General features: G+C 64.3%; 50 protein-coding genes and 1 other RNA gene (1 of these 51 cut by a window edge). 41 read left to right on the forward strand and 10 right to left on the reverse strand.

Going from position 1 to position 56956, the window contains the following annotated elements; all coding sequences use genetic code 11:
* Nucleotides 1–298: 298 nt before the first annotated feature.
* Both G3N97_RS04580 and G3N97_RS04585 read left to right on the forward strand, forming a co-directional pair.
* Nucleotides 299–1570, forward strand: coding sequence for a glutamate-5-semialdehyde dehydrogenase (locus G3N97_RS04580; RefSeq protein WP_205992147.1), 1272 nt, complete (start codon nucleotides 299–301; stop codon nucleotides 1568–1570).
* Nucleotides 1571–1606: 36 nt separating this feature from the next.
* The gene (locus tag G3N97_RS04585; protein ID WP_065065149.1) at nucleotides 1607–2023 is read left to right on the forward strand and encodes a CopD family protein; all 417 of its coding nucleotides are present in this window, start codon (nucleotides 1607–1609) and stop codon (nucleotides 2021–2023) included.
* Nucleotides 2024–2059: 36 nt separating this feature from the next.
* On the opposite strand, the gene G3N97_RS04590 is transcribed toward G3N97_RS04585, so the two are convergent.
* Complete coding sequence (locus G3N97_RS04590) at nucleotides 2060–2518, reverse strand: nuclear transport factor 2 family protein (protein WP_205992148.1); 459 nt, start codon at nucleotides 2516–2518, stop codon at nucleotides 2060–2062.
* A 744-nt stretch (nucleotides 2519–3262) separates the two neighbouring features.
* On the opposite strand from G3N97_RS04590, the gene G3N97_RS04595 reads away from it, so the two are divergent.
* Nucleotides 3263–8761 carry a YadA-like family protein gene (locus G3N97_RS04595; RefSeq protein WP_205992149.1) on the forward strand — a complete coding sequence of 1833 codons (5499 nt, stop codon included), beginning with the start codon at nucleotides 3263–3265 and terminating at the stop codon, nucleotides 8759–8761.
* A gap of 180 nt (nucleotides 8762–8941) precedes the next feature.
* On the opposite strand, the gene G3N97_RS04600 is transcribed toward G3N97_RS04595, so the two are convergent.
* Nucleotides 8942–9799: a MurR/RpiR family transcriptional regulator gene (locus G3N97_RS04600; RefSeq protein ID WP_205992150.1), complete on the reverse strand. Its 858-nt coding sequence runs from the start codon at nucleotides 9797–9799 to the stop codon at nucleotides 8942–8944.
* Nucleotides 9800–10076: 277 nt separating this feature from the next.
* Here G3N97_RS04600 and edd point away from each other — a divergent pair, with 277 nt between their 5' ends.
* The 4 genes from edd (at nucleotide 10077) to G3N97_RS04620 (ending at nucleotide 15054) form a co-directional block, all read left to right on the forward strand.
* Nucleotides 10077–11969: a phosphogluconate dehydratase gene (gene edd, locus G3N97_RS04605; RefSeq protein WP_205992151.1), complete on the forward strand. Its 1893-nt coding sequence runs from the start codon at nucleotides 10077–10079 to the stop codon at nucleotides 11967–11969.
* Nucleotides 11970–12048: 79 nt separating this feature from the next.
* On the forward strand, nucleotides 12049–12690 hold the full coding sequence (eda, locus tag G3N97_RS04610) for a bifunctional 4-hydroxy-2-oxoglutarate aldolase/2-dehydro-3-deoxy-phosphogluconate aldolase (protein ID WP_205992152.1): 642 nt from the start codon (nucleotides 12049–12051) through the stop codon (nucleotides 12688–12690).
* 432 nt (nucleotides 12691–13122) lie between these two features.
* Nucleotides 13123–14484, forward strand: coding sequence for a GntP family permease (locus tag G3N97_RS04615; RefSeq protein ID WP_205992153.1), 1362 nt, complete (start codon nucleotides 13123–13125; stop codon nucleotides 14482–14484).
* Nucleotides 14485–14550: 66 nt separating this feature from the next.
* Nucleotides 14551–15054 (forward strand): gluconokinase, encoded by a 504-nt coding sequence (locus G3N97_RS04620; RefSeq protein WP_065065142.1) that lies wholly within the window; start codon nucleotides 14551–14553, stop codon nucleotides 15052–15054.
* A 112-nt stretch (nucleotides 15055–15166) separates the two neighbouring features.
* On the opposite strand, the gene purB is transcribed toward G3N97_RS04620, so the two are convergent.
* Nucleotides 15167–16555: an adenylosuccinate lyase gene (gene purB, locus G3N97_RS04625; RefSeq protein ID WP_205992154.1), complete on the reverse strand. Its 1389-nt coding sequence runs from the start codon at nucleotides 16553–16555 to the stop codon at nucleotides 15167–15169.
* Between the two features lie 234 nt (nucleotides 16556–16789).
* Here purB and G3N97_RS04630 point away from each other — a divergent pair, with 234 nt between their 5' ends.
* The 7 genes from G3N97_RS04630 (at nucleotide 16790) to G3N97_RS04660 (ending at nucleotide 24606) form a co-directional block, all read left to right on the forward strand.
* Nucleotides 16790–18580, forward strand: coding sequence for a tetratricopeptide repeat protein (locus G3N97_RS04630; RefSeq protein WP_205992155.1), 1791 nt, complete (start codon nucleotides 16790–16792; stop codon nucleotides 18578–18580).
* Nucleotides 18581–18635: 55 nt separating this feature from the next.
* The gene (locus G3N97_RS04635; RefSeq protein WP_205992156.1) at nucleotides 18636–19592 is read left to right on the forward strand and encodes a LysR family transcriptional regulator; all 957 of its coding nucleotides are present in this window, start codon (nucleotides 18636–18638) and stop codon (nucleotides 19590–19592) included.
* 292 nt (nucleotides 19593–19884) lie between these two features.
* A complete protein-coding gene (locus G3N97_RS04640; RefSeq protein ID WP_205992157.1) occupies nucleotides 19885–21186 on the forward strand; it encodes a Glu/Leu/Phe/Val dehydrogenase in 1302 nt (433 codons plus the stop codon).
* A gap of 305 nt (nucleotides 21187–21491) precedes the next feature.
* The gene (locus G3N97_RS04645) at nucleotides 21492–22385 is read left to right on the forward strand and encodes a glutamate/aspartate ABC transporter substrate-binding protein (protein WP_205992158.1); all 894 of its coding nucleotides are present in this window, start codon (nucleotides 21492–21494) and stop codon (nucleotides 22383–22385) included.
* 81 nt (nucleotides 22386–22466) lie between these two features.
* Entirely contained in the window at nucleotides 22467–23207 is a 741-nt protein-coding gene (locus tag G3N97_RS04650) for an amino acid ABC transporter permease (RefSeq protein ID WP_205992159.1), read from the forward strand.
* Complete coding sequence (gene gltK / locus G3N97_RS04655; protein WP_205992160.1) at nucleotides 23207–23884, forward strand: glutamate/aspartate ABC transporter permease GltK; 678 nt, start codon at nucleotides 23207–23209, stop codon at nucleotides 23882–23884. Before G3N97_RS04650 ends, gltK begins: the two co-directional genes overlap by 1 nt.
* Nucleotides 23881–24606 carry an amino acid ABC transporter ATP-binding protein gene (locus G3N97_RS04660; RefSeq protein ID WP_065065134.1) on the forward strand — a complete coding sequence of 242 codons (726 nt, stop codon included), beginning with the start codon at nucleotides 23881–23883 and terminating at the stop codon, nucleotides 24604–24606. The genes gltK and G3N97_RS04660 overlap by 4 nt, the downstream gene beginning before the upstream one ends.
* 124 nt (nucleotides 24607–24730) lie before the next feature.
* Here the strand turns inward: G3N97_RS04660 and G3N97_RS04665 are convergent, their stop codons facing one another.
* The gene (locus G3N97_RS04665; protein ID WP_205992161.1) at nucleotides 24731–25651 is read right to left on the reverse strand and encodes a class II glutamine amidotransferase; all 921 of its coding nucleotides are present in this window, start codon (nucleotides 25649–25651) and stop codon (nucleotides 24731–24733) included.
* A gap of 311 nt (nucleotides 25652–25962) precedes the next feature.
* Between G3N97_RS04665 and pyrC the strand changes: the two genes are divergently transcribed.
* The 3 genes from pyrC to rnpB all read left to right on the forward strand — a co-directional run bounded on the left by pyrC (nucleotide 25963) and on the right by rnpB (nucleotide 28497).
* Nucleotides 25963–27018 (forward strand): dihydroorotase, encoded by a 1056-nt coding sequence (gene pyrC, locus G3N97_RS04670; protein ID WP_205992162.1) that lies wholly within the window; start codon nucleotides 25963–25965, stop codon nucleotides 27016–27018.
* Between the two features lie 5 nt (nucleotides 27019–27023).
* Nucleotides 27024–27998 carry a DUF3025 domain-containing protein gene (locus G3N97_RS04675; RefSeq protein WP_241030389.1) on the forward strand — a complete coding sequence of 325 codons (975 nt, stop codon included), beginning with the start codon at nucleotides 27024–27026 and terminating at the stop codon, nucleotides 27996–27998.
* An 88-nt stretch (nucleotides 27999–28086) separates the two neighbouring features.
* An RNA gene (rnpB, locus tag G3N97_RS04680) (RNase P RNA component class A) lies at nucleotides 28087–28497 on the forward strand.
* A 91-nt stretch (nucleotides 28498–28588) separates the two neighbouring features.
* On the opposite strand, the gene G3N97_RS04685 is transcribed toward rnpB, so the two are convergent.
* On the reverse strand, nucleotides 28589–29011 hold the full coding sequence (locus tag G3N97_RS04685) for an OsmC family protein (protein ID WP_065065131.1): 423 nt from the start codon (nucleotides 29009–29011) through the stop codon (nucleotides 28589–28591).
* A gap of 681 nt (nucleotides 29012–29692) precedes the next feature.
* Here G3N97_RS04685 and rplM point away from each other — a divergent pair.
* From rplM to erpA, 3 genes are all read left to right on the forward strand, one after another.
* Complete coding sequence (rplM, locus tag G3N97_RS04690) at nucleotides 29693–30121, forward strand: 50S ribosomal protein L13 (protein ID WP_065065130.1); 429 nt, start codon at nucleotides 29693–29695, stop codon at nucleotides 30119–30121.
* An 11-nt stretch (nucleotides 30122–30132) separates the two neighbouring features.
* A complete protein-coding gene (rpsI, locus tag G3N97_RS04695) occupies nucleotides 30133–30525 on the forward strand; it encodes a 30S ribosomal protein S9 (protein WP_065065129.1) in 393 nt (130 codons plus the stop codon).
* Between the two features lie 213 nt (nucleotides 30526–30738).
* Nucleotides 30739–31104, forward strand: a complete 366-nt coding sequence (erpA, locus tag G3N97_RS04700) for an iron-sulfur cluster insertion protein ErpA (protein ID WP_065065128.1) — start codon at nucleotides 30739–30741, stop codon at nucleotides 31102–31104.
* 78 nt (nucleotides 31105–31182) lie between these two features.
* On the opposite strand, the gene G3N97_RS04705 is transcribed toward erpA, so the two are convergent.
* The gene (locus G3N97_RS04705) at nucleotides 31183–32337 is read right to left on the reverse strand and encodes an anhydro-N-acetylmuramic acid kinase (protein ID WP_205992163.1); all 1155 of its coding nucleotides are present in this window, start codon (nucleotides 32335–32337) and stop codon (nucleotides 31183–31185) included.
* Nucleotides 32338–32593: 256 nt separating this feature from the next.
* Between G3N97_RS04705 and tyrS the strand changes: the two genes are divergently transcribed.
* From tyrS to G3N97_RS04730, 5 genes are all read left to right on the forward strand, one after another.
* Entirely contained in the window at nucleotides 32594–33859 is a 1266-nt protein-coding gene (tyrS, locus tag G3N97_RS04710; RefSeq protein ID WP_205992164.1) for a tyrosine--tRNA ligase, read from the forward strand.
* Nucleotides 33856–34338 carry a D-aminoacyl-tRNA deacylase gene (gene dtd / locus G3N97_RS04715; RefSeq protein ID WP_205992165.1) on the forward strand — a complete coding sequence of 161 codons (483 nt, stop codon included), beginning with the start codon at nucleotides 33856–33858 and terminating at the stop codon, nucleotides 34336–34338. Before tyrS ends, dtd begins: the two co-directional genes overlap by 4 nt.
* Nucleotides 34339–34373: 35 nt before the next feature.
* The gene (locus G3N97_RS04720) at nucleotides 34374–35045 is read left to right on the forward strand and encodes a histidine phosphatase family protein (protein ID WP_205992166.1); all 672 of its coding nucleotides are present in this window, start codon (nucleotides 34374–34376) and stop codon (nucleotides 35043–35045) included.
* Between the two features lie 370 nt (nucleotides 35046–35415).
* On the forward strand, nucleotides 35416–36561 hold the full coding sequence (locus tag G3N97_RS04725) for a branched-chain amino acid ABC transporter substrate-binding protein (protein WP_205992167.1): 1146 nt from the start codon (nucleotides 35416–35418) through the stop codon (nucleotides 36559–36561).
* 251 nt (nucleotides 36562–36812) lie between these two features.
* Nucleotides 36813–37118 (forward strand): hypothetical protein, encoded by a 306-nt coding sequence (locus G3N97_RS04730; protein WP_205992168.1) that lies wholly within the window; start codon nucleotides 36813–36815, stop codon nucleotides 37116–37118.
* Nucleotides 37119–37154: 36 nt separating this feature from the next.
* Here the strand turns inward: G3N97_RS04730 and G3N97_RS04735 are convergent, their stop codons facing one another.
* Nucleotides 37155–37571, reverse strand: coding sequence for a hypothetical protein (locus tag G3N97_RS04735; RefSeq protein ID WP_205992169.1), 417 nt, complete (start codon nucleotides 37569–37571; stop codon nucleotides 37155–37157).
* Entirely contained in the window at nucleotides 37568–37984 is a 417-nt protein-coding gene (locus G3N97_RS04740; protein WP_205992170.1) for a MarR family winged helix-turn-helix transcriptional regulator, read from the reverse strand. The genes G3N97_RS04735 and G3N97_RS04740 overlap by 4 nt, the downstream gene beginning before the upstream one ends.
* Nucleotides 37985–38495: 511 nt before the next feature.
* Between G3N97_RS04740 and G3N97_RS04745 the strand changes: the two genes are divergently transcribed.
* Complete coding sequence (locus G3N97_RS04745; RefSeq protein ID WP_205992171.1) at nucleotides 38496–40739, forward strand: NADP-dependent isocitrate dehydrogenase; 2244 nt, start codon at nucleotides 38496–38498, stop codon at nucleotides 40737–40739.
* Between the two features lie 113 nt (nucleotides 40740–40852).
* Here the strand turns inward: G3N97_RS04745 and G3N97_RS04750 are convergent, their stop codons facing one another.
* Nucleotides 40853–41317 carry a GNAT family N-acetyltransferase gene (locus G3N97_RS04750; RefSeq protein WP_205992172.1) on the reverse strand — a complete coding sequence of 155 codons (465 nt, stop codon included), beginning with the start codon at nucleotides 41315–41317 and terminating at the stop codon, nucleotides 40853–40855.
* A 150-nt stretch (nucleotides 41318–41467) separates the two neighbouring features.
* Here G3N97_RS04750 and G3N97_RS04755 point away from each other — a divergent pair, with 150 nt between their 5' ends.
* The 12 genes from G3N97_RS04755 (at nucleotide 41468) to G3N97_RS04810 (ending at nucleotide 54278) form a co-directional block, all read left to right on the forward strand.
* A complete protein-coding gene (locus tag G3N97_RS04755; protein ID WP_205992173.1) occupies nucleotides 41468–42388 on the forward strand; it encodes a LysR family transcriptional regulator in 921 nt (306 codons plus the stop codon).
* 202 nt (nucleotides 42389–42590) lie between these two features.
* Entirely contained in the window at nucleotides 42591–43562 is a 972-nt protein-coding gene (locus tag G3N97_RS04760; RefSeq protein WP_205992174.1) for a sensor domain-containing diguanylate cyclase, read from the forward strand.
* 160 nt (nucleotides 43563–43722) lie between these two features.
* Nucleotides 43723–43947: a DUF202 domain-containing protein gene (locus tag G3N97_RS04765; protein ID WP_205992175.1), complete on the forward strand. Its 225-nt coding sequence runs from the start codon at nucleotides 43723–43725 to the stop codon at nucleotides 43945–43947.
* Nucleotides 43948–44204: 257 nt separating this feature from the next.
* Nucleotides 44205–45002, forward strand: coding sequence for a GntR family transcriptional regulator (locus G3N97_RS04770; RefSeq protein ID WP_205992176.1), 798 nt, complete (start codon nucleotides 44205–44207; stop codon nucleotides 45000–45002).
* Between the two features lie 135 nt (nucleotides 45003–45137).
* Nucleotides 45138–46202: a phosphotriesterase gene (locus G3N97_RS04775; RefSeq protein WP_205992177.1), complete on the forward strand. Its 1065-nt coding sequence runs from the start codon at nucleotides 45138–45140 to the stop codon at nucleotides 46200–46202.
* A complete protein-coding gene (locus G3N97_RS04780; RefSeq protein WP_205992178.1) occupies nucleotides 46199–47176 on the forward strand; it encodes a phosphotriesterase in 978 nt (325 codons plus the stop codon). The genes G3N97_RS04775 and G3N97_RS04780 overlap by 4 nt, the downstream gene beginning before the upstream one ends.
* A gap of 27 nt (nucleotides 47177–47203) precedes the next feature.
* Nucleotides 47204–48322 (forward strand): FAD-dependent monooxygenase, encoded by a 1119-nt coding sequence (locus G3N97_RS04785; protein WP_205992179.1) that lies wholly within the window; start codon nucleotides 47204–47206, stop codon nucleotides 48320–48322.
* A gap of 3 nt (nucleotides 48323–48325) precedes the next feature.
* Entirely contained in the window at nucleotides 48326–49267 is a 942-nt protein-coding gene (locus tag G3N97_RS04790; protein ID WP_205992180.1) for an alpha/beta hydrolase, read from the forward strand.
* Nucleotides 49264–50199 (forward strand): MBL fold metallo-hydrolase, encoded by a 936-nt coding sequence (locus G3N97_RS04795; RefSeq protein ID WP_205992181.1) that lies wholly within the window; start codon nucleotides 49264–49266, stop codon nucleotides 50197–50199. Before G3N97_RS04790 ends, G3N97_RS04795 begins: the two co-directional genes overlap by 4 nt.
* Entirely contained in the window at nucleotides 50196–51881 is a 1686-nt protein-coding gene (locus G3N97_RS04800; protein WP_205992182.1) for a CocE/NonD family hydrolase, read from the forward strand. Before G3N97_RS04795 ends, G3N97_RS04800 begins: the two co-directional genes overlap by 4 nt.
* A 197-nt stretch (nucleotides 51882–52078) precedes the next feature.
* Nucleotides 52079–53074, forward strand: a complete 996-nt coding sequence (locus tag G3N97_RS04805) for a transporter (RefSeq protein WP_205992183.1) — start codon at nucleotides 52079–52081, stop codon at nucleotides 53072–53074.
* A gap of 13 nt (nucleotides 53075–53087) precedes the next feature.
* Nucleotides 53088–54278, forward strand: a complete 1191-nt coding sequence (locus G3N97_RS04810) for an MFS transporter (protein WP_205992184.1) — start codon at nucleotides 53088–53090, stop codon at nucleotides 54276–54278.
* A 104-nt stretch (nucleotides 54279–54382) separates the two neighbouring features.
* Here G3N97_RS04810 and G3N97_RS04815 read toward each other — a convergent pair whose 3' ends face one another.
* Entirely contained in the window at nucleotides 54383–55345 is a 963-nt protein-coding gene (locus tag G3N97_RS04815; protein WP_346778018.1) for an NAD(P)-dependent oxidoreductase, read from the reverse strand.
* Between G3N97_RS04815 and G3N97_RS04820 the strand changes: the two genes are divergently transcribed.
* The 3 genes in view from G3N97_RS04820 to G3N97_RS04830 are tightly spaced (at most 50 nt apart) and all read left to right on the forward strand, a layout consistent with a single transcriptional unit that may run on beyond the window.
* Nucleotides 55344–55583 carry a hypothetical protein gene (locus G3N97_RS04820; protein WP_205992185.1) on the forward strand — a complete coding sequence of 80 codons (240 nt, stop codon included), beginning with the start codon at nucleotides 55344–55346 and terminating at the stop codon, nucleotides 55581–55583. The genes G3N97_RS04815 and G3N97_RS04820 overlap by 2 nt on opposite strands.
* Nucleotides 55584–55633: 50 nt before the next feature.
* Nucleotides 55634–56146 carry an SRPBCC domain-containing protein gene (locus G3N97_RS04825; protein WP_205992198.1) on the forward strand — a complete coding sequence of 171 codons (513 nt, stop codon included), beginning with the start codon at nucleotides 55634–55636 and terminating at the stop codon, nucleotides 56144–56146.
* Nucleotides 56143–56956: the 5' portion of an NAD(P)-dependent alcohol dehydrogenase gene (locus tag G3N97_RS04830; RefSeq protein ID WP_205992186.1), read on the forward strand. It continues 200 nt past the right edge of the window; only the first 814 of its 1014 coding nucleotides appear in the window; it begins with the start codon at nucleotides 56143–56145; the stop codon falls past the right edge of the window. Before G3N97_RS04825 ends, G3N97_RS04830 begins: the two co-directional genes overlap by 4 nt.

The raw sequence follows: 56956 nt of genomic DNA on the forward strand, positions 1-56956 counted from the left end.
CCAGCAAACCCGGCTGCCGCGGCTGCTGCTGCGGCCGCCGCCGCCCGACCGCGCACCGCAGGGCCGGGGCGCCGGACCAGCTAGCGCGTAACGCGCGGCGTCCTCGCTCCCGCACCTGCATCCGTTCCGGCGCGATCGCGGCTTGATCACGGCTTGATCACGGCGCCTCGCTGAACGTCGCTGAACCCCGCCGCGCCCAGCAAAGCTGGCCCGTTCCCTTTAAAATTGACCTGATCTGAACCGCGCAACCCGCCGCCTTGCAGCATTCGCGCCGGACGCGCCGCATCACGAAGACATCATGGATATCGACCAGTACATGACCGACCTCGGCCGCCGCGCACGCAAGGCATCGCGCGCGATGGCGCGTGCCTCGACGGCCGCGAAGAACGCCGCGCTCGAAGCGGTGGCCCAGGCCATCGAGCGCGACGTGCAGCAACTGAAGGACGCTAACGCCCGCGACCTCGCGCGCGCGAAAGAGAAGGGCCACGACGCGGCCTTCATCGACCGCCTCACGCTGTCCGACAAAGCGATCGGCACGATGGTCGAAGGGCTGCGCCAGGTCGCGGCGCTGTCTGACCCGATCGGCGAGATCAGCAACATGAAGTTTCGCCCGAGCGGCATCCAGGTCGGCCAGATGCGCGTGCCGCTCGGCGTGATCGGCATCATCTACGAATCGCGTCCGAACGTGACCATCGACGCCGCGGCGCTGTGCCTGAAATCGGGCAACGCCACGATCCTGCGCGGCGGCTCCGAGGCGCTCGAATGCAACACGGCGCTCGCGAAGCTGATCGGCGAAGGGCTGTCGGCGTCGGGGCTGCCGCAAGACGCGGTGCAGGTCGTGGAAACGGCCGATCGCGCGGCGGTGGGCAAGCTCATCACCATGACGGAGTTCGTCGACGTGATCGTGCCGCGCGGCGGCAAGAGCCTGATCGAGCGCCTCATCGCCGAAGCGCGCGTGCCGATGATCAAGCACCTCGACGGCATCTGCCACGTCTATGTGGACGACCGCGCCGATCTCGCGAAGGCGCTCACCGTGTGCGACAACGCGAAGACGCATCGCTACGGCACCTGCAACACGATGGAAACGTTGCTGGTCGCGCGCGGCATCGCGCACGACGTGCTGCCGCCGCTGGGCCGTCTCTATCGCGACAAGGACGTCGAGCTGCGCGTGGACGCCGCGGCGCGTGCGATCCTCGCGGACGCCAACATCGGCCCGCTCGTGGACGCAACGGAAGAAGACTGGCGCACCGAGTACCTCGCGCCGGTGCTGGCGATCAAGATCGTGGACAACCTCGATCAGGCCGTCGATCACATCAACCTGTACGGCTCGCATCACACCGACGCCATCGTCACCGAAGACCACGACCGCGCGATGCGCTTCCTGCGCGAAGTGGATTCGGCGAGCGTGATGGTGAACGCCTCGACGCGTTTCGCCGACGGTTTCGAGTTCGGTCTGGGCGCGGAAATCGGCATCTCGAACGACAAGCTGCACGCGCGCGGCCCGGTCGGTCTCGAAGGCCTGACGTCGATGAAATACGTGGTGCTCGGCCACGGCGAAGGCCGCCAGTAAAGCGCGGCGCATCCCCAAAAACAACAAGGATTACCGATGCTTTGGGTCAAGACGTTTCATATCGTGCTGATCGCCTCGTGGTTCGCCGGTCTGTTCTATCTGCCGCGAATCTTCGTCAATCTCGCGATGGAAACGGAGCCCGCCGCCATCAACCGTCTGCTGATCATGGCGCGCAAGCTGTACCGCTTCATGACGCTGATCGCCGTGCCCGCGCTGCTGTGCGGGCTGTGGCTGTGGCTCGTGGTGGGCATCGGGCGGGGCCAGGGCTGGATCCACGCGAAGGTGGGCGTGGTGGTGCTGCTGATCTTCTATCACGCGTATTGCGGGCGCCTCCTCAAGACCTTCGAGCGCGGCGAGAACACGCGATCGGACAAGTGGTATCGCATGTTCAACGAACTGCCCGTGCTGGGCATGCTGGCGGCCGTGGCGCTTGCCGTGATCAAGCCGTTCTGATTTCCCTTCCTCACGTTTTTCCCGCGACGGGCAGCCTCAGATGCTGCCCGTTTCTTTTCTGCGCATGCGCGACGCCGCCACGCGCCAGCCATCTGCGCGCTTCACGAACACGTCGGTGAAGCGGTATTCGACCGCCTTGTAGCCCGACGCGGGCGTATAGCGGTTGATGCCTGTCGCGACGGCAATGTCGCCGAGCACCTGCACGCGTACGTCCTTGAGCACCTGCGAGCCGCCTTGCGGCTGCGCGGCGGCGGCCAGCAGTTCGCGCTTGCTGCGGCGCACGTCGCCCGGAAATACTTCGAAGAACTTATCGTCGAGCAGGTCGTTGAGGACGGGGCGGTCGCCCGTCGATGCGGCTTGCGTCCACTGGTATTCGAGCATCTGAATCTGAAGCGTTTCGGAAATGGGACTGCTCGTGGGCGCGACGGCGCTCGCGAGGGCGGCAACCGACAGCGTGAGCGTGCCGGCGGCGACGAGAATCTGCATGCGTTTCATGACGTTTCCTGACGTGAGACCGCGAACCGGCGTGGCTCGCGCGAACGGGGAAACGTTGGGAGATGCGGGGGACTGACCAGCGTGAACGCGCGTGCCGTTTGCACGTGAATCGCGGGATCGTGACTGCCTGAGTGGCATCGCGAGGCGTGGACCTCGTTCAGCGTTTCCTCTCAAAACCAGTCTATTTATCTGACAGATTTAGCGAAATAGGACAAATCTCAAAAGCGGATGGCGAGATCCGGGCGTTCTGTTGAATCGGGTGGTGACTGGGCCGAAATTGAGGATGTCAAAAAGCGTTGCACGGTGGCAGGCGAGTATTTTGACCATTTTTCACTGCTGAAATTGCGAGTTGGTGATTGTGGTTCGGTATTTTATTGTTGTCGTTATCCAATTAATAAGAAAATTCTTGTGATGTATTTTGAGGTGAATAAGTAAAGATTTGGTATGGCTATTTTTCGCCGAAATCTTAGCCAGTCGGTGTTTAAGAATTTTCGTATGTTCTGCTTAGTGACGGCTTAATACAGTCGCCAGTGTCATCGCCAGCCAGGGCGTTCCCGTGATCGATGTATCCGGTTCGGGTCTTAAGGCGCGGCGAATTCGACGAGAACCGCTGACATTTCAAGTCAGTGCTTTCTTTGCATGGAAACAGCGTCGCCAGATTACTTCGCGAATCCGGTCGTGATTTCTGCTGTTTGCGTGCAAGGAGTATTCCGCTAGCTATTCCGTCACGAATCAGGGCACGAAATGAACAAGACTTACAGATCAATCTGGAACGAGACCACGGGGACGTGGGTCGCGGTGCAAGAGGACGCGGCGGCGCGCGGCAAGCGTTCCTCGAAGGCCGTGATTGCAGGCGCGAGCGGGATCGTCGGCGTTCTCAATGTCATTGGCGCCATGGGCGGCGCGGCGCTGGCGACGTCCGCGCTCGCAGACACCCTCACCGACAATGCCGCCGCGCGCGTTGTTGCCGTCGGCACCGACTCCGCTGCTTCGCTCGGCAACGCGGCCGTCGCTTACGGCACGGCTTCGAATACCGACGGCGGCCTGGGGCTGCTGCCGAGTGTGGCCGTGGGTAGCACGGCCGACGCCATGCAAGGCGCCTATGCGGCGAGCCTCGGGCAGTTGGCGCCAGTCATCGGTGGTGGCGGCATCCAGATGTTGGCCATGAACAATGCGCCGCTGCTTGGCGCTTCACTGGCCTCCTCGGGCATCGACACGAGCGGTCTGAACACGTCATTCAAGACGGCTGCGTGGTACACGCAGATCAAGGGCATCGCCAATGCGGTCGGCTCGGCCCCTCCAACCGACGCGGCGCGCGTGGTCGGGCTGGGCAGTATCGCCATGGGTTCGAACACGCAATCCGACGGTAACGGCAGCATGGCGTTGGGCACCCAGTCGTACGCAAAGGCGAACGATTCGGTCGCACTGGGTGCGGGCTCTGTCGCGAATCAGGCGAACACCGTATCGGTCGGCAGCGACGGCACGACAACGCATATCGTCTACAACGCGGACGGCGTCGGAAGCACGTTGCCGAGCGTGCAGAATGAGCGCCGCATCGTCAACATGGCGGCGGGCCAGGGCGACACCGACGCCGTGAACGTCGCGCAGCTCAAAGGCATAACGGATGCGCTGGGCGGTGGCGCGACGGTGAACGGCGACGGCTCGATCACGCCGCCCTCCTACACGGCGGGCGGCACGACTTTCCATAACGTCGGCGACACCCTGACGAATATCGACCAGCGCACCACGCAAAACACCACGAATATCACCCAACTGCAAGGTCTCATGGCCGATGCGGTTTCGTACGACGGTCCCAATCACGATGCCGTGTCGCTCGGCACGCCCGGCAAGCCGGTGGCGCTGCACAACGTCGCGCCAGGCGCGTTGTCGGAGTCGAGCACGGACGCTGTGAACGGCTCACAGCTTTTCGCCACGAACACGAACCTGTCCAACCTGGCCGGTACGGTCACGAACATCGCGGGCGACGTGACGAATATGGCAGGCCAGGTCGCCGATGCAGTGAAGTACGACGGTCCGCAGCACACGTCGGTCACCTTGGGCAATCCGGGTACGCCGGTGAAGCTGCAAAACCTGGCGGCGGGTCTGGCGACCACTGACGCCGTCAACGTCGGGCAACTGGCTTCGGCTGGATTCTCGGTCGATGCGTCGTCGGGCGCGGTTCAGAACCAGGCTGTTACCTACAACGCGGGCTCCACGGCATCGGGCTCGCCGACGATCACCCTCGCGCCGGGTGAGGGTAGTAGCCCTTATTTCCGCAACGGCGATCGCGCCGACGGCCATCTGCCGAAGGGCACAGTGATCAGCAACGTGGCCAGCGGCATCCAGGATACGGACGCGGCAAACGTCGGCCAGCTCTGGGACATCGTGAATGGCAGCGCCGCGGGCGCGCTTGCGCCGCAAACCATGATGGCCAAGAGCGCGAACGTCAACCTGCTCGCCAGCTCGAACGGTTCGGGCATCGACACGAGCGGTCTGAACACGTCATTCAAGACGGCTGCGTGGTACACGCAGATCAAGGGCATCGCCAATGCGGTCGGCTCGGCCCCTCCAACCGACGCGGCGCGCGTGGTCGGGCTGGGCAGTATCGCCATGGGTTCGAACACGCAATCCGACGGTATCGCCAGCACCGCGTTGGGCACCCAGTCGTACGCGAAGGCGAACGACTCGGTCGCGCTGGGTGCGGGCTCTGTCGCGAATCAGGCGAACACCGTATCGGTCGGCAGCGATGGCACGACAACGCATATCGTCTACAACGCGGATGGCGTCGGAAGCACGTTGCCGAGCGTGCAGAATGAGCGCCGCATCGTCAACATGGCGGCGGGCCAGGGCGACACCGACGCCGTGAACGTCGCGCAGCTCAAGGGCATAACGAATGTGCTGGGCGGCGGCACGACGGTGAACGGTGACGGCTCGATCGCGGGGCCGGTCTACGTAGTGGGCGGGACGACCTACGGCGACGTGGGGTCGGCAATCGTTGCGGCGGCAGAAAGTGGCGGCACGGCGAATGCCGTGGTCTACGATACGTCCGCACACGACGTGCTCACGCTGGGCGGCGCCAGCTCGTCCGGGCCGGTTCGGTTGAAGAACGTTGCAAACGGCGTGGCGGACGCCGATGCGATCAACGTGGCGCAGTTGAAAGCGGCCGGCCTGGGTTTCGATACGTCGGGCAACGTCACGAATGCGTTCGTCGCCTACGACGACAATACGAAGAACTCGGTTACGTTGGGCGGCAAGAGCGCCGGTTCGCCGGTGGCTCTGCGTAACGTGGCGGCCGGCACCGTGAACGCAGCCAGCTTCGACGCAGTGAACGGATCGCAGCTCTATGGGCTGGCGGCGTCCACGGCCTCTGCGCTGGGCGGTCAGGCGGCAGTCAATCCGAATGGCACGATTTCCGCGCCCAGTTACCAGATTGGCAGTAGCTCATACAGCAACGTGGGCTCGGCGCTCGATGCCGTGGCAGATCTCGCGCGGGGCGGTTCGGCCGATGCTGTGATCTACGACTCGGGCGCTCACGACAAGGTGACGCTGGGTGGCAAGAATGCATCCGCGCCGGTGAAATTGACGAACGTCGCGAACGCCACGCAGTCGGGCGACGCCGTCAACCTCGCGCAACTTCAGGCGATGGGCGGCGAAGTCGACACGTCGGGTAACGTGACGAATGCGTTCGTGGCCTACGACGACACCACGAAGCGTGCTGTCACGCTTGGCGGCAAGGGCAGCAGCGCAGCGGTGGCAATCCACAATGTCGCAAATGGCGTGCAGGACGCGGATGCGATCAACGTGGCGCAGTTGAAGGCGGCCGGCCTGGGTTTCGATACGTCGGGCAATGTGACGAATGCGTTTGTCGCCTACGACGACAATACGAAGAACTCGGTCACGTTGGGCGGCAAGGGCGCCGGTTCGCCGGTGGCCCTGCGTAACGTGGCGGCCGGCACCGTGAACGCAGCCAGCTTCGACGCAGTGAACGGATCGCAGCTCTATGGGCTGGCGGCGTCCACGGCCTCTGCGCTGGGCGGTCAGGCGGCAGTCAATCCGAATGGCACGATTTCCGCGCCCAGCTACCAGATCGGCAGTAGCTCATACAGCAATGTGGGCTCGGCGCTCGATGCCGTGGCAGATCTTGCGCGGGGCGGTTCGGCCGATGCGGTGATCTACGACTCGGGGGATCACAACAAGGTCACGCTGGGTGGCAAGAACGCGTCTGCACCGGTGAAATTGACGAACCTCGCCAACGCGACCGACGACAGCGACGCCATCAACATGGCGCAACTGAAGGCCGCTGGCCTGAACTTCGACACGTCGGGCAACGTGACGAATGCTTTTGTCGCGTATGACGACAACACGAAGAGCTCGGTCTCGCTTGGCGGCAAGGGCAGCAGTGCGCCGGTAGCGCTGCACAACGTCGCGAAGGGCGTGGTCAGTGCGGCCAGCTTCGACGCTGTGAACGGATCGCAGCTCTACGGCACGGCCGCGTCTACGGCAGCGGCCTTGGGTGGCAAGACGTCGGTCAATTCGGACGGCACGATCAGCGCACCGACCTATCTCGTTGACAGTAGATCGTATGGCGACGTCGGTTCCGCGATCGATGCAGTCGCGGCGTATGCGAAGGGCGGTTCGGTTGATGCGGTGATGTATGACTCGTCGACGCACGACAAGGTCTCGCTGGGGGGCGCTAATTCGACGAAGCTGATTCAGTTCACGAACGTCGCGAACGGTATCGCCGACGCCGACGCGATCAACGTGGCGCAGTTGAAGGCGGCGGGTCTCGGCTTTGACACATCGGGCAATGTGACGAACTCATTCGTGGCCTACGACGACGCCTCGAAGGGCGCGGTCACGCTGGGCGGCAAGGGCGCGAGCACGCCGGTTGCGTTGCACAACGTCGCGAATGCGACGCTGGACAACGACGCCGTCAACATGGCGCAATTGAAGGCGGCAGGTCTGGGCTTCGACACGTCGGGCAACGTCACGAACGCGTTCGTGGCCTATGACGACACCTCGAAGAGTTCGATCACGCTCGGCGGCAAGGGCGCGACCACGCCGGTCGCACTCCACAACGTCGCGAACGCCACGCTCGCCAACGATGCGGTGAACCTCGCGCAGCTTCAGGCGATGGGTGCGGTCGTCGATACGTCGGGCAACGTGACGAATGCGTTCGTAGCCTACGACGATGCGTCGAAGTCCTCTATCTCGCTCGGTGGAGTTGGTTCGACCAAGTTGGTCAAGATCCACAACGTAGAGGCGGGTACGGTTGCAGCCAATAGCTCCGACGCAGTGAACGGTGCACAGCTCTACACGCTCGCATCGAGTGTGGCCGACGGGTTGGGCGGCGGCTCGACCGTCGACGGCGAAGGCAAGGTCACGGCGCCGACCTACAACATTGGCGGCAATACCTACAACAACGTCGGCGGAGCCCTGACCAACATCGATTCCCGCGTCTCGACGCTGGAAACGAACGTGACGCAAGTCATGGGGCAGACGGCCAATGCGGTGCAGTACGACAGTTCCACGCATGACAAGGTGACGCTCGGCGGCACGGACACTTCGGTGGCCGTGAAGCTCACGAATCTCGCGGACGGCGACATCTCGTCGGCCTTGAGCACCGATGCGGTCACGGGTGGCCAGTTGTATGCCACGAACGAGAACGTCGCGGCGCTGACCCAGGCAGTCCAGAACATCGGCGATACGACTTCGCCGTATGTTGCGGTCAATTCGACGAGCGGTCCGGCTTCGGCATCGGGCAGCAACTCGATTGCCATGGGCGGCGGTGCGAACGCATCGGGCGCGAGCTCGACTGCAATCGGCGACAAGGCGTCGGCCACGGGGGACAACTCGGTCGCGCTGGGTGCAAACTCGGTGGCGGATCAGGCGAACACGGTGTCCGTTGGTTCGGCGGGCAACGAGCGCCGCATCACGAACGTCGCCGATGGCGTGGCGGGAACGGACGCTGTGAACATGCGTCAGTTCCAGTCGGGCATGACGGAGATGCAGCGCAACGCCTACGGCGGTATCGCGGCGGCTACGGCGCTGACGATGATTCCGGACGTCGACCAGGGCAAGACCATTGCGGTGGGCATCGGTACCGCCAACTACAAGGGCTACCAGGCCACGGCGCTCGGCGTGTCGGCGCGCATTACGCAGAACGTCAAGGTCAAGATGGGCGCGGGTTACAGCGCGGGCGGCGACACCACGTGGGGTGGCGGTATGTCCTACCAGTGGTAAGCGCCTGACGTCGAGAGCGGAGGCGGGCCAATCAACCCGCTTCTGCTCGCACCGGATTCAGCCGGGGCGTGCGGCAGCGCATCGCTCAGTAAGCCCGGCTACAAGACAAAGCGGACTCCCGAGGGAGTCCGCTTTTTTTATTGCTCGATCCCCGCCGCTGCAGCGCGGGGCGTTGCGCGTTCAACCGTTCGCATCGAGCCTGCGACGATCGATGATGTCTTTCGCGTCGGCGAGTTTTTCCGCGAGTTCCGGGCCGCGCTGGAGCGCGACGCCCACCGCCAGGATGTCGCCGATCGCAAGGTGCGAAGTGCGCGAGGTCATCGGCGAAAAGACGTCGGTGTCTTCGTCCACGTTTGCGTGCAGGCCAACACTCGCGAGGCGGGCAAGCGGCGACGTGCCGTGCGTGATCGCGATGACCTTCGCGCCGCGATCGAGCGCGGTGCGGGCGGCGTCCACCACGTCGCGCGTGCGTCCCGTATTCGAAATGGCCACAACCACGTCGCCGGGACCGAGCAGGGCCGCCGACATCAGGAACGTGTGCGGGTCCGAGTAAGCCACGCTCGGCATGCCGAGGCGGAAGAACTTGTGCTGCATGTCCTGCGCCGCGATGCCCGAACCGCCCGCGCCATAGAACTCGATACGCGCCGCTTTCGCGAGCAGATCGATTGCGGCGCCGAGCGCATCGGTGGAGAGGTTGTTGCGCACCTGGAGCAGCGCGCCGATCGTGCGTTCGAGCACCTTCGCCGCGACGCCTGGCACTGGTTCGTCGGGACTCACGTCACGGTAAACGGCTGGCAGCGCGCTCGGCAGATCGCCGGCCACGGCCTGCGCGAGCCGGATCTTGAACTCGCGGAACCCCGAGAACCCGAGTGCGTGACAAAAACGCGCGATCGTCGGCTGGCTCACGCCGGCTCGCTGGGCAACTTCGGTCATCGAAAGGTCGAGCATCTCGCGGGGCGCGTCGACGATGTAATCGGCGAGCTTGCGCTCCGATGGGCGCAATTGCTCGCGGATGGCCTTCACCTGGGACAGCAGCATTGGGAAACTCGCACTATGCTGAAAGATCCGTGGACTATAGCGGATCATGGGTCATGTACAAAAACTACAGAATCCTGACCGATGGTGCAATTGGGTGTTGTCCCGGATCGTTTGAAATCAGGCTAAGTAGCGGTTTTTTCAGCGCTTGCGTCATTCGATCCCAGGGCAAAACCGGGATTGCGACCATGTAGTTTTTCTACTAACATCGCGCCATCGCTGATTGGACCGCGTGATGTGTCCCCAAGCGCCTGAGCGAGATAACAAGGAAGGAGATTCGATGGTTTCCCCGCATTCGCAGTTGATGAAGGTCACGCAGCGCGTGATCGAGCGCAGCAAGCCGACGCGCGAGGCCTATCTCGCGCGCATCACGGCGGCGCAGGACCGTTTCCCGGCACGCGGTGCGCTCTCGTGCGCGAATCTCGCTCACGGTTTCGCCGGTCTCGAAGGGCGCGACAAGTTCGCTATCAAGGCGATTCGCGAACCGAACATCGGCATCGTCTCGTCCTACAACGAGATGCTCTCGGCCCACGCGCCGTATAAAGACTTTCCCGAGATCATCAAGAAGGCGGCCCGCGAAGGCGGCGGCGTCGCGCAATTCGCGGGCGGCGTGCCGGCGATGTGCGACGGCGTCACGCAGGGCAATGCCGGCATGGAGCTGTCGCTGTTCTCGCGTGAAGTGATCGCGATGAGCACGGCGGTCGCGCTCACGCACAACATGTTCGACGCGGCGCTGTGCCTCGGCGTGTGCGACAAGATCGTGCCGGGCCTGCTGATCGGCGCGCTGCAATTCGGCCATCTGCCGACGATCTTCGTGCCCGCAGGCCCGATGACGAGCGGCATCTCGAACGACGACAAGGCCAAGGTCCGCCAGAAGTTCGCGACCGGCCAGTGCGACCGCGACGCGCTGCTCGAATCCGAAGCCGCTGCGTATCACGGCCACGGCACCTGCACGTTCTATGGCACGGCCAACAGCAACCAGATGCTGATGGAAGTGATGGGCCTGCATCTGCCGGGCTCGGCGTTCATCCATCCGCATACGCCGCTGCGCGACGAACTCACCGCCGCTGCCGCGCGCCGCGTGCTCGAACTGACGGTCGAGCGCGGCAACTACACGCCGATCGGCCACGTGGTCGACGAAAAGTCCGTGATCAACGGCATCGTCGCGCTGATGGCGACGGGTGGCTCGACCAATCACACGCTGCACCTCGTGGCGATGGCGCGTGCGGCGGGCATTCTGATCGACTGGAACGATTTCGACGAACTGTCGGCGGCCGTGCCGCTGCTCGCGCGCGTCTATCCGAACGGCAAGGCCGACGTGAACCACTTCCACGCGGCGGGCGGCATCGCTTTCCTCGTGCGCGAACTGCTCGACGGCGGCCTGCTGCATGAAGACGTGAAGACGGTGGCGGGCGAAGGTCTGCGTCACTACACCGAGGAGCCGAAGCTGCTCGACGGCAAGCTCACGTGGGTGCCGGCCGTGAAAAAGAGCGCCGACGACGCCGTGTTGCGTCCGCTCGCCACGCCGTTCCAGCCGGACGGCGGGCTGCGACTGATGCAGGGCAAGCTGGGTCGCGGCGTCATCAAGGTCTCGGCGGTTGCGCCGCAGCATCGCAAGCTGAGCGCGCCCGCGGTCGTGTTCGACTCGCAGGAAGCGGTGCAGGAAGCGTTTGATCGCGGCGAGCTGGAGCGCGATTTCGTGGCCGTCGTGCGCTTCCAGGGCGCGCGCGCCAACGGCATGCCGGAGCTGCACCGCCTCACGCCGCTGCTCGGCGTGCTGCAGGACAAGGGCTTCCACGTCGCGCTCGTGACCGACGGGCGGATGTCGGGCGCGTCGGGCAAGGTGCCCGCGGTGATCCACGTGTCGCCGGAAACGCTGCTGCACGGCCCGATCGGCAAGGTGCGCGACGGCGATACGATCGTGATCGATGCGGAACGCGGCGTGCTCGACATCGAAGTCGATCAGGCCGAATGGGACGCGCGCCCGGTCGCGCAACCGGCGCATCAGGAAAGCAATGAAGTGGGCTTCGGCCGCGAGCTGTTCGGCGTGTTTCGCGCTGCCGCGGCGCCGGCGGAGCTGGGCGCGACGGTGTTCGGCCCGCTCGTCGGCGAAGTGCCGGCCGGCGTGTCGGCCGCGCAGCCCGCGCACGCGCCGCAGACCGCGAGCGCCTGAACAACTGAGCGCCTGAGCGGCCGACGTCACCGCGACGCGGCAACGCAACGAACAGAATTCATCATCAAGGAGCCTGAACATGGCACAAAGCACGGTGGCCGACATTGTCCGCCTTGGCCCGGTGATTCCGGTGCTGGCCTTCGAAACGCCCGAACAGGGCGAGCACGTTTCGCGCGCGCTGCACGCGGGCGGCGTGAAGGTGCTGGAAATCACGCTGCGCACCAAGGCCGGTCTCGAAGCGATCGAGCGCGCGTCGCAGATCGCGCCGGATATCGCCGTCGGCGTCGGCACGATCACGAAGCCCGAGCATTGCGCGCTGGCGAAGAAGGCCGGCGCGACGTTCGGCGTCTCGCCGGGCCTCACGCGTGAAATCCATCAGGCGTCGCTCGACGCCGGTCTGCCGCTGCTGCCGGGCGTCATGACGCCGACCGACATCATCGTCGCGATGGAACTCGGCTACGAGATCGTCAAGTTCTTCCCGGCCGTTCCCGCGGGCGGCCTGAACATGCTGCAGGCATTCCACGGTCCGTTCCCGACGCTGAAGTTCTGCCCGACCGGCGGCATCAGCGCCGAAACCGCGCCGAATTTCCTCGCGCTGCCCAACGTGGTGTGCGTGGGCGGCTCGTGGCTCACGCCGAAGGCCGCGCTCGCGGCGCAGGACTGGGCCGAAGTCACGCGTCTCGCGCGCGCGGCGAGCGAGCTTTCGCGTCCGGTGCGCTAAGGCGCCCGCTCGATCGACGAGGAAAGGCAACTAACTGAAGTTTGATTCACGATCGACGGACAACGGGCGCCGATGCGCGCCGCGCGAGTGGGCGCTTCGGCACGCTAAATAAGGTGCCGATCGCGGTTGTCGAGCGCGCGCTTTCCGGACGGCCCGCACGGCCTGGACCTGCCGTCCAGCCTGGCGGCGTCGACCTGCGTTCCCGCCCGTTTCCGCCGCGTGTTTTCACGAGCCGCGCTGGCTGCGTCCGAGAGGGCGTGCGCCTTGCGCGGCTCGCTCGTCTTTCGAGCAGACAACCCGGAAAGTCGTTATAACCTCTACAATCCCGGCCCGGCGACGGCCGACCCCCCGCGTTTTCCGCGTGCGCATTTTTCAGGATGCAGCAGGCGCGGCGGCGCGGGGATACCGAACAACTACCTGGAGAGGAGCCTCATGGGAGTGGCCCACGGCAGTTCGCTGCTGATTTACGCGCTCGTCGCGATTGCCGCGCTGATCCTGCTGATCACGCGTTTCAAGGTGTATCCGTTTCTGGTCCTGATCATCGTTTCGCTGCTGCTCGGCCTCGCCGTCGGCATGCCGATGGATCAGATCGTCAAATCGTTCGAGACCGGCAACGGCAACACGCTCGGCCACATCGCGATCGTGGTGGGCCTCGGCACGATGCTCGGCAAGATGATGGCCGAATCGGGCGGCGCCGAACGTATCGCCACCACGCTGATACGCTGGTTCGGCGAGAAGAACATCCACTGGGCGATGATGTGCGTGGCCGTGATCGTCGGCCTGCCCGTGTTCTTCGAAGTCGGTTTCGTGCTGCTGATTCCGATCGCGTTCAACGTCGCCAAGCGCACCGGCAAGTCGCTGCTGCTGATCGGTCTGCCGATGGTCGCGGGTCTCTCGGTCGTGCACGGCCTGATTCCGCCGCACCCGGCCGCGCTGCTGGCCGTGCAGGCGTATCACGCCGATATCGGCCGGACCATCGCGTATGGTCTGATCGTCGGTATTCCGACGGCGATCGTCGCCGGTCCGCTGTTCGCGCTGTTCATCCACCGCTTCGTCAAGCTGCCGGAGAACAATCCGCTCTCCGCGCAGTTCGTGAGCAAGGCCGATCCGAAGCCCGATAGCGAGCTGCCGAGCTTCGGCATCACGCTGTTCACGATCCTGCTGCCGGTGATCCTGATGCTGATCGGCTCGTGGGCGGACCTCGTGTTCGCGCCGAAGACGCTGCCGAACAATCTGTTGCATTTCATCGGCACGTCGGATGTCGCGCTGCTGATCGCCGTGCTGGTAAGCTTCTGGACCTTCGGCGCGCAACGCGGTTTCAATCGCGAGCAGATCCAGAAGTTCTGCGGCGACTGCCTCGCGCCGATCGCCGGCATCACGCTGATCGTGGGCGCGGGCGGCGGTTTCGGCCGCGTGCTGATGGACAGCGGCGTCTCGAAGCAGATCGTCGAACTCGCGCAGACGGCGCATCTGTCACCGCTTTTGCTCGGCTGGCTGGTCGCCGCGCTGATCCGTCTCGCGACGGGCTCGGCCACGGTCGCGATGACCACCGCGTGCGGCATCGTCGCGCCGATCGCCTCGGCGGCCGGCGTCACGGTTCAGCCGGAACTGCTCGTGCTCGCCACGGGTTCGGGCTCGCTGATCTTCTCGCACGTCAACGACGGCGGATTCTGGCTGATCAAGGAATATTTCGGCATGACCGTGGGTCAGACGTTCAAGACCTGGTCACTGCTGGAGACCATCATTTCGCTGCTGGGCCTCGGACTGACGTTCGCGCTCTCGGCAGTGGTGTAACAGGTAAATTTGCATGAGGCGGCGCGCGGCATTCACGCCGGGCGGCCGCCGACTGAGGAGCAGTAGATGATTCTGATTGCAATGGGCGTGTCGGGCGCCGGCAAGACGCGTATCGGCGAGATGCTGGCCGAGCGCCTCAAGTGTGCCTTCACCGACGGCGACGCTTTCCACAGCGAAGCCAACAAGAAGAAGATGCACGACGGCATTCCGCTCACCGACGACGACCGCTGGCCGTGGCTGCGCACGATTCGCGCCGCCATCGAGGAAAAGCAGCGCGCGCACGAGACGGCCGTGTTCACGTGCTCGTCGCTCAAGCGTTCGTACCGCGACATCCTGCGCGGCGGCGATCACGACGTCGTGTTCGTGTATCTGAAGGGGTCGTACGAAGTGCTGCACGAGCGCCTCGCGACGCGCACCGGCCACTTCTTCGATCCGTCGCTGCTGCAAAGCCAGCTCGACACGCTCGAAGTGCCGGGCGCCGACGAAGCGATCGAGGTGAGCATCGAACTCACGCCCGAGCAGATCGTCGACGACGTGCTCAAGCAGCTCGAAACGCGCCGCGTGGGTTGATCCGCGTGGCGGTTTTGAACGGCCGCAAATAAAAAAGCCCCGGTTTCGCACCGGGGCTTTTTGTTTGGCTGCGCCGCCAGGGCGCTTGCCAAAACAGACTTACGAAACGGACTTACGAAATGCGCTTCGCGAGTTCGGCAGCCTTGCCGACGTACGACGCGGGCGTCATGTCCAGCAGACGCTGCTTCGCGTCTTCAGGAATCGCGAGACCCGAAACGAAGGTTTGCAGCGCTTCGCGCGTGATGCCCTTGCCGCGCGTGAGTTCCTTCAGCTGCTCGTACGGGTTTTCGATGCCGTAGCGGCGCATCACGGTCTGCACCGGCTCGGCCAGCACTTCCCACGTGGCGTCGAGGTCGTCGTTCAGGCGCTGCGGATTCACTTCGAGCTTGTCGATGCCGCGGATCAGCGCGTCGTAGGCGAGCAGCGAGTAACCGAACGCGACGCCGATATTGCGCAGCACCGTCGAGTCGGTCAGATCGCGCTGCCAGCGCGACACGGGCAGCTTGTCGGCGAGGTGGCGCAGCGTGGCGTTCGCGAGACCGAGGTTGCCTTCCGAGTTTTCGAAGTCGATCGGATTGACCTTGTGCGGCATCGTCGACGAACCGATTTCACCGGCCTTCAGCTTCTGCTTGAAGTAGCCGAGCGAGATGTAGCCCCACACGTCGCGGTCGAGGTCGAGCAGGATCGTGTTCGCGCGCGCGACGGCGTCGAACAGTTCGGCCATGTAGTCGTGCGGCTCGATCTGGATCGTGTACGGGTTGAACGTGAGCTTCAGGCGCTGTTCGACGACGTTCTTCGAGAACGCTTCCCAGTCGAATTCCGGGTACGCCGAGAGGTGCGCGTTGAAGTTGCCGACTGCGCCGTTCATCTTGCCGAGCAGTTCGACCTTCTCGATGCGCGTGATTGCGCGCGCGAGACGGGCGGCGACGTTGGCGACTTCCTTGCCGAGCGTCGTCGGGCTGGCGGGCTGACCGTGCGTGCGCGAGAGCATCGGCTGGTCGGCCTGCGCGTGCGCGAGCGCCACGAGGCGCTGATGCACCGAGCGCAGCGCCGGCAGGATCACGTGTTCACGCGCGCCGGCGAGCATCAGGCCGTGCGACGTGTTGTTGATGTCTTCCGAGGTGCAGGCGAAGTGGATGAACTCGCTGGCGCGCTCCAGTTCCGGCTGACCCTTCACCGATTCCTTGAGCCAGTACTCGACCGCCTTCACGTCGTGGTTCGTCACGCGCTCGATGTCCTTGATGCGCGCGGCGTCGTGCGCCGTGAAGTTCTCGGCGAGCTTGAGCAGGAACTGCTCCGACGCTTCCGAGAAGCGCGGCACTTCCGCGAAGCCGGCTTGCGACAGCGCGATCAGCCAGTGGATTTCCACGGTCACGCGGTTGCGCATGAAGGCGGCTTCCGAGAGCCAGTCGCGCAGGGCTTCGGTTTTCGAGGCGTAGCGGCCGTCGAGCGGGGAGAGCGCGTTGAGCGCGAAGAGGGTATCGGGACGAGTGTCGGACATGATGGGGACGTAACGTGTGGCGTTACGATCAGAAAGGAACCGGGGGGAGCCAAGCATTTTATCACCACGCTGACGGCGGCCGGTCGGGGATTCGGGGCGGCTTGCGGGTGGAGCCGCCTGGTCGCGTGAGGCGCGCTGCGTCAGAGTTTCGGAACTGTCTGACAGACATAGGGAGGGCGGCGGCATACGGTGATGAGGTTGGCGGCCCTTGCCGCTTCTCGTTTTCCGATCCGCATGAACCGCGATTCCCTTTTTCCTTCGCTCGACGACGCAACGGCACTCGTCGATACCGCGCTCGCCGAACACCGCGCCGGTCGGCTCGACGCCGCGCAGACGCTTTACGAGCGCGCCCTCGCTCGCGATCCTCGCTGCGCGAGCGCGCTGCACTATCTCGGCGTGCTCGCGATGAGCCGCGGCGAGCTTGCCCGCGCCGCCAAACTCATGGATCGCGCACTGGCGCTCACGCCCGCCGACGCCGAGTGCCTGAGCAATCGCGGCGTGGTGGCGGCGCGGCAGAACGATCATGCGCGCGCGGCGACGTTCCAGCGCAAGGCGCTCGCGTGGTCGCCCGATTTCGCCAACGCGCACAACAATCTCGCCAACGCGTTCATGGAACTGGGCGACCTCGCGGGCGCCGAGCACCATTACGCGCGCGCCCGCGAGATCGATCCGCAATCGGCGCATTTCGCCTTCAATCTGGGGCGCGCGCTCGAAAAGGCGGGACGCACCGATGCCGCCATCGCGCAATTTCGCGCGTCGCGCGCGCTCGCGCCGCACGATACGGCGACGCTCGCGCATCTGGGCAAGCTGCTGCGCGCGGCGGGCGAGCACGCCGAGGCGGCGGCCTGCTTCGAGGCGATCGTCGCGCGCGAGCCGGACAACGCGCACGCGCTCTTCGAACTCGGCTACGCCTACGACGCGATGCATCGCTACGACAAGGCGATCGCGCTCTATCAACGCGCCGCGGCGCTGCGGCCCGACGCGGCGGGCGTCGTCAACAATCTCGCGTTTGCCTACACGGCGCTCGCGCGTTATGACGAAGCCGAAACGTACTATCGGCGCGCGCTGGAACTGAATCCGGATCTTCCGGAATCGCGCTTTCAGCTCGGCATGCTGCTGCTGCGTCGCCAGGATTACGCGCAAGGCTGGCCGCTGTTCGAGAACCGCAAGACCACGGCGTTCGGCAAGCCCAACTATCGCAAGCTGCCGCCGCCCGAATGGCAGGGCGAGCCGCTCGCGGGCAAGCGTTTTCTGATCGCGCGCGAGCAGGGCGTGGGCGATCAGATCCAGTTCGTGCGTTACGCGCAGTGGCTCGCCGCGCAAGGCGCGCAGGTCGATGCGTGGGTGGCGCCTGAGCTGGCGGCGCTGGCGGCGACGGTGCCGGGCGTCGCGCGTGTGCTCGACGCCGCGCCCGGCGACGCTGACATGGCGCGCGACTACGACTTCTGCTGCGACGTGATGAGCCTGCCGCTCAAATTCCCCGGCCGGCCGATTTACGCGCCGACACGCTATATGCACGCCTATCCGGCCCTCGTCGAGATGTGGCGCATGCGCGTGGCGGCCCGTTCGGGCGGCGCGCGGCGGCGCATCGGGCTCGTCTGGGCGGGCAATCCGCGTCATCACTTCGATGCCTTTCGCTCGCTGCCGCTGAAGGCGCTGCTGCCGCTCGCCGCGCTCGGCGGCCACGCCTGGTTCGCGATCCAGAAGGGCGAGGGCGTGCGGCAACTGCCCGACGTGGCGGGCCGCTGGCCGCTGCACGCGGTCGGCGACGATCTGCACGATTTCGCCGCCACGGCCGCGCTGATCGAGACGCTCGATCTGGTGATTACCGTCGATACCTCGGTGGCGCATCTGGCCGGCGCGCTCGGCAAGCCGGTCTGGGTGCTGCTCGCCGCGCAGCCCGACTGGCGCTGGGGCATGGGCCGCGCCGATTCGGTCTGGTATCCGTCCGCGCGGCTGTTCCGTCAGACCACGCTCGGCGACTGGCGCGGCGTGGTGGCGGAACTGGAGGCCGCGCTGCGCTGACAGCGCTCGCGCGCGGGCCTAGAATGCGGACTTCTCATTTGCTCGCCGGTCCCGCATGGAACTCAAATGGCTCGAAGACTTCGTTTCGCTGGCGGAAACGCATAGTTTCAGCCGCTCGGCCGAGCTGCGGCACGTGACGCAGCCGGCGTTCTCGCGCCGCATCCAGGCGCTGGAGGCGTGGCTCGGCACCGAACTGATCGACCGTTCGGTTTACCCGACGCGTCTGACGCCGGCGGGGCAGGTGTTTTACGAGCAGGCGCTCGCGATGCTTTCGCAATTCCACGAAGCGCGCACGCTGCTGCGCGGGCATACGGCCACGCCCGCGGAGACCATCGAATTCGCGGTGCCGCACACGCTGTCGCTCACGTATTTCCCGCGCTGGCTGCAACGCGTCGAGGCGAAGCTCGGGCGCATCCACACGCGGCTGCGCGCGCTCAACGTGCACGACGCCGTGCTCTCGCTCGTCGAAGGCGGTTGCGATCTCGTGATGGGCTATCACCATCCGAGCCATCCGGTCACGCTCGATCCCGCGCGCTACGACACGCTCACGCTCGGTATCGAATCGATCAGCCCGTATTCGGCGCCGCAGCGCGCCGGACGCGCGCGCTACACGTTGCCGGGCACGCCGGACGCGCCCACGCCGTATCTCTCCTACACGCCGAACGCCTATCTCGGACGGATGACCGAAGTGATCGTGGCGAACGCGCCCGCGCGTCTCTATCTGGACCGCGTCTACGAAACCGATATGGCCGAAGGGCTCAAGGCGATGGCGCTGGCGGGCCACGGCATCGCGTTCCTGCCGCACAGCGCGGTGGAGGACGCTGTCGCGCAAGGCAAGCTGATCCGCCTCGACCGCGGCACGCGCGGCGCACCCGAAGGCCAGTTCACGCTCGATATGGAAATCCGCCTCTATCGCGACAAGCTCGCCGCGCAAGGCAACGACGCGCGCGAAGCGCTCGTGCGCGCGGTCTGGGGCGCGGTCAGCGACGAACTCGCGCGCAACGGCGCATAACGATCACGAAAATCGCTTGGCGCAAACGCGGCACCGCCTGATGCGCAGGCGGCGCGCGCATTCGTGCGCGTTCGTGCGCATTCGCGTAGAAGGTCTTTTTCGCGCGCAGCAACAATGCGCGCCGCCGCGCCTGCGCAGTCAGCAAACGCCCGTAAATAGCGGATCCTGCGACAAGTTTTTTCGACTTTCATGACGTTATGCAAGAAAAGCATGACGCGATGACCAAACGGCATTGGCATAGACGTGGGCCTTTTCTGACAATGGCACCACTTCTTCGATCGCTGGAGCGTTCATGTCTTCCCAACAGCAGTCTGCAGTGTCTTCGTCGGTTCCTTCGTATCTTCACGCGGACGCACTCGGTCCGTGGGGCAACTATCTTCGTCAGGTCGACCGCGTCGCGCCGTATCTCGGTTCGCTGTCGCGCTGGCTCGAGACGCTCAAGCGTCCGAAGCGCATTCTGATCGTCGATTGCCCGATCGAACTCGACAACGGCACCGTGGCGCACTTCGAAGGCTATCGCGTCCAGCACAACGTTTCGCGCGGTCCCGGCAAGGGCGGCGTGCGTTATCACCAGGACGTTACGTTGTCCGAAGTGATGGCGCTGTCCGCGTGGATGTCGGTGAAGAACGCGGCCGTGAACGTGCCGTACGGCGGCGCGAAGGGCGGTATCCGCGTCGATCCGCGCACGCTCTCGCGTGGTGAACTCGAGCGCCTGACGCGCCGCTACACCAGCGAAATCGGCATCATCATCGGACCGAACACCGATATTCCCGCGCCGGACGTCAACACGAACGAGCAGATCATGGCGTGGATGATGGACACGTACTCGATGAACCAGGGCCAGACGGCCACGGGCGTCGTGACCGGCAAGCCCATCTCGCTCGGCGGCTCGCTGGGCCGCAAGGAAGCGACGGGCCGCGGCGTGTTCGTGGTCGGCTGCGAAGCCGCGCGCCGCAAGGGTCTGTCGATCGAAGGCGCACGCATCGCCGTGCAGGGCTTCGGCAACGTGGGCGGCATCGCTGCCCGCCTGTTCCAGGAAGCCGGTTCGACGGTCGTCGCCGTGCAGGATCACACCGGCTCGATCTACAAGTCGACGGGTCTCGATGCAGCCGCGCTGCTCGACCACGTCGCGAAGACGGGCGGCGTGGCGGGCTTCGCCGGCGCCGACATGCTCGGCAACGACGAATTCTGGACCATCGAAACCGACATCCTGATTCCGGCCGCGCTGGAAAACCAGATCACCGAAGCGAACGCCGGCAAGATCCGCACGAAGATCATCGTGGAAGGCGCGAACGGCCCGACCACGACGGCCGCCGACGACATCCTGCACGACAAGGGCGTGCTGGTGATTCCGGACGTGGTGGCGAACGCGGGCGGCGTGACGGTCTCGTACTTCGAATGGGTGCAGGACTTCTCGAGCTTCTTCTGGACCGAAGGCGAGATCAACGAGCGTCTCGAACGCGTGATGCGCGAAGCGTTCACGGCGGTCTGGCAGGTGTCGAGCGAGCAGGGCGTGTCGATGCGTACCGCGGCGTTCATCGTTGCGTGCAAGCGCATCCTGATGGCGCGCGAAATGCGCGGCCTGTATCCCTGATACACAAATCTTGCGGTTGCCGCGCGGCGCGCCCTGTCCGGGCGGCATGCGCGCGGCATCGGTACAAAATACGTGCGGCCTACCCAGGCTGCGCGTCAAGGCGGACGGTCTCCACAAGGGGCCGTCCGCCTTTTCTTTTGGACTTTTCTTTTGGGCTTTCCAGGCAGGCCGCCAATGTGGCTTCCGTGTGTGCGGCAAGCCTTGCGCGCACGCGCGTGCGCGCTTACAACGCCAGGGTCCATCCATATACTTTCAAAATAATTACTTTGCTACACTGGCCGCGATTCTTGCAAAGGAGATCACAGATGAAAATCAAAAAGGCCGCGCTCGTTCTCGCCACTCTCGGACTGGTCGCCGCGAGTGCTCAGGCGCAGGACTCGGGGACGCTGAAAAAAATCAAGGACACCGGCGTCATTTCGCTGGGCCACCGCGAATCGTCGATCCCGTTTTCCTACTATGACGACAAGCAGAACGTGATCGGCTACTCGCAGGACTTCGCGATGAAAATCGTCGAAGCCGTGAAGCAGAAGCTGAACATGCCGAACCTCAAGGTCAAGATGGTTCCGATCACGTCGCAGAACCGCATTCCGCTCGTGCAGAACGGCACGGTCGACATCGAATGCGGCTCGACCACGAACAACGCGGAGCGCCAGCAGCAAGCGGCGTTCACGAACACGATTTTCGTGATCGGCACGCGTCTGATGACCAAGAAGGATTCGGGCATCAAGGATTTCGCCGACCTCAAGGGCAAGACCGTCGTGACGACGGCGGGCACGACCTCGGAGCGTCTGCTGCGCAAGATGAACCAGGACAAGAGCCTGGGCATGAACATCATCAGCGCGAAGGACCATGGCGAGTCGTTCCTGACGCTCTCCACGGGCCGTGCTGTCGCGTTCATGATGGACGATGCGCTGCTCGCGGGCGAACGCGCGAAGTCGAACAATCCGGGCGATTTCGTGATCGTCGGCACGCCGCAATCGCGTGAAGCGTACGGCTGCATGCTGCGCAAGAACGACCCCGAGTTCAAGAAGGTCGCCGACGACGCGATCGCCAAGGTCGAAACCTCGGGCGAAGCCGACGCGATCTACAAGAAGTGGTTCGAGTCGCCGATTCCGCCGAAGGGCCTCAACCTGAACTTCCCGGAAAGCGACGACATGAAGGCGCTCTTCAAGAGCCCCAACGACAAGGCCATCGACTAAGTCCAGTCGCGGCATTGACCAGCGTTTAGAACGGAACGGAAGAAGCGGCGCTTCTTCCGTTCTTTTTGTTGGAGTCTCTTCATGTCCTATCACTGGAACTGGGCCATTCTGCTCAGCCCGGTCTCGACGGGCGAACCCACGACTTACCTCGGCTGGCTCATTTCGGGTCTCTGGGTGACGGTGTCGGTGTCGCTGTGCGCGTGGGTGATCGCGCTCGTCGTCGGTTCGATCTTCGGCGTGCTGCGCACGGTGCCGAACACATTCCTCGCGGGTCTCGGCACGCTCTACGTGGCGATCTTCCGCAATATTCCGCTGATCGCGCAGTTCTTCATCTGGTACTTCGTGTTGCCGGAAATCCTGCCGGCTTCGATCGGCAACGCCTTCAAGCAACTGCCGCCGGGCGTGCAGTTCTTCTCGGCGTCGGTGATCTGTCTGGGTCTCTTCACGGCCGCGCGCGTGTGCGAGCAGGTGCGCTCGGGCATCAGCGCGCTGCCGCGCGGCCAGCGCGCCGCCGGTCTCGCGATGGGCCTCACGCAATGGCAGACCTACCGCTACGTGCTGCTGCCGGTCGCGTACCGCATCATCGTGCCGCCGCTCACGTCTGAGTTTCTCAACATCTTCAAGAACTCGGCGGTCGCGTCGACCATCGGTCTGCTCGATCTTTCGGCGCAGGCGCGTCAGCTCGTCGACTACACGGCGCAGACCTATGAGTCGTTCATCTCGGTCACGCTCGCCTACGTGCTGATCAACCTGATCGTCATGATGCTGATGCGCTGGGTCGAAGCGAAAACCCGGCTGCCCGGCTATATCGGAGGCAAGTGATGCATCATTTCGACTGGAGCGGTATTCCGGGCGCACTGCCTACGCTGTGGACCGGCGCGATCGTCACGTTCAAGATCACGCTTTGCGCGATCGTCGTGGGCGTGCTGTGGGGCACCCTGCTCGCACTCATGCGGCTCTCGGGCGTCAAGGCGCTCGAGTGGTTCTCGAAGGGCTACGTCACAGTGTTCCGCTCGATTCCGCTCGTGATGGTTCTGCTGTGGTTCTTCCTGATCGTGCCGCAGGTGCTGCAGAATCTGCTGGGCCTCTCGCCCGACATCGACATTCGCCTCGCGTCCGCCATGATCGCGTTCTCGCTGTTCGAGGCCGCGTATTATTCGGAAATCATTCGCGCGGGCATTCAGGCGGTGCCGCGCGGGCAGGTGAACGCGTCGTTCGCGCTCGGCATGCGTTACGGCCAGGCCATGCGTTTCGTGGTGCTGCCGCAGGCGTTTCGCGCGATGGTGCCGCTGTTGCTCACGCAGGCCATCGTGCTCTTTCAGGACACCTCGCTCGTCTACGTGATCAGTCTCGCCGACTTCTTCCGCACCGCCGCCAACGTGGGCGACCGTGACGGGACGATGGTCGAGATGGTACTGTTCGCGGGCGCATGCTATTTCGTGATCTGCGTGATCGCGTCGAGCCTTGTGAAAGGTCTTCAGAAAAAGGTCGCAAGATGATTTCAATTAAGAACGTTTCGAAGTGGTACGGCCAGTTCCAGGTGCTGACCGACTGCACGACGGAAGTGAAGAAGGGCGAAGTCGTGGTCGTGTGCGGCCCGTCGGGCTCGGGCAAGTCCACGCTCATCAAGACCGTCAACGGTCTCGAGCCGTTCCAGCAAGGCGAGATCCTCGTGAACGGCGAGTCGGTGGGCGACAAGCGCACCAATCTCTCGAAGCTACGCTCGAAAGTGGGCATGGTGTTCCAGCACTTCGAGCTGTTCCCGCATCTGTCGATCACCGAAAACCTCACGCTCGCGCAGGTCAAGGTGCTCGGCCGCAGCAAGGACGAAGCCAGCGAGAAGGGCCTCAAGCTGCTCGATCGCGTGGGTCTGCGTGCGCACGCCGACAAATTCCCGGGTCAGCTTTCGGGCGGCCAGCAGCAGCGCGTGGCGATCGCGCGGGCGCTCTCGATGGATCCCATCGCGATGCTGTTCGACGAACCCACCTCGGCGCTCGACCCCGAGATGATCAACGAAGTGCTCGACGTGATGGTCGAACTCGCCCAGGAAGGCATGACCATGATGTGCGTGACGCACGAAATGGGCTTTGCGAAGAAGGTCGCGCACCGCGTGATCTTCATGGACAAGGGCGCCATCGTCGAGGACGACCGCAAGGAAGACTTCTTCGCCAATCCGAAGTCGGATCGCGCGAAGGATTTTCTGGCGAAGATCCTGCACTGATGGGGTGAATTCGCGCCGGCCGTCGTTCGGCGGCCAGCAAAAAAGCCGCGCGGCCCTTCGGGCTGGCGCGGCTTTTTTACGTGCGTGATGTGGCGTAGCGTGAAGTCGCGTGGACAAAAAGGCCTTATTCGCCCCAGCTCTGCAACGCCGCCACGGCTTCCGGATCGACGGCGCCGGGCTGCTGCGCGCACGGCGACACGCGCGACGCGCTCGCCGACGCATCGAGCGACGGATTCTTGAGCTTGTCGAGCACCTTCTGGGGCACCGGCACGCTGGTCTGCGCAACGACTTCGCCGTGCTGGAACATCAGCAGGTCGCCGGGCGCGAAACGCGTCCAGACTTCGTTGTCGGTGAGCGGCGCGGTGGCGATCACGGCCACGCGGTCCTCGGGCGTCGTGTACTTCGCGAAGTCGATCGACACGTCGGCATCGACGAGATGCGCCGTGGAGAACGGCCAGCGCCGCACCAGATAGTGGAGATGCGTGGAGCAATGCGCGAACAGCGCCTGACCGTTCGACATCAGGAAATTGAAGACGCCGAACTGCGTGATCTCGCGCGTGAGCGTTTCGAGCGTGGCGAACAGTTCTTCGAGCGGCGGCTGCGAAGTCGGAAACGCCTTGCGCAGACCTTGCAGCAACAGGCAGAACGCGCGTTCGCTGTCGGTGGTGCCGACCGGCTGGTAGATGCCCGACATCACCGGATTGAAGTCCTGCAGGTCGCCGTTGTGCGCGAAGATCCAGTGGCGGCCCCACAGTTCGCGCTGGAACGGATGGCTGTTCTCCAGCGCGCAACTGCCCTGGGTGGCCTTGCGGATATGTGCGATGGTGTTGCGCGACTTGATGGGGTAGTTCTTCACCATCTCGGCGATGGGCGAGCGCGCCGACGCCTGATTGTCGATGAAGAGGCGGCAGGCCTTGTCCTCGAAGAACGCGATCCCCCAGCCGTCGGCGTGGTGGTCAGTGGCGCCGCCGCGCGCCGCGAATCCTGTGAAGGAGAACGTGACGTCCGTCGGCGCGGCGCAGTTCATTCCGAGAAGTTGGCACATGGTGCTGGTGTCGTGCTGCGGGCGAAGCTGGGCGCGTGACCCGGTACAATGATGATTTTCCAAGCATATCACCGGCCCGCCGCGCGCCAATACGAAATTTGTCGGATGCTTTCCGCGCCGGCTCACAAGGCCGCCGCGCGGGCATCGGCGAGGCGCGTCAGGTCGCACGTTGTCGTGCGCACGCGACGCCTCCCGTCGGACGTGCTGGTAGGTGATCAGACGCGACGCGCGCCGCCCGCGATATGCCTGGAATGGACGGAACGCCGCCGCCGGCGCTCCGATCGATCCCTAGCCGCGCCTCACATCACGCCATGAACGCATCTTCCCCCACGACCCTCACGCTTTCCCGCCCCGACGACTGGCACCTTCACGTGCGCGACGGCGCGATGCTCGCGGCGGTCCTGCCGCACACGGCGCGCCAGTTCGGCCGCGCGATCATCATGCCGAACCTCAAGCCGCCGGTCACGACGACCGAGCTGGCCTCCGCGTATCGCGACCGCATTCTCGCGGCGCTGCCCGCGGGCCTGAAGTTCGAGCCGCTGATGACGCTGTACCTGACCGACAACACGCCGCCCGAGGAAATCCGCCGCGCGAAGGCGAGCGGTTTCGTGCATGGCGTGAAGCTGTATCCGGCGGGCGCGACCACGAATTCGGACGCGGGCGTGACCGACATCCGCAAGTGCGCGAAGACGCTCGAAGCGATGCAGGAAGTGGGCATGCCGCTGCTCGTGCACGGTGAGGTGACGAGCGCCGACATCGACCTGTTCGATCGCGAGAAGGTCTTCATCGACCGCGTGATGACGCCGCTGCGCCGCGATTTCCCGGGCCTGAAGGTGGTGTTCGAGCACATCACGACGAAGGACGCCGTCGACTACATCCGTGCCGATAACGCCGCGCCCGGTCTGCTCGGCGCGACGATCACGGCGCACCATCTGCTCTACAACCGCAACGCGATTTTCCTGGGCGGCATCCGTCCGCACTATTACTGTTTGCCGGTGCTCAAGCGCGAGACGCATCGCGTGGCGCTGGTCGAGGCGGCCACGTCGGGCGACGCGCGCTTCTTCCTTGGCACCGACAGCGCGCCGCACGCGAAGGGCCTGAAGGAACACGCCTGCGGCTGCGCGGGTTGCTACACGGCGCTGCACGCGCTCGAGCTTTACGCCGAAGCGTTCGAGAACGCGGGCGCGCTCGACAAGCTCGAAGGCTTCGCGAGCTTCTTCGGTGCGGACTTCTACGGCCTGCCGCGCAGCGCCGAAAAGGTCACGCTGCGCCGCGAAGAGTGGACGCTGCCCGCCGAAGTGCTGGCCGGCGACGTGCCCGTCGTGCCGCTGCGTGGCGGCGAGACGATCGGCTGGAAGCTGGTTTGAGTTTGATGTCCGGCGAGACGTCCGGCATGACGCCGGGTGCAGTGTCCGGCGCGGTGCCGCCCACGCTCGATGCGCACGCATCGAGTGCGGCGCGCGCCGAGCCCGCGGCGTTTGCGGCTTCGCTCAAGCGCCGCAGTCTGCCCGAAGGCAGTTTCGCCGACATCGACTGGGCGCGGCCGTGGTTCGCCCAGCACGATGCGCGCGGGCGGCGCTGGCAGCAAGCGGCGCTCGCGAGCTATGCGCGCTATCTGGATGAACTGAACGCCGATGCGCGCGCGGCCGGTCATCGCACCGGGCGCGGCGAGGCGCTTGGCTTCATCGCTCAGGACGATCTGCCCGAGGGCGCGTCCTACGAAGGGCACATCGCCGCGACGGGCGGCGTGCCCACGCGCCACAACCTCCACGACTTCTTCAACGCGCTGCACTGGTTCGCGTTTCCGCGCATCAAGGCGGCGCTCAACGCGCGCCAGGCGGCGGCGATCGACGTGCTGGGCGTGGGTCCGAGGCGCGGCGACGTGCGCGACGCACTCACTTTATTCGACGAAAACGCCGTGCTGTTCGCGTGCGCCGATCCGGCGCTCACGCAGGCGCTGCGCGGCTTCGACTGGCGCACGCTGTTCGTGACGGCGCGCGCGCACTGGGAATCGGCGATCGACGAAACGCTGGATGGCGCGGCGCGCTGCGAAGTGCGCGTGTTCGGCCACGCGCTGCTCGAAAAGCTCATCGCGCCGTATGCCGCGTGCACGGCGCACGCGTGGATCGTCGAGGTGCCGCAGGCCTATTTCATGTGGCCGCGCGCCGAACGCAACGCGTATCTCGACGCCACGGTCAGCGCCGAACTCGCCGCGAGCGAGCAGTTGAGCGGACGCAGCTTCGCGCCGCTGCCGGTGCTCGGCATTCCCGGCTGGTGGACGCCCAACGAAAACAGCACGTTCTACGACGACGCCACAGTGTTCCGTCCGGGCCGGCGCGCGCGCTGAATCGCTCCTGCCTGGTCGCTGCGTAGTCCCCGCGTAGTCCGGAGGTGGCAGGCACAGTCCGCGTGACCGTGCTAAGATCGCGCCTCGCAAAGCAGGCTAGGCAGTCGCGGCCCCGAGGTTTCGGCCAAGGGGGCGAGGAAAGTCCGGACTCCACAGGGCAGGGTGATGGCTAACGGCCATCCGTGGCGACACGCGGAACAGGGCAACAGAGAACAGACCGCCGATGGCCCGATTTCGGTCGGGATCAGGTAAGGGTGAAACGGTGCGGTAAGAGCGCACCGCGTCTGCGGTGACGTAGACGGCACGGTAACCTCCACCCGGAGCAATTCCAAGTAGGCAGGCGCGCATCTTCGGGATGCAGGATGGGGCCCCCATTTCGTCTGCGGGTAGGAAGCTTGAGCGCGTCAGCAATGGCGCGCCTAGAGGAATGGCTGCCACGCGCGGCGCGTCTTCGGACGCGCCGTGTGCACAGAATCCGGCTTATCGGCCTGCTTTGCCGCCTCATATCGACAAAAAGCCGGCGCGGTTCATTGAGAACCGCACCGGCTTTTTTCATTTGCCGCCGCCGGAATCGCCGGTGTGCGCGTGTCTTACGCTGCGACGATCTCGAACGAGTGCGTGATCTCGGCGGTCTTGCCGATCATGATCGACGCCGAGCAGTACTTGTCGTGCGACAGGTTGATCGCGCGTTCCACGGTCGCCGGGTTCAGGTTCTTGCCCGTCACGGTGAAGTGGAAGTGGATCTTCGTGAACACCTTGGGATCTTCGCTCGCGCGGTCGGCCTTGAGCGTCACGCTGCAGCCGCTCACTTCCTGACGGCTCTTCTTCAGGATCAGCACCACGTCGTAGGCCGTGCAGCCGCCCGTGCCGAGCAGCACCATTTCCATCGGACGCGGCGCGAGGTTGTGGCCGCCGCCTTCCGGTGCGCCATCCATGTTGACGAGGTGACCGCTGCCCGTTTCGGCGGCGAAGGCCATGCCGTCCTGACCCATCCAGCTAACTTTGCATTCCATGCGCTTGCCTCAGCTCAATATTCTCGATTCAGCCGGCATTGTAGCCCGCGTCTTACAGGTATGTCCGGGGGGGACATGGCGCGTGCGGCTTATGCCCGTCGCTTGTATGTTGCGACGCCACATCCCACGAACAAGGGGGATTTCCCTGACGCAATTAGGGAGATAGCTCTAGTTGTGCTGCCCAGCCGTGCCGAAGCAATCGCTCAATGCATTGATTGTTATGGGAAAAATCGCCGGTGCGCCGCTAAATCAGAATTTCACATTATGGTTTCGTCTTTCACGATATAAATTTCCTTGCGTCGCACAAGGCCGATCCGTATAATTCGTCTCATTGGTTGTCGTGCTTCACGACACCTCAGCATGTCTCCTCCACCCTCCTCCAAAAGGTGGATTAAGCCCGAGCCAACACGCTTGGGCTTTTTTTCGTCCGCGTTTTTTGTGCCCGAACCGGTGCGCCTGGCGCCTCGCCAGCAGAAAGTCCGCACAAATTTTGACCGCTGCTCAAATTTCCCTTTATAATCCAAGGTTTCCCGCATTCATGCCCGCGGGAGAAACGGGTAACCCGATGGAAACGATGGAAACCAACGGGAAGCCCGACCAGGGAGAGCCTGCGCCGGCGCCAACGAGTGCCACTACACAAGCAGGACCGAATCAGGGCACAAGTTATTTTTTGGATCGATCATGAAGACTTTTTCCGCCAAGGCACATGAAGTGCAGCGCGAATGGTACGTGATTGACGCGACGGATAAGGTTCTCGGCCGTGTCGCCAGCGAAGTGGCGCGCCGTCTTCGCGGCAAACACAAGCCTGAGTTCACCCCGCACGTCGACACTGGCGATTTCATCGTCATCATCAACGCCGGCAAGCTGAAGGTCACGGGCAACAAGACCACGGACAAGAAGTACTACCGTCACTCGGGTTACCCGGGCGGTATCTACGAAACGACGTTCGGCAAGATGCAAGAACGCTTCCCGGGCCGCGCGCTCGAGAAGGCAGTTAAGGGCATGCTGCCGAAGGGCCCCCTGGGCTACGCGATGATCAAGAAGCTCAAGGTCTACGCAGACGCAACGCATCCGCACTCGGCACAACAGCCGAAGGCGCTCGAGATCTAAGGGGAGCCCACATGATCGGTAACTGGAATTACGGTACGGGCCGCCGCAAGAGCGCAGTCGCTCGTGTCTTCATCAAGTCGGGCAAGGGCGACATCATCGTCAACGGTAAGCCCATCGCCGACTACTTCTCGCGCGAAACGTCGCTGATGATCGTGCGTCAACCGCTGGAACTCACGAACCACGGCGCGACGTTCGACATCAAGGTGAACGTGAACGGCGGCGGCGAAACCGGCCAGGCCGGCGCAGTTCGCCACGGCATCACGCGCGCGCTGATGGACTACGACGCAACGCTCAAGCCGGCACTGTCGCAAGCTGGCTTCGTGACGCGTGACGCACGTGAAGTGGAACGTAAGAAGGTCGGTTTCCACAAGGCACGTCGCCGCAAGCAGTTCTCGAAGCGTTAATCGCGCTTTGGCGTGCGCTCCTCGCGGAAGCGCACGTTACTGCAAAAACCGCCTCGCGCAGGAATGCGCCTGGCGGTTTTTTCGTTTACGGGACACGCCCCTATTCGAGATATGAGTCAAGAATGTGGCGAGAAACCCTTGATTTCCTGGGCTTAAGCACGATCTCAGGAACAGCCCTACAATAGCGGCTAGAAGCTTTTTTGGAGAGTTCGAATGAACGCTGTCACCGAGACCCCCGTGACTGAAATGCCCGGTCCCTTCGTTTTTACCGACGCAGCGGCTGACAAGGTCAAGCAACTGATCGACGAGGAAGGCAACCCGGAGCTGAAGCTGCGCGTGTTTGTGCAAGGCGGCGGCTGCTCGGGCTTCCAGTACGGATTCACGTTCGACGAGACCGTCAACGAAGACGACACCGTGATGAACAAGAACGGCGTCCAGTTGCTGATCGACTCGATGAGCTATCAGTACCTCGTCGGCGCCGAGATCGACTACAAGGACGATCTGAACGGCGCGCAATTCGTCATCAAGAACCCGAACGCCTCGACCACCTGTGGTTGCGGCTCGTCGTTCTCGGTCTGAACGAAACGCAGCAGTCGTAAAAAACGGGGCTTCATGCCCCGTTTTCTCGTTTACATCGCCGATCTCGCGCCGCAATCTTCAACGCGGATAAATCGCCCCGAGCACGCGCTCGCCCGCCGCGCCCGTGACCGCCGGCAGATTGCCCGGCTCACGCGCCACGCAGCGCATCGCCAGCCACGCGAACGCAAGCGGCTCCACCTGCTGTGGCGGCACGCCGAGCGCTTCGGTCGTCATGACCGGCACGCCGGCCACACCGCCCGTCTCCAGCGCCTTCTGCAGCGCGTCCATCAGCACCGGATTGCGCGCGCCGCCGCCGCACACGTACACCGCGCGGCAATCGCCCGCATGGCGCTCGATCTCGCGCGCGACGCTCACGGCCGTCAGTGCGACGAGCGTCGCCTGCACGTCGGCGGGCGCGAGCGTGTCGAAATCCTTCAGCTTGGCGTCGAGCCACTGCGCATTGAACAGATCGCGGCCCGTGCTCTTGGGCGGCTGCTGCTCGAAAAACGCCTCGTCGAGCAGGGCGTTCAGCAGCGGCTGCTGCAAGGTGCCGCTGGCGGCGAACTGACCGTTTTCGTCGTAAGGCTTGCCCAGGTGCCGCTCCGACCAGAGGTCGAGCAGCGCATTGGCCGGGCCGCAGTCGAAGCCGCGCACCGAGCCCGTGGCGTCCAGAATCGTGATGTTGCTGATGCCGCCCAGATTGCAGACGACGCGCGTGTCCTCCTGCGAGCCGAACAGCGTTGCGTGGAACGCGGGCACGAGCGGCGCGCCCTGGCCGCCCGAGGCGACGTCGCGGCTGCGGAAGTCCGCGATCACGTCGATATGCGCGAGTTCGGCGAGCAGCGCCGGATTCTGGATCTGCACCGTGAAGCCCTTTTCGGGCCGATGCCGGATGGTCTGGCCGTGTGCGCCGATCGCGCGCACCTCGGCCGCGTTCAGGTTGCCCGCGCGCAGCAGTTCGTGGCAGCAGACCGCGTAACGGGCCGCGAGCGCGTTGCCCGCGAGCGCGGCGCGTTCGATCTCGTTTTCGCCCGGCTGCTGCAGCGAAAAGAGCGCCTCGCGCAGCCCCTGCGCGAAGCCGACGAACGCCTCGGCCAGCACGACCGGCCGCTGGCCCTGCTCGAAGCGCACGGCGATGCCGTCCACGCCGTCCATGCTGGTGCCCGACATCAGGCCGAAATACACGCCGTCGGCGGGATGTGCGCTGTCTTTTCGTGCTTCGCGTGGCGCCACGTTCTGCTCCTCTCGGAAAGGCTAAGAAGGGAATCTGACGGTGATTATCGGGGCAATAGCCATTCGGCGTAAGCCGTTCGGACGAATGGAGCGGATCGGCGGATTGTGCGACCCTGTGTGCTGGTTCCCGGACGCGTCCGCGAGCGCGATTCGCCGCGAAAAACGGCGCATGCCGCCGCAATCCTCGGCCCTGTCAGTCGAATCACGTAAAATCCTGGGTTAGTCCCAGACCTAACGCACTCCAATCGATCGAAGCATGAGCACCGATTCCGCATCTTCCAATGGCGCCAACAGCGGCGCCAAACCCGCCTTTCCGGTCACCGACGAAGTTCGTCACGCGCTCGCCGTCACGAAGCGCGGTGTCGACGAACTGCTGATCGAAGAAGAATTCGAGCAGAAGCTCGCGAAAAGCGCAGCCACCGGCAAGCCGCTGCGCATCAAGCTCGGCCTCGATCCGACCGCGCCCGACATCCACATCGGCCACACGGTCGTGCTCAACAAGATGCGCCAGTTGCAGGATCTCGGCCATACCGTGATCTTCCTGATCGGCGACTTCACCTCGCTGATTGGTGACCCGTCGGGCCGCAACGCCACGCGTCCGCCGCTCACGCGCGAGCAGATCGAGTCGAACGCCAAGACGTATTTCGAGCAGGCCGCGCTCGTGCTCGACCGCGAAAAGACCGAGATCCGCTACAACAGCGAATGGTCGATGCCGCTCGGCGCCGACGGCATGATCAAGCTCGCGTCGCGCTACACGGTCGCGCGCATTCTGGAGCGCGAGGACTTCACCAAGCGCTTCCAGGGCGGCGTGCCGATCTCGATCCACGAATTCCTCTACCCGCTGATGCAGGGTTACGACTCGGTCGCGCTCAACGCCGACCTCGAACTCGGCGGCACGGATCAGAAGTTCAACCTGCTGGTCGGCCGCGAACTGCAAAAGCAGTACGGCCAGGAACAGCAGTGCATCTTGACGATGCCGCTGCTCGAAGGTCTCGACGGCGTCGAAAAGATGTCGAAGTCGAAGCACAACTACGTCGGTATCAGCGAAAAGCCGAACGACATGTTCGGCAAGCTGATGTCGATTTCCGACACGCTGATGTGGCGTTATTTCACGCTGCTCTCGTTCCGTCCGATGGACGAGATCGAAGGCTACAAGCGTGAAATCGAAGCGGGCCGCAATCCGCGCGATTTCAAGGTGCTGCTCGCGCAGGAAATCGTCTCGCGCTTCCACTCGCAAGGCGACGCCGAGCGCGCGCTCGAAGACTTCAACCACCGCGCGAAGGGCGGTGTGCCGGACGATATTCCGTCGGTCACGCTCGCGGGCGCACCGCTGGCGATCGGCCAGTTGCTCAAGCAGGCGGGCCTCGTGCCGTCGACCAGCGAAGCGCTGCGCAACATCGAGCAGGGCGGCGTGAAAATCGACGGCGCCACCGTGTCCGACAAGGGCCTGAAGATCGAAGCGGGCGAGTTCGTCGTGCAGGTCGGCAAGCGCCGCTTCGCGCGCGTGACGCTGACCGCGTGATCGCGCTGATTCAACGCGTGCGCCGCGCGCAGGTGGACGTCGAAGGACGTGTGACCGGTGCGATCGGCCAGGGGCTGCTCGCGCTCGTCTGTGCCGAGCGCGGCGACACCGAGGCGAACGCCGACAAACTGCTCGCGAAGCTGCTGGGCTACCGCGTGTTCAGCGACGCCGCGGGCAAGATGAATCTGCCGGTGCAGAACATCGACGGCAACGGTACGGCGGGCGGACTGCTGCTGGTGTCGCAGTTCACGCTCGCCGCCGACACGAACAGCGGCCTGCGCCCGAGCTTCACGCCGGCCGCGCCGCCCGACGAGGGCCGCCGCCTGTTCGACTATTTCGTCGCAGCGGCGCGCGCGAAGCATCCCGTCGTGGAGACCGGCGAATTCGGCGCCGACATGCAGGTGTCGCTCGTCAACGACGGTCCCGTGACGTTCTGGCTCCAGGTGCGTAACGACGCATCCGCTGGCGCACGCAACTAACCGCGGTTTCCGTTCCGCTTTTTCATCGCCGACTCATGACCACGCAGATTCTTTTCATCCGTCACGGTGAAACCGCCTGGAACCGCATCAAGCGCATCCAGGGCCATATCGACATTCCGCTCGCCGAGAGCGGCGTCGAGCAGGCGCAGCGGCTCGCCGCGAAGATCGCGCAGGCCGCGCAAGCGGGAACGCGACTCGATGCGGTGTGGTCCAGCGACCTGATGCGCGCGCAACAAACGGCGCAGCCGATTGCCGACGCGCTCGGTCTGCCGCTGCAACTGACCGAAGGCGTGCGCGAGCGCAACTACGGCGCGTTCCAGGGCCACGACAGCAACGAGATCGCCGAGCGTTTTCCCGATGAATACGCGCACTGGCAAACGCGCGATCCCGGTTTCGAGCCGCCCGAGGGCGAGTCGCAGCGCACGTTTTATCACCGCGTTCTGCACGCGCTGGAACCGATCCTCGCGCAGCATCCCAAAGGTCGCATCGCGGTCGTCGCGCATGGCGGCGTGCTCGATTGCATCTACCGTTTCGCCAACGGCATCGAGCTGGCCGCGCCGCGCGCGTGGCCGTTGCTGAATACGAGCGTCAATGTCGTCGATTTCACGCGCGACGGCAGTGTGACGCAGGCGAACGTCGTCGACTGGGGCGATGTCTCGCATCTGCCCACGGCCAGCGACGACGACGGCCTCAAGCGCGCGACCTGAGCGCGCGGGTGCATGCGTCACTTGAGCGCTGGATAAGCGCCATCTGAGCACTAACTGAGCGCATCCCACCGCCTCGGGCCGTCCGGCCCGGACATCCCCCCCTAGCATCGCTGTCAAGCGGCTTACCCGCCTCTTACGACGGCTTTCCAAAGGCCAACCGCAAAGCGGGGGCGCCTGATACCATTCATCCGACCTTTGTGCTTTGCCGCATCGGTGGGGCCTCGCCGCGATTTCCCGTGTTCCGGGCGATGGCCGCGAGCGCCGGCCGCGCGTTGAAGAGGAATGCGCGCGCACCACGGGCAGGCGGTGCCGACGAAGCCAGGGTTGCATACGAAAGGCAGTTTCCAGAACAAATCGCAGGAGATTTTCAATGACGTTCAAGCTTCACAAGCTGTTGCCGGTCAGCGCCGCCGTGCTCGCGTTCGGCGCGATGTGCGCGAATGCATCCGCGGATCAGGTCGTCAAGATCGGCCACGTCGGTCCGCTCACGGGCGGTTCGGCGCACCTCGGCAAGGACAACGAAAACGGCGCGCGTCTCGCGATCGAAGAGATCAACGCCAAGGGGCTGACGATCGGCGGCCAGAAGATCACGCTCGCGCTCGACGGTCAGGACGATGCCGCCGACCCGCGCCAGGCCACTCAGGTCGCGCAGAAGCTCGTCGACGACAAGGTCGTCGCCGTGATCGGCCATCTGAATTCGGGCGCGTCGATTCCCGCCTCGAAGATCTATAGCGACGCCGGTATCGTGCAGATCTCGCCGTCGTCGACGAATCCGTCCTACACGCAGCAGGGCTTCAAGACCACGTACCGCGTGGTCGCCACCGACGCGCAGCAAGGTCCGGCGCTCGCCGACTACGCGCTCAAGAGCCTGAACGTGAAGAGCGTCGCCGTGGTCGACGACTCGACCGCCTACGGCCAGGGCCTCGCGAACGAGTTCGAAAAGACCGCGAAATCGCTCGGCATGAAGGTCGTTTCGCACGATGCGACCAACGACAAGGCCGTCGATTTCCGCGCGATTCTCACGAAGATCAAGGGCGAGAATCCGGACGCGATCATGTACGGCGGCATGGATTCCACCGGCGGTCCGTTCGCCAAGCAGGCGCGCCAGCTCGGCCTGCGCGCGAAGGTGCTGGCGGGCGACGGCGTCTGCACGGAAAGCCTCGCGCAGCTCGCAGGCGCGGCGGCGGACAACATCGTCTGCTCGCAGGCCGGCATGGCGCTCGAGCGCATGGACGGCGGCGCGGCGTTCTCGGCGAAGTATCAGAAGCGCTTCGGCCATCCGGTCGAATACGATGCGCCGTTCACCTATGACGCGGTGTATATCGTCGTCGATGCGATGAAGCGCGCGAACTCGACGGACCACGCCAAGATCCTCGCGGAAATCCCGAGCACGAACTACAAGGGCGTGATTGGCGAGACGGCGTTCGATGCGAAGGGCGACCTGAAGCACGGCGTGATCTCGCTCTACAACTACAAGGCGGGCAAGAAGACGCTGCTCGACGTGGTGAAGATGTAAGTGCGCGTGCCACGTCACGTTGCGTTGCGCTGATTCACGCCGGGTTACGCGGCAAGCGTGATGCGGCGCCGGCGCGAACGCGAAGCGATGCAAAGCGGCCAGTCTGCGCGAGCGGACTGGCCGTTTTCTTTTACGTGGACGATGTCGGCGGGGCGGCCGCGCGGCGGCGCGCGACATCTCGCGCCGCCGCGTATCGAGACGCCAGAGCGCGCGTCGTTCGATTCGTCCGATTTACCCGATTGCTTCTGAACATGTCCCGCCTTCCCTACCTCCGGTCCGCGCCGGCCATCGGCCTGGCGCTCGGCTTCGCGCTGTTCGCCCAGCCGGGCGGCGCCGAACCCGTGCCGGCCTCCTCCATGGTCGTCAGCCTCGTCGTGCAGCAGAGTTGTCTGATTAGTGCGAGCGAGGGTGTCAGTGCGACCGCGCCTGCGGTCAGTTGTCTGCACGGCGAGCCGTATCTGGTCTCGCAATCCGAAGCGCCGGCCATGCAGATGGCGTCGGCGGTGCAGTTCGATTCGCAGCGGTCGTCGCGGGCGTTCTGGACGGTGACGTTTTAAGGGCGTTGCGGCAGTCGTTGCGGCGATATCCGCAGCTCAGCGCTCACACGCAGCCAGCGATTGCCCGCCCGTTTCCTGCCACGCGGGTTGTTGAGCAAAAGCCGCTAAATCCGCGTGCAAATCCATTGCGGGCGACTCGTTCGCATACGTCGCCGGACACGCTCGACGATCCGCTGCATCGACACGCGGCGCGAGCACGATAACCCCGACGATCGCGCCGATCACCGCCACCATGACCACGCCGCCCGCGAACCAGGCGAGCGCCTCGTCCTGTGCTTCTTCGTGCGTTAGTTCGCGAACCTCCTGACGCCGCTTCTCGCTCCACTTCTCGCGCGATTTCGCTCGCCCGTTCGGCCAGGTTTCCGCACACGCACAATCCCCTTTCGATTCCCGCATCGCCTTCCCCAAATGATTAGCAAGACAATCGTTTGCCGCAAAAAAGACCGCACTCACGTCAGTCCCTTGCGAATCTTCCGCATCCCCGTCACTGTCGATTCGAATAGCTCGCCGCCCACTTTCGCCTGCAAGGTGCGCGCGATTTCCGCGCTCGCGAGATTGATCGGCGCTTCGAGCGCGAGGCCTTTCGCCGTCGGAAACAGCTCCCACTCGCGCGCATCGGCCTCGCCCTGGCGCCGCTCCACCAGCTGCTTCTCGCCGAGATTGTCGACGAGGCGCGTCGCCGTGGGTCGCGCAATGCCGAGCGTCTGCGCGACGTCGCTGGCGAGGCAACCCGGCTTCGCGAGCACCACGCGCAGCACGAAACCCTGCGCGGGCGTCAAGCCGAACGGCGCGTAGACGGCGGCCCATTCGCGCTCCACGAGACGCGCGAGCGCCGCCGAATTGAAGTAAAGGCAGTGATCGAACATGCGCCCATGAAATCACGGATTGATTAGCAAGGCAACCGTTATCGCGGTCTCGCGCGCCTCTTTTTCCGCATTGCAACACGACCGATACCCGTCGAATACCCCACTAAACGACCAGGAAAACGACGCCTCAAATGATCTGGCCCGGAAAAAAATTCTTCTATAAGACTGGCCGATTCGGTCGGCTTTTCGCAAGGGTCTTTACCAGCTTGACAGAGAATCAGGGGCCAAAACGAAAAAGGGCCCGGAAGCCCTGCTGAGCGCCGCTGGCAGCCCGATTTCCCTTATGTGACGGCCATTTGGCGCGATAACGTTTTCAGCGCCAGCGCCGCCCGAAGGCGGCAAACGCGACGACTTCGCGACGAAACGACGCCACGCAACGCAATTTCACGATATGAAATCCTTGTTCGATTGGCCCCCGGGCCTCTCCAAAATCAGGCAAAATCCAGGTGTTTCGCCGACTGCGCGCAGCCGGTGGTGTCACCACCCTGTTTGAGAACCCGCCAAGAAGCCGATGAGTACCCAGCAACCCACCATCATCTATACCCTGACCGATGAAGCGCCGCTGCTTGCCACCAGCGCGTTTCTGCCGATCATCCGCACCTTCGCTGCGCCGGCCGGCGTGAACGTCGAGACCAGCGATATTTCCGTGGCGGGCCGTATCCTCGGCGAGTTTCCGGAATTCCTCGCGGAAGACCAGCGCGTCCCCGACAACCTGGCTGAACTGGGTCGTCTGACGCAACTGCCGGAAACCAACATCATCAAGCTGCCGAACATCAGCGCATCGGTGCCGCAGCTCGTCGCCGCGATCAAGGAACTGCAGGGCAAGGGCTACAAGATCCCCGACTTCCCCGAAGATCCGAAGACCGACGAAGAAAAGGCGATCCAGAAGCGCTATTCGAAGTGCCTCGGCTCGGCCGTGAACCCGGTCCTGCGTGAAGGCAACTCGGACCGCCGCGCGCCGCTGGCCGTCAAGAACTACGCGAAGAAGCACCCGCACAGCATGGGCGAGTGGAGCATGGCTTCGCGCACGCACGTCGCGCACATGAAGCATGGCGACTTCTACCACGGCGAAAAGTCGATCACGACCGACAAGGCGCGCGAAGTGCGCATGGAACTCGTGACGAAGAGCGGCGAGACCATCGTCCTCAAGCCGAAGGTTTCGCTGCAGGCCGGCGAGATCGTCGACAGCATGTTCATGAGCAAGAAGGCCCTGCTGGCTTTCTACGAAGACCAGATGGAAGACGCGCGCAAGACGGGCATCATGCTCTCGCTGCACGTGAAGGCGACCATGATGAAGGTCTCGCACCCGATCGTGTTCGGCCACGCCGTGCGCACGTTCTACAAGGACGCGTTCGCGAAGCACGCCAAGCTGTTCGAACAACTGGGCGTGAACGTCAACAACGGTCTCGTCGATCTCTACACGAAGATCGAAACGCTGCCGGAATCCCAACGCGAAGAAGTCATCCGCGACATGCACGCGTGCCACGAGCACCGTCCGGCGCTGGCGATGGTCGATTCGGCCAAGGGCATCTCGAACCTGCACGCACCGAACGACGTGATCGTCGACGCATCGATGCCCGCGATGATCCGCGCAGGCGGCAAGATGTGGGGCGCCGACGGCCGCCCGGCCGACACGAAGTGCCTGATTCCGGAAAGCACGTTCGCGCGCATCTACCAGGAAATCATCAACTTCTGCAAGACCAACGGCGCATTCGACCCGAAGACCATGGGTACGGTGCCGAACGTCGGCCTGATGGCGCAGAAGGCTGAAGAGTACGGTTCGCACGACAAGACCTTCGAAATCCCGCAGGACGGCACGGCGCGCATCGTCGACAACGCCACGGGCGAAGTGCTCGACGCGCTCACGCAGCCGGTCGAGCAAGGCGACATCTGGCGCATGTGCCTCGTGAAGGACGCGCCGATCCGCGACTGGGTCAAGCTCGCCGTCACGCGCGCGAAGAACTCGAACACGCCGGCCGTGTTCTGGCTCGACCCGTATCGTCCGCACGAAAACGAAGTGATCAAGAAGGTCGAAACGTACCTGAAGGATTACGACCTGACCGGCCTCGACATCCAGATCATGTCGCAAGTCCGCGCGATGCGTTACACGCTCGAACGCGTGATCCGCGGCCTGGACACGATCTCGGTCACCGGCAACATCCTGCGCGACTACCTGACCGACCTGTTCCCGATCATGGAACTGGGCACGTCGGCGAAGATGCTCTCGATCGTTCCGCTGATGGCCGGCGGCGGCATGTACGAAACGGGCGCGGGCGGTTCGGCGCCGAAGCACGTGCAGCAGCTGGTTCAGGAAGACCACCTGCGCTGGGACTCGCTCGGCGAATTCCTCGCGCTGGCCGTCTCGCTGGAAGACCTCGGCATCAAGACGAACAACGCGCGTGCCAAGCTGCTCGCGAAGACGCTCGACGCCGCCACCGGCAAGCTGCTCGACAACAACAAGGGCCCGTCGCCGAAGACCGGCGAGCTGGACAACCGCGGCAGCCAGTTCTATCTGTCGCTGTTCTGGGCGCAAGAGCTGGCCGCGCAGAAGGACGACGCGGAACTCGCCGCTCACTTCGCGCCGCTCGCGAAGGCACTGGCCGAAAACGAGCAGAAGATCGTTGCCGAACTGGCCGCTGTTCAGGGCAAGCCGGTCGACATCGGCGGTTACTACAAGCCCGACTTCGCGAAGCTCGCGGAAGTCATGCGTCCGAGCAAGACGTTCAACGACGCGCTCGCAGCCGCAGCAAAGTAAGTGATTTCATGCGCCCCGCGCTTCGTGGGGCGTCGTGAGATTCACGCAAAACGCCCTTGCAGCTTCACGCTGCGAGGGCGTTTTTTTATGCCTCGGCAATTCGTTCGCGATGCTTATTTTTTCGCCAGCGCGATTTCATAGCGGATATGGCCGCTGCGCGTGGCGACGCGGTCGTACACGGCCTGCGCCGCTTCGTTTGCGTCGTTCGTGATCCAGTAAATGCGAAACCAGTTCTCGCGCTCGCCGATCTCGCGCAGGCGCTCGATGAAAGCCGTGGCGACACCCTTTCTGCGTCCCTGCGGCGCCACGTACAGATCCTCCAGATAGCAGACCGTCTGATCGCTCCAGGTGTTCGGATGCAGCACGTAGTTGCACAGACCCAGCGGCTCGCCGTCCTCCCCGTGCGCGATCAGCGCGTGAATCGGCTCCGCCGGATCGGCGATACGCGCCCACGTGCGCGCATTCACGCGCTCGTCGAGCGTCACCTCGTAGTGGCGGCAATAGGCCTGCCAGAGCGCGAGCCACTCGGCATGATCGGCGGCCTCGACGGGACGGATGGCGAAATCGGCGGACGGCACGAACGGGCTCCTGGTGATGGAAAACACGGGCGGCGGGCCTTCATCGTAACCCATCGATTGACGATGCCGCCGACGCCTCGCACTGGACGGCAAGCATGCAAGCCGCTATGCTGAAATCATTCATTCCGATGACTTCCGCAATCTGAAATCATGCCTGCCGATATCAGGACGATCGATCTGAACCTGCTGCGCGCGCTCGACGCTCTGCTCGACGAACGCAACGTCACGCGCGCCGCGCGCCGTCTCGCGCTCACGCAACCCGCCGTGAGCGGCATGCTCGTGCGCCTGCGCGAAGCCTTCGACGATCCCCTCTTCATCCGCACGCAACGCGGCATCGCGCCGACGCTGCGCGCGCTCGAACTCGTCGCGCCGCTCAAGCAGATTCTCGGCGAAGTGGAAACGCTGCTCACGCCGCAAGCCTTCGATCCCGCGAGCGCCGACTTCACGCTCACGCTCGCCGCGACCGACTACGCGCTGCAAGCCGTGGTCGCGCCGTATCTCGCGGTGCTGCGTCGCGAAGCGCCGGGCATTCGCGTGGCCGTGGTGCCGGTGCAGGATCCGTCGCTGCATGCGCAACTGGCGCGCGGCGACGTCGACGTGGCGCTCGTCACGCCCGAGAGCACGCCCGCCGATCTGCACGCGCGGCGTCTATTCGACGAACGCTATGTCTGCGTGATGCGCGCCGATCATCCCGATGCCGCGCGCGGACGCATCACGCTCGCGCGTTTCTGCGCGCTCGATCACGCGCTGGTGTCGTACACGGGCGGCAGCTTTCACGGCGTCACCGACGAAGCGCTCGCGCAGCATGGCCGCGCGCGCCGCGTCGCGCTCTCGGTCACGAGCTTTCTCGTGCTGCCCGAAATCCTGCGCGCGAGCGATCTGATCGCCGTGGTCCCGCAGCGGCTCGCGCAACGCGCCGAAGGTCTCGCGGTGCTGCCCGCGCCGCTCGAGATTCCGGGCTTCACCAAGACCGCCGCGTGGCACGAGCGCACGCATCGCGATCCGGCGCGGCGCTGGGCACGCGCGTTGCTGTTCGAGACCTGCGAATCGCTTCACGCGGCCGCGGCCTAACTGTTCGAGCCTCGCGATTTAAGCGATTCGTCCAGCATTCGATCCTGCTTGCGGACGCAGCCAGTTTTGCAGTCGTTTCGAAAGGCAGCGCTGTACACCGATCAGCACACGAACATCACAACCACCGCGCCGGCACATAACGCGCGTCCCGCGCACGCCAGGCGTTAGAATCGAAACTCCTTTTTTCACTTCGCCCTCATCCATGCTTCGACCTTCTGCACCGGAAAACGAAGCGGAGCGTGTGGAAATTCTGCGGTCGTTCCAGTTACTCGACACCCAGCCCGAGGAACGCTTCGACCGCATCACGCGCCTCGCACGACGCCTGTTCAACGTTCCCATCGCGGCGGTCACGCTCGTCGATACGGGGCGTCAATGGTTCAAGTCTCATCCTGGCCTCGACGTTTCCGAAACGCCGCGCGACGTCTCGTTCTGCGGCCACGCGATTCTCGGCGACGACCTCTTCTTCGTCAGCGACGCGCGTACGGACGTGCGCTTCGCCGACAACCCGCTCGTCACGGGCGTGCCGAACATCCGCTTCTATGCGGGCTGTCCGCTGTCGGCCGGGCATCAGATGCGCATCGGCACGCTCTGTCTGATCGACAGCCGGCCGCGTGAATTCGACGACGAAGAACGCGTCGTGCTGCGCGATCTCGCGGACATGGCGCAGGAAGAAATCGCCGCCACGCAGCTCGCGACCACCGACGAGCTCACCGGCCTCTCGAACCGGCGCGGCTTCAAGCAGCTCGCCGAGCAATCGCTGCGCATGCGCCGCAGCGCGCAGCAGCCGGTCTCGCTGCTTTATCTCGACCTCAACGGCTTCAAGCAGATCAACGACACCTACGGCCATGCCGAAGGCGACCGCGCACTCATTGCGTTCGCAACGATCATGCTGACCGCACTGAGCGAAGGCGATGTAATCGGGCGACTGGGCGGCGACGAGTTCGCGGTCCTGCTCGGCGACGCCGACGAAGCGGGCACGCTGCACGCCATCGAGCGTATCCGCTCGCAGCTCGACGTGTTCAACCGCACGGCGCGCAAGCCCTACGAACTGCGCTGCAGCGTGGGCAACGCGGCGGCCGGCGGCGACTTCGACGGCTCGGTCGACGACCTGCTGGTGCGCGCCGACACGTCCATGTATCAACAAAAACGCGCGACGGGCAGCGAGCGCCGGTAACGGCGTCGCGCGCCCTTCATGCGTTTTTCGCATGTTTTTCGCGGCGGCTATTTTTGTCCGCGGATGTCGTGCGATTTCCGGCGGCGTATCGTCATCAGGTGGGGCACGCTACTTGCTTGCTCCCGATGATTACTGAATACGTTCGTCGGGGATCGAGATGATGAAATCACTACACGAAGCGCGCGAGCGCACGACGCTGGCCGTGACCGGCCTGGCCGTTGGACTCGCTGCGACGGCGGCGGGCGCCGGACTCTGGTTGCGCGCGCTCGGCAACGACAGCGCCGCGAACGCCGACGTGCAGTCGGCTTCGGTGGGCGCGATTCTGCTGGGCGTGTTTCTCGCCATCTGCGCGGGTCACGAGATCTGGCGTAATCGGGCGCGCTAAAGCGCGTTCGCAGGGCTTTCTTCTCCATCATCGCCAGCGTGAGCGTTCACGCTGGCGCGCACACAGCGCCACCGTCAGTTGCGGCCGCGCGCATCGTCCTCCAAGTCATTGCATCGACCTGCACGTCACGCGCGGGCTAATCTGGTGCGCACGAAAACAGGCATCGGCGAGTTTATGCACCACGAAGTCGAGACTTCGCGCGCGGGCGCGCGGCCCGAGGTTCGCCGCCGATCACCGCGCCTGTTTTCAGGTTCAAGTTGACATCACTTTGGCATAACAATATTATTGGTACAACCGTGTACCAATATCCTGACATGCAACAGACCATCGACCGGATTTCGACGATTCCCCTGTACAGCCAGATCAAGCAGATCCTGATCAACGAGCTGCAGGGTGCGGGCAGCGCGACCGCGCCGGCCTTGACGGAGGCCAGCCTGATGAAACGGTTCCATGTGAGTCGGGCGCCGATTCGTCAGGCGCTCAAGGAACTGGTCGACGAGGGCTACGTCGTTCGCCAGCGCGCCAAAGGCACGTTTCCCGTTCACGGCGTGAATGTGCGCCTGCCTCCGGCGCTCGAACTGGGTGGTTTGACCCGCTACCTCACCGAGCAAGGCTTGACGCCGACCTCGCGCGTAACCGGCCTGCAGCGCGTCGAACCGCCCGAAGCCGTCATGGAGGCGCTCGGCCTCACCTCGCCCGAGAAGCTGCTTTATCTCCAGCGCGTCATTTCGGTCAAAGGCGCGCCGTTGGTCTGGGCCTGCACTTACCTTTGCACGCCGCCGGACTTTGCGCCGTCGATCGAAGATCTCGAGCGCGTCGGCACCGTGTTCGCGCTGATCGAGCAGGCGCTGGGCGTCGTGTACACGCGCGGCGAGCAGCACATCTGGGCGTCGGGCGCGAGTCCGGAAGAGGCGCAGGCGCTCGAAGTCGACGTTGGCGCGCCGGTGCTGGTCGCCGAGACGACGCTATTCAGCAGTGACGGGCATCCCGGCGGCTGGCGTCGGGCGGTACACCGCGCCGAAGACTTCAAGTACGCCTTCGGCCTGAGCCGCTGACGGTTTTTTTTGCCCGGTGCTTTGTCATAACAATACAACATTGTAATCAATGAACAGGAGACATCCTCTTGAGTCGCATGACCGTTTCTATCGCTGGCGACGTGCATCGCAGCCCTGAGTCCCTCGGAGGCCGACATGTGCGTTAAACACAGCCAGGGCGTCCCGGAACCGACGCTGCCCTTCACGTCCCTCATCCTTGCCGCGCGCAACGACGGCGGCGTCGAGGCCGGGACCGTCAACACGGTGCTCGGCCCCGTCGACGCCCGCGAACTGGGCATCACGCTGATCAGCGAATCGCTGCTGTACGTGTTGCCTGGCGCGCAGTACGCCTATGACCTCAAGTTCGATCGCGCCGAGATCTTCGACGCCATCGCGGCCAAGCTGCGCGCGTTCAAGGCGGCAGGCGGCGGCGCGATCGTCGACGCGAGCGGCATGTTCGAGGGGCGCGATCTGCGCCTCTACGAAGCGCTGTCACGCGCGACCGGCGTGCATATCGTCGCGTCGACCGGGCAAGGTCCGGAAGCCATGCTCGGCGGCTACTTTCTGACGCCGCAGACCAATCCGCCCGCGCCCTGGCCGGCCGCGAAGTTCGCCGAGATGTTCGGCCGCGAAGTGAACGAAGGCATGGTGGTGCCGCGTTTCGAGCGCCGTGCGCCCGCGGGCCTCGTCGCCACGGCGGTGACCCGCAGCGGCATGACGCCGACCGACGGCAGCCTCGTGCGCGGCGCGGCGCGCGCCGGTTCGACCTACGGCGTGCCCGTCTTCATCCGATACGGCGCCGACGCGCTGGAAGACATGCAGCTCGCGCTCGACGAAGCGCTGAACCCGGATCGTCTGGTCATGGGCGGCATGGATCGCCGCGACGCCGTCGCCAAAGACTGGCCGATGGCGGTTGCACGCGCGGGCGTGCGCGTCGGCATCGACCACATTGGTTCGACCGACCCGCTCTACATCACCGACGCCGAGCGCGTCGACCTGATCGTCGCGTTGATCGAAGCAGGCCACGTCGATCGCATCGTGCTCTCGTCGAGCGCCACCGGCATCGCGTTCGGCGAAACCGGCAACGATCTGCCCTACTGCGACGTGCTGACGACATTCGCGCCGATGCTCGAGGCGGCCGGCGTGTCGCAGGCACACATCGCCCACATTCTGATGACCAACACCGCCCAACTCCTGAGCGTCAACGGGGAAGCCAAATGACACGCGTAAATACAGTGCTGGGCACGATTTCGGCGGCGGAGCTTGGCTTTGTTGCGATCCACGAACACATCGGCTACGGCATGCCCGGTTGCGAGCTCGACAGCCGCTGGTGGAAGACGCCGGAGCAGCGTTATGAAGAGACGGTGCCGAAGCTGCGCCAGTTTCACGAGAACACGAAACCGTGGGGCGCGGCGACCTTCGTGGAAGCCACGGGCATCTGCAACGGCCGCGACATCGACTACTACAAGTCGCTCTCCGACAAGACCGGCGTGCACATCGTCGCGAGCACGGGCTTCGTCGGCGGCGACACCGCGTTGCCGTTCTTCGAGCGCGCGAGCGTCGAGTATCTGACCGACCAGTTCGTGCACGAGATCACGGTCGGTATCGGCGATACGGGCGCGAAGGCCGGGATCATCAAGGTGGGCGTGAGCCGCGGCTTCAAGATGAAGGAGCTCGACCTGCGCATCTATCGCGCGGCGGCGCGCGCCTCGCGCATCACGGGCGCGCCGATTTTCACCCACCTCGCCGTCGACTCCGCGCCGGCGCTGAACATCTTCGCGGAAGAAGAACTGCCCTGCCATCGCGTGCTGTTCGGCCACGCCGACGATGGCGTCAGTCAAGGTCTCGTCAACGAGAAAGGCATTCTGGACGCGGGCGGCCGGATTGGCTTCGACACCTTCGGATACGACCTCGAATTGCCCGATCCGCCGTTCTGGGGCCGCCATCGTCAGGAGCGTCTCAAGCACTTCCTGCGCTTCCTCAACACCGGTCTGGTGAAGCAGGTGCTGGCCTCGGCGGATGCGAACTGCTCGCCGCTCGGCTGGCCAGGCGTGAAGGGCCACACCGTGAATTATCTGTTCGAACAGCTCTTGCCCGACCTGCGCGCCGAAGGCGTCGAGGACGCGGTCATCGACCAGCTGTTCGTGCAGAACACGGCCGAGTTCCTCGCCCTGACGCCGAACCCGCAGCATTGACAGAACAATCAACTCAAGAGACACATCATGACACCCGGTAATTTGAAGAACCTGAATATCGCCGTGATCGGCGCCGGTTATGCCGGCGCCACGGCCGCGCTGGCGCTGAGCCAGGCCGGCGCCACGGTGACGGTCTACGAGCAGGCGCAAGAAGTGAAAGAGGTCGGTGCCGGGATCGGCCTGCGTCCCTCCACGATGGATCAGTTCCGCAAGCTCGGGATATTCGAGCGCATCGCCGCCGTGACGTCGGCGAGCGATTATTTCGAAATCCTCACGGCACTCGGCCAACGCATCGCGATGGAAGAGTGGCCCGAAAAAGAAGCCTTCGGCGCGACCACGCGCTTCGTGCATCGTGGCGACTTTATCGACGCGCTGCTGGGCGTGCTGCCCGAAGGCATGGTGAAGCTGAATCACCGTCTGAGCCAGATCGTCGATAACGGCACTAGCGCCACGGCGGTCTTCGCGAACGGCGTGAGCGTGACGGCCGATCTGATCGTCGGCGCCGACGGCATTCGCTCGCAGGTGCGCCAGCATCTGTTCAGCGACAAGCCGCCGGTTTTCGCGGGCGAACACGCGTATCGCGCCGTCATTCCGGCGGCGGACACCTGCGGTCTCGTGGACGACGGCAACCTGCGCATGTACGTGGGTCACGGCACCAAGATCTATTTGCTGCCGCTGCGTCATCGCGACGAAGTGTCGTTCGACGTCACGTGCCTCGCGACCGACTCCACGCCCGCGCCGGTGGCGAGCAAGGAACAGTTGCTGAAGGTCGTGGCGGGCTTCGATCCGCAACTGGTGGCGATCACCGAGGGACTCGACATGGACAAGGTGAACCTGCGCGCCGTGTACGACATCGACCCGGTGCCGACGTGGCACTCGAATTCGGTCGTGCTGATCGGCGATGCGGCGCACGCGATGCTGCACCATCAGGGACAAGGCGCGAACTCGGCGGTGCTGGACGCCGGCGCACTCGCCGCCTGCCTGCGCGAAGCCGATTCGATTCCGCAAGCGCTGGCGCAATTCCAGGCCAGCCGCAAGCCCGTCACCGACGAACTTCAACGTCTGTCGCGCCAAAGCTGGAGCGAGAACGAAGTCCAAAGCGTCTTCCCGAGCCAGCATCAAGGCGAACTCGCCGCACGGAGCTAAATCATGGCCCTTCATCCTCAGGTTGCCCAGTTCATCGCTTCCCTGCCGCCCCCGCCGCCGGGACCGCTCAATCCGGTCGCCATGCGCGCGGCCGACGAAAGCCACGTTGCGCCCATGGAGCAGCGCCTGCCCGTGCACGCCGTCACCGACCGGATCTTGCCGACGACGACCGGTGACGTGCCCGTGCGCGTCTACCAGCCGACGGCGGCGGACAAGCATCCGCTGCTCGTGTATTTCCACGGCGGCGCATTCTTTCTCGGCAGCCTCAACACGCACGATCACATTGCGCGCGCGCTGGCCAATGCGGCGCAATGCGCCGTCGTGGCGGTCGATTACCGGCTGGCGCCCGAACATGCGTTTCCCGCGGGTCTGAACGACTGCTACGCCGCGCTTGAGTGGATCGCACAGCATGGCCGCGAGCCGGAGAGCGGCATCGGCTGGAATGGCGAGACGCTGGTGGTGGCCGGCGACAGTTCGGGCGGCAACTTCGCGGCCGCCGTCACCGCGATGGCGCTCGATGCGGGCCTGAACTGCATCACGCATCAGGTGCTCTATTACCCGTCGCTCGATCTCGACTTCGATGTCGAGCGCTACGCGTCGCTGAAGACCAACGCCGTCGGCAACGGTCTGGAGACCGCGTCGCTGAAACCGTTCAACGCGTTCTACATCGACAGCGGCGCCGAGCCCGCCAACCCGCTGGTCTCGCCGATCAAGCGTAAAGATCTGACCGGACTGCCCGCGGCGCTCATCATCACGGCGGAGTGCGATCCGCTGCGTGACGAGGGCGAGTTGTATGGCCACGACCTGAAGCAGGCGGGCGTCCCCGTGAAGGTGCATCGCTACGAGTCGGCGGCGCATGGCTTTGTCCAGTACTTCGCCTGGCTTCCCGAGTTTCAGGGCGTATTCGCCGAGACGGCCGATTTCATCCGGAATCCTCAACGATGAAAACCGTCGATATCCACCCGCTGTTCTCGCAGTGGGGACGCTTTGGTCTCTACAGCTTTTTCATCGACGGCAGCGAACCGGCGATTGTCGATACGGGCATCGCCGCTTCGCCCGCCAACGGCATCGCGCCGGCGCTCGCGCAACTGGGCCGGCGCATCGAAGACGTGCGCTGGATTCTGCTGACGCACGGACACATCGACCATATCGGCGGCGCGCACGCGCTGTGGGAACTCACGGGCCGCAAAGCCAAAATCGTGATTCACGAAGCGGACGCGCCGTTCCTTCGTTCCCGCCGCACGCATGTCGACGAGTATCTGGCCGCGCGCGGCCGCTATATCGACGACGCGGGCGCGGAAGCGAAGTTGACGGCCGCCTGCGAGGCCGCGATCTCCGGCGAAATGGAACCCGACGTGATCGTGCGCCACGGCGATGAAATCTCGCTGGGACCGGACGTGAAGATCACGGTGCATTCCGTTCCAGGCCACACGGCCGGATCGGTCGCGTACGTGGTGGAAGGCCAGCGGGACGTTTTCGTCGGCGACACGGTGCAGATTCACGGCGCCGCCAACGGCTTTCCGAGCTACGCCGATCCGGACGCGTACCGCGCGAGCCTGCTGCACCTGCGCGATCACGTAAAGCCGAACCGCCTGTTCCTCGGCCATCCCTATCGCAGCCAGAACGCCGAATCGCTCGGCGTGGTGCTCGATCGCGAACAGGCGGCCGCAAAGATCCAGGAAAGCCTCGACATCGAGGCCCGCGTGCGCGCCGCCACCGAACAATTCGGCCTCGACGGCGACGCCGTTGCGAAAGCCTCCTGTTCGCCCTTCTGCTGTATCGCGCAATACCTGCGCTACGAGGGCGATCCCACGCTCGAACCCTCTCCGTTTTTCACCACTATGCACGGCTACTTCCACAAGGGTTATCGGTCATGATCGTCGTACACAAAGACCTGCGCGTTCCGATGCGCGACGGCGTTCATCTGGCTGCCGATGCCTATCACGCCAAAGGCGACGAGCCGCGTCCGGCGCTGGTCGCACTGAGCCCTTACGGCAAAGAACTTCAGGCGCTGGCGCTCACCATGCCGCCGCAGCGCCGCCCTTCTCCGCTGTGGGACGGCTGCATCGAAGCCGGTGACATCGCGCGCGTGGTGAAGGAAGGCTACGTGCACGTGATCGGCGATGTGCGCGGCTCGGGCGCTTCCGAAGGCGAACACATCGGCAACTACAACGCGGGCGGCGTGCCGCTCGGGCAGGACGCGTACGACTTCATCGAATGGGTCGCCGCGCAGCCGTGGTGCAACGGCGTCGTCGGCATGATCGGCATTTCGTATTTCGGCTCCATGCAGATTTTTGCCGCCGCCGAACGGCCGCCCCATCTCAAGGCCATTTTCGTCAGCGGCGGTCACTTCGACTTCTATGAGACGACCTATCACGGCGGCGTGATGTGGTTCATGCCGCGCGCGGCGCGCGAAGGCCGCGGCGGCGATTCGGGCTGGGCGTTCACGCATCGGCACAAGTCGCGCATGCTGGAAGCGTACTCCGAGGAAGAGGTTCGCCAGCGCGTGGCCGAGCGTCTCGCCGATCCCGACGTCGCGGCCTGGCCGAACCTCGTGCATGTGCTGAACTATCCGATTCACCATGAATCGTGGTTCGACATCGTCACCAATCACCTCGACGGCGAGTGGTACGAAGAACAGAATCCGATCAACCTGGCGAGCAACATCGACATCCCGGTGTATCTGCAGATCAACCAGGGCCGCGGCTGGACCGTCGATGGAACCCTCGAGCTTTTCGACGTGCTCAACGGCCCAAAGAAGCTGGAGATCGGGCCGTATCCGCCGATGCAGACGCGCCCGTGGGTGGACGAGCACGACACCATGTTCCGCTGGTACGACTACTGGCTCAAGGGTATCGACAACGGCATCATGGACGAGCCGCCGGTGAAGGTGCATGTCGAAGGCAGCCGCCAGTGGATGAGCGGCGAGCATTGGCCCGTCACGCCCGTCGAATACCGCTCGCTGTATCTGCGTACGCGCAGCAAGCTGGCGTTCGAACCCGAGCCGCTCGATGCGGAGCATGCGCATGCGGACGGCTTCTATCAGGCGCCGCTGACGGTCGTCGACAAGGTCGAAAAACTGACGTGGTCCACCGAGCCGTTCCAGAGCGCGACGTCGGTGCATGGCGTGGGCGCGGCGCATCTCTACGCGGCCATCGATCAGGACGACACGAACTTCATTCTGCGCATGTGGGACGAAGCGCCGACCGGCAAGCGTCAACTCGTCACGACGGGTTTTCTCAAGGCGTCGCATCGCGAACTCGACGAGCGGACCACCGAAGGCAATCCGTACCATCCGCACACCCGCAGCGTGCCGGTCGAGCCTGGCGTGATCAACGAATACGTGATTCGGCTCTATCCGTTCGCCAATGAGTTCAAGCCCGGACACAAGCTGGTGGTCGAGCTGATGTGCAACGAGCCGATGGTGGATGAGCACAACTCGCTGTTGCCGCCCGACGCGTTCCATCTGCCCGTTGGCCGCGCCGTGAGTCACACCATTTACCGGGATGCAACGCATCTGTCGCGCCTCGTTCTGCCTTTCGCGTCATCGAGCCGATAACCGGCGAGGTGACGGCAGCAGTTGAACCAGCCTGAAGCAATCCGTGAATGAACGGATGAAGAGTCGTTCATTTTAATCGGACTACGAAGTATTTAATCATAAGAAACGGCCGCGACGGGATCGTCGCGGACCGTTCGCCATCGACGAAGACGTTGATTGACATGCAATAAACAGTACTACTATATAAAGGAGACAGCATGACAAACGAAATCGGATATCACAGCAGATTCGGTCGAGTCGGGCAGGCCGTCGTGGGCGCCACATTGGCCGCGATGTCATGCCTCGGGCAGGCGTCGACCTATCAACCGGCCGGCATCGACCTCGGCGCCACGACGTTCAACGACGCATTCGGCTCGACGGAGCCGGGCTGGACGAGCATTCAACTCCTCCAGTACGAACACAACACGAACTTCTATACGAACACGGGCGCGCGCAGCCCGGCGTTCAAGGACGCGCAGCTCAACGCGCTGGTCTGGATGCCGCAGATCGTCTATACGTCGCCGATTCATATTCTCGGCGGCTCGCTCGGGTTCACGGCGATGCTGCCGGTTGCCTGGCTGAATTCGCACTCGACCGAATTCAATCCCTACGCGCCCACGCTGACCTCGCGTTCCGGTGTCGGCGACATTACCTTCGGTCCGTTCTTGCAGATGGCGCCCGTGATCAGCAACGGTCGCCCGGTTTTTGTGCAGCGTTTCGAGTTCGACGTCATTGCGCCCACGGGCGCGTACGATCCGAACCGGCTCGTCAATCCGGGCTCGAACTTCTGGTCGCTCAATCCGTACTGGTCGGTGACGATTCTGCCTACGCCGCAGACCGAAGTGTCGGTGCGTATGCACTATCTGTACAACCTGAAGAACACCAATCCGGGCATCAATAACCCCTTCGAAGTGCCCGACATGATGAACTTTCAGGCGGGCCAGGCGGTGTGGGCCAATTTCGCGGCGGCCTACAAAATCTTGCCGAATCTCGAAGTGGGCCTGAACGGCTTCTGGTTCCGCCAGATCACCGACGACCGCGTCAACGGCGCGAGCCAGGCCGCGGCCCGCACGGCGAATCTCTCGCTGGGCCCGGGCGCCGAGTGGACCATCAGTCGACATGACTTCGTCTTTGCCAACCTCTATTTCCCCGTCGTCGAACGTAACACCTACTCTGGCACGCACGTGAATCTGCGCTGGATTCATGCGTTCTGACAAGGAGACGAACATGCAACAGGCAAGCCAACTCCCGAAAATCGAAAGCGCCCGAGGCATGGCCGCGCTGATGATTGCCCATTGCGCCGGCATGCTGGATCTGGTCGCGCTGCCGTTGTGGGTCGGCACACTGGTCGCGTACTATCGTCTCAATCCGCAACAGGCCGGCACCTTGCCGACGCTGTTTCTGATCGGCGCGTCCTTGTCGAGTGTATTCTTTGCATCGCGCTTCAATCGCGTGAACGCGCGGTGGGCCGCCGTCGCGGGCTTTGCGATTGCGTCGCTAGCGTTCGCGCTGTGTTACGGCCAGACGAGCATGATCACGCTGGCGCCCCTGCATTTCGCAGGCGGCCTGGCGGCGGGAACCGCGCTCAGTTTTACGCACGGCACCATCGGGCGCGCGCTCAATCCGCACCGCGTTTTTGCATGGTCCGGATTGTCGATCGGGATATTCGGCATCGTGTTTCTGGGCGGCGCGCCGGGCTTGCTGGCCAGATTCGGCGGCGCGACCTTGTTCATGGGCTTTGCTGCAATCATGGCACTGGCCGCGGTGATGGGCGTGCTGTCTTTCCCGCGTCCGAGCCGCCAGGACGATGAGCATCGACCGGTTTCGTCGGCGCGCGTTCAACCGCTTTCGCGCGCGGTCTGGTGCTCGATCGTCGGCATCGCCCTGCTCGCGATGACCCAGGCGATGACGCTGAGCTTTTACGAACGCATCGGCATCGCACGCGGTTTTGGGCGCGAGATGGTGACGCTGGCGCTCGTGCTCTATGGGATCGTCACGCTCTTTCCCGCGCCGTTGGCCGGTTTGCTCGAAAAGCGCATCAAGGCGACCACGGTGATTTCACTCGGGCCGATCATGCAGGCGGTGTTCGCCATGATCGTGACGCATACCGAGAGTTATGTGTTGTTCGCCGCTTCCGGGGCGCTGATGGCATTCACGATTCTGTTCACGCACACCTTTGCATTTGGTCTGCTGGCCCGACTGGACCCGAGCGGACGCGCGGTGGCGGCCACGCCCGCGATGCTGATGGTGGGCGCGGCCATCGCACCTTTTCTCGGCGGCACGCTGGTCAAGTTCATTGGCTTCGGTGCGATCGGCTATGCGGCGATTGCACTCGTTGCGATAGAACTGCTGTTGTTCAACCTGACGCGCCTCGCCGTGCGAGACGAATCATCGCTAGAACAAGTGCCGGTGGTGTGACTTAGAGCGCCTCCGCCCGCCATCCATGCGCTGACGTTGCTGAACACGTCAGCGCCTTATCTACATCGTCCGCTGCGTTGCGTCGTCCCGCCCAGCGGCGTCTTTCATTCGATTCGCGCCGATTCGGCATCGAACAGACGCACCACCGCCGTCATGTTCTCCTCACTCAAGCCCTTGGCGATCGCGTCATCGAACACGCTGCGCGCGGCGGACAATGTCGACGCGACGGAGCCCGCTTGCGCCAGCGCATAACCAAAGTCTTTCGCGATCAGGCCAATCGGGAATTGCGGACGAAACTCGCCCGCCAGCATGCTCCCCGACAGGTAATGATCGACGGGCGCCCAAACGGACGTGCCTGAAATCGCGCTCAAGATCGCACGCGCATCCGCGCCCTGCTTGCCGAGCATGCCGACGATTTCCGCCAGCGCGGTCACGTGAACGCCGAGCAGCGAATTGGTCGCAAGTTTGGTTAGCGCGCCCGCGCCCACCTCGCCGACATGATGAAGCGCCGAGCCCATCGCGCGCAGCACGTCAGCCGCACGCTCGATATGCGCCGTTTCGCCGCCGATGAAATACACCAGTTGTCCCGCCTCGGCCTGAGGACGCGAACCGGACACCGGCGCTTCGAGAAACGCGATGCCCTGCGCGCGCGCCGCTGCCGCGAGTTCGCGCGTCCAGTCAGGCGAGAGCGTCGAACTGTCGATCGCAATCGCCCCTTCGCACATGCCGCCGAATGCGCCCGTCGCGTCATCGCACCAGACGGCGCGCGAAGCATCATCGTCGCGCACCATGGCGATCACGCAGTCCGCGTTCGCCGCCGCTTGCCGCGGCGTATCCGCGCGCTTCGCGCCTGCCGCGACCAATGCGTCACACGCCGCCGCCGAACGATTCCAGACCGTAACGGCAAACCCCGCGCCAAGCAGCTTGTTGGCCATGCGGGAACCCATGGCGCCGAGGCCGAGAAATGCAATGTTTTTCATCTTGAGTCCGTGAAGATCGCGCCATGCACACGCCGCGCACGACCGGTTCATGCCGCGTTGAAAGTCGTAGAAAGTATTCGACAGCATGATGCTGCCGCGCGGCGTGCAGCGCCAATCAGATATCGATATCCATCGTATCAAGCGTGCTGATATCAGCTACGCAGGCCACGACAGCACGGCGCAATCGCGCCGATTCGCTCCAGATATCATCGTTCGTAATGACAAAAATACGAACATCCGATTGGATCTATTTCAGCGAACCGGCCATCATGGCGCAGCGCTTTTCGGCAACGTGTCACCATACGACTCGTTGCTGGTTCACTGAATTCGCGCCGGACGTATCGCGCCGGCGCTCGAAGGAGCAATGCCATGCAAATGAATGCGATCATCTGGCCCGAGGGCTATACCCCCGGCTTCACCGACAACTTCTGCTCGAACGAAGTGATCGTCGCGGGCTTGAGCGCCGCCGACGTCTGGCCGCTGCTGAGCGTCCCCGCGCGCTGGCCGGAGTATTACGCGAACTCCGCGAATATTCGCTTCCACGACGGCAAAGGCCCCGTGCTCGAAAACGGCGTGCGCTTTTACTTCGAGACGTTCGGCTTTCCCGTCGAATCGCAATGCACCGAATATGTCGCGCCGGCCAACGGACAGCCAGGCCGGGTGGCGTGGCATGGCTGGGCGGGCGAAGGCGATTCGCGTCTCGATGTGATCCATGCGTGGCTCGTCGAGGATCTCGACGGCAAACGCGTGCGCATCCTCACGCAGGAAAGCCAGAAGGGCAAGCCCGCAGTCGAACTGCATAACACGAAGCCGAATCCGATGATCAACGGTCATCAGGACTGGCTCGACGGCCTCGTCGCCGCCGCACGCAAGGTGAAACAGGCATGAAAGCGATCGTGGTACGTAAGCCAGGTGGCCTCGATCACCTGCAACTGGCCGACCTGCCCGATCCGGGGCAACCCGCTGCGGGCGAAATCCGCGTGAAGCTGCACGCGAGTTCGCTGAACTTTCACGATCTGCTGGTCGCCAACGGCGGCATTCCCACCGACGACGGCCGCGTGCCGATGGCCGACGGCGCGGGCGTGGTGGAAGCCGTCGGCACAGGCGTGAGCGAATTCAAACCCGGCGATCACGTGGTGTCGTGTTTCTTTCCGCACTGGCCCGCCGGTCCCGCGTTCGCCGAGGTCGGCAATTTCCAGGGCACGCCGGGCGACGGCATCGACGGCTTCGCAGCGGAATATGCAGTTCGCCCCGCCAATGCGTTCACGCACGCGCCGCGCGGCTGGACGCATGCTGAATCGGCGACGATCACGACTGCGGGACTGACCGCATGGCGCGCGCTGGTCGGCGACGGCCAGTTGAAAGCGGGCGACACCGTGCTCACGCTCGGCACCGGCGGCGTGTCGATCATCGCCTTGCAGATCGCCAAGGCGATGGGCGCGCGCGTAATCGTGACGTCCTCGTCGGACGACAAACTCGCGCGTGCGCGTGGACTGGGCGCGGACGACGGCGTCAATTACCGCACGACGCCCGAATGGGGCCGCGCCGTGCGCGAATTGACGGGCGGCCGTGGCGTGGATCACGTCGTCGAACTCGGCGGCCCGGGCACGCTCGCCCAGTCGATCGACGCCGTGCGCGTGGGCGGCCATATTTCGCTGATCGGCGTGCTCACGGGCCGTCAAGGCGATGTGCCGACTT

The sequence above is a fragment of the Paraburkholderia sp. Ac-20347 genome (genome assembly GCF_017104805.1).
Taxonomy (GTDB): domain Bacteria; phylum Pseudomonadota; class Gammaproteobacteria; order Burkholderiales; family Burkholderiaceae; genus Paraburkholderia; species Paraburkholderia tropica.

What these genes read in the sequence shown, in the direction of transcription:
- G3N97_RS04820 (WP_205992185.1), top strand. Translation starts at nt 55,344, where the DNA reads ATGATGCTGCCGCGCGGCGTGCAGCGCCAATCAGATATCGATATCCAT.
- eda (WP_205992152.1), top strand. Translation starts at nt 12,049, where the DNA reads ATGGCACAAAGCACGGTGGCCGACATTGTCCGCCTTGGCCCGGTGATT.
- G3N97_RS04730 (WP_205992168.1), top strand. Translation starts at nt 36,813, where the DNA reads ATGTCCCGCCTTCCCTACCTCCGGTCCGCGCCGGCCATCGGCCTGGCG.
- G3N97_RS04665 (WP_205992161.1), bottom strand. Translation starts at nt 25,651, where the DNA reads ATGTGCCAACTTCTCGGAATGAACTGCGCCGCGCCGACGGACGTCACG.
- G3N97_RS04580 (WP_205992147.1), top strand. Translation starts at nt 299, where the DNA reads ATGGATATCGACCAGTACATGACCGACCTCGGCCGCCGCGCACGCAAG.
- G3N97_RS04755 (WP_205992173.1), top strand. Translation starts at nt 41,468, where the DNA reads ATGCCTGCCGATATCAGGACGATCGATCTGAACCTGCTGCGCGCGCTC.
- G3N97_RS04590 (WP_205992148.1), bottom strand. Translation starts at nt 2,518, where the DNA reads ATGAAACGCATGCAGATTCTCGTCGCCGCCGGCACGCTCACGCTGTCG.
- G3N97_RS04765 (WP_205992175.1), top strand. Translation starts at nt 43,723, where the DNA reads ATGAAATCACTACACGAAGCGCGCGAGCGCACGACGCTGGCCGTGACC.
- G3N97_RS04675 (WP_241030389.1), top strand. Translation starts at nt 27,024, where the DNA reads ATGTCCGGCGAGACGTCCGGCATGACGCCGGGTGCAGTGTCCGGCGCG.
- G3N97_RS04795 (WP_205992181.1), top strand. Translation starts at nt 49,264, where the DNA reads ATGAAAACCGTCGATATCCACCCGCTGTTCTCGCAGTGGGGACGCTTT.
- G3N97_RS04615 (WP_205992153.1), top strand. Translation starts at nt 13,123, where the DNA reads ATGGGAGTGGCCCACGGCAGTTCGCTGCTGATTTACGCGCTCGTCGCG.
- pyrC (WP_205992162.1), top strand. Translation starts at nt 25,963, where the DNA reads ATGAACGCATCTTCCCCCACGACCCTCACGCTTTCCCGCCCCGACGAC.
- G3N97_RS04635 (WP_205992156.1), top strand. Translation starts at nt 18,636, where the DNA reads ATGGAACTCAAATGGCTCGAAGACTTCGTTTCGCTGGCGGAAACGCAT.
- G3N97_RS04790 (WP_205992180.1), top strand. Translation starts at nt 48,326, where the DNA reads ATGGCCCTTCATCCTCAGGTTGCCCAGTTCATCGCTTCCCTGCCGCCC.
- G3N97_RS04600 (WP_205992150.1), bottom strand. Translation starts at nt 9,799, where the DNA reads ATGCTGCTGTCCCAGGTGAAGGCCATCCGCGAGCAATTGCGCCCATCG.
- G3N97_RS04650 (WP_205992159.1), top strand. Translation starts at nt 22,467, where the DNA reads ATGTCCTATCACTGGAACTGGGCCATTCTGCTCAGCCCGGTCTCGACG.
- G3N97_RS04825 (WP_205992198.1), top strand. Translation starts at nt 55,634, where the DNA reads ATGAATGCGATCATCTGGCCCGAGGGCTATACCCCCGGCTTCACCGAC.
- erpA (WP_065065128.1), top strand. Translation starts at nt 30,739, where the DNA reads ATGAACGCTGTCACCGAGACCCCCGTGACTGAAATGCCCGGTCCCTTC.
- G3N97_RS04785 (WP_205992179.1), top strand. Translation starts at nt 47,204, where the DNA reads ATGACACCCGGTAATTTGAAGAACCTGAATATCGCCGTGATCGGCGCC.
- G3N97_RS04595 (WP_205992149.1), top strand. Translation starts at nt 3,263, where the DNA reads ATGAACAAGACTTACAGATCAATCTGGAACGAGACCACGGGGACGTGG.
- G3N97_RS04660 (WP_065065134.1), top strand. Translation starts at nt 23,881, where the DNA reads ATGATTTCAATTAAGAACGTTTCGAAGTGGTACGGCCAGTTCCAGGTG.
- G3N97_RS04620 (WP_065065142.1), top strand. Translation starts at nt 14,551, where the DNA reads ATGATTCTGATTGCAATGGGCGTGTCGGGCGCCGGCAAGACGCGTATC.
- G3N97_RS04720 (WP_205992166.1), top strand. Translation starts at nt 34,374, where the DNA reads ATGACCACGCAGATTCTTTTCATCCGTCACGGTGAAACCGCCTGGAAC.
- rpsI (WP_065065129.1), top strand. Translation starts at nt 30,133, where the DNA reads ATGATCGGTAACTGGAATTACGGTACGGGCCGCCGCAAGAGCGCAGTC.
- G3N97_RS04760 (WP_205992174.1), top strand. Translation starts at nt 42,591, where the DNA reads ATGCTTCGACCTTCTGCACCGGAAAACGAAGCGGAGCGTGTGGAAATT.
- G3N97_RS04800 (WP_205992182.1), top strand. Translation starts at nt 50,196, where the DNA reads ATGATCGTCGTACACAAAGACCTGCGCGTTCCGATGCGCGACGGCGTT.
- G3N97_RS04815 (WP_346778018.1), bottom strand. Translation starts at nt 55,345, where the DNA reads ATGCTGTCGAATACTTTCTACGACTTTCAACGCGGCATGAACCGGTCG.
- G3N97_RS04685 (WP_065065131.1), bottom strand. Translation starts at nt 29,011, where the DNA reads ATGGAATGCAAAGTTAGCTGGATGGGTCAGGACGGCATGGCCTTCGCC.
- G3N97_RS04780 (WP_205992178.1), top strand. Translation starts at nt 46,199, where the DNA reads ATGACACGCGTAAATACAGTGCTGGGCACGATTTCGGCGGCGGAGCTT.
- G3N97_RS04810 (WP_205992184.1), top strand. Translation starts at nt 53,088, where the DNA reads ATGCAACAGGCAAGCCAACTCCCGAAAATCGAAAGCGCCCGAGGCATG.
- G3N97_RS04745 (WP_205992171.1), top strand. Translation starts at nt 38,496, where the DNA reads ATGAGTACCCAGCAACCCACCATCATCTATACCCTGACCGATGAAGCG.
- G3N97_RS04645 (WP_205992158.1), top strand. Translation starts at nt 21,492, where the DNA reads ATGAAAATCAAAAAGGCCGCGCTCGTTCTCGCCACTCTCGGACTGGTC.
- G3N97_RS04740 (WP_205992170.1), bottom strand. Translation starts at nt 37,984, where the DNA reads ATGTTCGATCACTGCCTTTACTTCAATTCGGCGGCGCTCGCGCGTCTC.
- G3N97_RS04630 (WP_205992155.1), top strand. Translation starts at nt 16,790, where the DNA reads ATGAACCGCGATTCCCTTTTTCCTTCGCTCGACGACGCAACGGCACTC.
- G3N97_RS04725 (WP_205992167.1), top strand. Translation starts at nt 35,416, where the DNA reads ATGACGTTCAAGCTTCACAAGCTGTTGCCGGTCAGCGCCGCCGTGCTC.
- G3N97_RS04805 (WP_205992183.1), top strand. Translation starts at nt 52,079, where the DNA reads ATGACAAACGAAATCGGATATCACAGCAGATTCGGTCGAGTCGGGCAG.
- rplM (WP_065065130.1), top strand. Translation starts at nt 29,693, where the DNA reads ATGAAGACTTTTTCCGCCAAGGCACATGAAGTGCAGCGCGAATGGTAC.
- purB (WP_205992154.1), bottom strand. Translation starts at nt 16,555, where the DNA reads ATGTCCGACACTCGTCCCGATACCCTCTTCGCGCTCAACGCGCTCTCC.
- tyrS (WP_205992164.1), top strand. Translation starts at nt 32,594, where the DNA reads ATGAGCACCGATTCCGCATCTTCCAATGGCGCCAACAGCGGCGCCAAA.
- G3N97_RS04585 (WP_065065149.1), top strand. Translation starts at nt 1,607, where the DNA reads ATGCTTTGGGTCAAGACGTTTCATATCGTGCTGATCGCCTCGTGGTTC.
- G3N97_RS04775 (WP_205992177.1), top strand. Translation starts at nt 45,138, where the DNA reads ATGTGCGTTAAACACAGCCAGGGCGTCCCGGAACCGACGCTGCCCTTC.
- edd (WP_205992151.1), top strand. Translation starts at nt 10,077, where the DNA reads ATGGTTTCCCCGCATTCGCAGTTGATGAAGGTCACGCAGCGCGTGATC.
- gltK (WP_205992160.1), top strand. Translation starts at nt 23,207, where the DNA reads ATGCATCATTTCGACTGGAGCGGTATTCCGGGCGCACTGCCTACGCTG.
- G3N97_RS04640 (WP_205992157.1), top strand. Translation starts at nt 19,885, where the DNA reads ATGTCTTCCCAACAGCAGTCTGCAGTGTCTTCGTCGGTTCCTTCGTAT.